At 65.8% G+C, this 47,572-nt stretch carries 37 protein-coding genes; 7 read left to right on the top strand and 30 right to left on the bottom strand.

Features of this window, described 5'->3' with window-relative positions; all coding sequences use genetic code 11:
* Nucleotides 1-249: 249 nt before the first annotated feature.
* Nucleotides 250-1,443, bottom strand: a complete 1,194-nt coding sequence (locus tag ARC23_RS11370) for an MFS transporter (protein ID WP_057497311.1) — start codon at nt 1,441-1,443, stop codon at nt 250-252.
* Between the two features lie 94 nt (nt 1,444-1,537).
* On the opposite strand from ARC23_RS11370, the gene ARC23_RS11375 reads away from it, so the two are divergent.
* Complete coding sequence (locus ARC23_RS11375) at nt 1,538-2,467, top strand: LysR family transcriptional regulator (RefSeq protein WP_057497312.1); 930 nt, start codon at nt 1,538-1,540, stop codon at nt 2,465-2,467.
* A 94-nt stretch (nt 2,468-2,561) separates the two neighbouring features.
* Here the strand turns inward: ARC23_RS11375 and ARC23_RS11380 are convergent, their stop codons facing one another.
* Both ARC23_RS11380 and ARC23_RS11385 read right to left on the bottom strand, forming a co-directional pair.
* Nucleotides 2,562-4,019, bottom strand: coding sequence for an amidohydrolase family protein (locus ARC23_RS11380; RefSeq protein ID WP_057497313.1), 1,458 nt, complete (start codon nt 4,017-4,019; stop codon nt 2,562-2,564).
* 51 nt (nt 4,020-4,070) lie between these two features.
* Nucleotides 4,071-4,772 (bottom strand): ankyrin repeat domain-containing protein, encoded by a 702-nt coding sequence (locus ARC23_RS11385; protein WP_057497314.1) that lies wholly within the window; start codon nt 4,770-4,772, stop codon nt 4,071-4,073.
* A gap of 123 nt (nt 4,773-4,895) precedes the next feature.
* On the opposite strand from ARC23_RS11385, the gene ARC23_RS11390 reads away from it, so the two are divergent.
* Nucleotides 4,896-5,777, top strand: coding sequence for a LysR substrate-binding domain-containing protein (locus ARC23_RS11390; protein WP_057497315.1), 882 nt, complete (start codon nt 4,896-4,898; stop codon nt 5,775-5,777).
* Nucleotides 5,778-5,812: 35 nt separating this feature from the next.
* Here the strand turns inward: ARC23_RS11390 and ARC23_RS11395 are convergent, their stop codons facing one another.
* Entirely contained in the window at nt 5,813-6,973 is a 1,161-nt protein-coding gene (locus ARC23_RS11395) for an amidohydrolase family protein (protein WP_057497316.1), read from the bottom strand.
* A gap of 182 nt (nt 6,974-7,155) precedes the next feature.
* On the opposite strand from ARC23_RS11395, the gene ARC23_RS11400 reads away from it, so the two are divergent.
* Nucleotides 7,156-7,797, top strand: a complete 642-nt coding sequence (locus ARC23_RS11400) for a hypothetical protein (protein WP_057497317.1) — start codon at nt 7,156-7,158, stop codon at nt 7,795-7,797.
* Between the two features lie 80 nt (nt 7,798-7,877).
* Here the strand turns inward: ARC23_RS11400 and ARC23_RS11405 are convergent, their stop codons facing one another.
* Nucleotides 7,878-10,604 carry a TonB-dependent receptor plug domain-containing protein gene (locus ARC23_RS11405; protein ID WP_057497318.1) on the bottom strand — a complete coding sequence of 909 codons (2,727 nt, stop codon included), beginning with the start codon at nt 10,602-10,604 and terminating at the stop codon, nt 7,878-7,880.
* Between the two features lie 217 nt (nt 10,605-10,821).
* Here ARC23_RS11405 and ARC23_RS11410 point away from each other — a divergent pair, with 217 nt between their 5' ends.
* Nucleotides 10,822-11,418 carry a GNAT family N-acetyltransferase gene (locus tag ARC23_RS11410; RefSeq protein WP_057497319.1) on the top strand — a complete coding sequence of 199 codons (597 nt, stop codon included), beginning with the start codon at nt 10,822-10,824 and terminating at the stop codon, nt 11,416-11,418.
* Here ARC23_RS11410 and ARC23_RS11415 read toward each other — a convergent pair.
* From ARC23_RS11415 to ARC23_RS11475, 13 genes are all read right to left on the bottom strand, one after another.
* On the bottom strand, nt 11,415-12,194 hold the full coding sequence (locus ARC23_RS11415) for a CDP-diacylglycerol diphosphatase (RefSeq protein WP_057497345.1): 780 nt from the start codon (nt 12,192-12,194) through the stop codon (nt 11,415-11,417). The genes ARC23_RS11410 and ARC23_RS11415 overlap by 4 nt on opposite strands.
* 56 nt (nt 12,195-12,250) lie before the next feature.
* Nucleotides 12,251-13,948 (bottom strand): T6SS phospholipase effector Tle1-like catalytic domain-containing protein, encoded by a 1,698-nt coding sequence (locus tag ARC23_RS11420; protein WP_057497320.1) that lies wholly within the window; start codon nt 13,946-13,948, stop codon nt 12,251-12,253.
* Nucleotides 13,935-14,432: a DUF3304 domain-containing protein gene (locus tag ARC23_RS11425; protein ID WP_160321657.1), complete on the bottom strand. Its 498-nt coding sequence runs from the start codon at nt 14,430-14,432 to the stop codon at nt 13,935-13,937. The genes ARC23_RS11420 and ARC23_RS11425 overlap by 14 nt, the downstream gene beginning before the upstream one ends.
* A gap of 19 nt (nt 14,433-14,451) precedes the next feature.
* Nucleotides 14,452-15,315, bottom strand: a complete 864-nt coding sequence (locus ARC23_RS11430) for a DUF4123 domain-containing protein (protein WP_057497322.1) — start codon at nt 15,313-15,315, stop codon at nt 14,452-14,454.
* Between the two features lie 2 nt (nt 15,316-15,317).
* Nucleotides 15,318-18,092 (bottom strand): type VI secretion system Vgr family protein, encoded by a 2,775-nt coding sequence (locus ARC23_RS11435; RefSeq protein WP_057497323.1) that lies wholly within the window; start codon nt 18,090-18,092, stop codon nt 15,318-15,320.
* Nucleotides 18,093-18,214: 122 nt separating this feature from the next.
* Nucleotides 18,215-18,832, bottom strand: a complete 618-nt coding sequence (locus ARC23_RS11440; protein WP_057497324.1) for a hypothetical protein — start codon at nt 18,830-18,832, stop codon at nt 18,215-18,217.
* A 117-nt stretch (nt 18,833-18,949) separates the two neighbouring features.
* Entirely contained in the window at nt 18,950-19,570 is a 621-nt protein-coding gene (locus ARC23_RS11445) for a hypothetical protein (RefSeq protein WP_057497325.1), read from the bottom strand.
* A 92-nt stretch (nt 19,571-19,662) separates the two neighbouring features.
* Nucleotides 19,663-20,277: a hypothetical protein gene (locus ARC23_RS11450; RefSeq protein ID WP_152985252.1), complete on the bottom strand. Its 615-nt coding sequence runs from the start codon at nt 20,275-20,277 to the stop codon at nt 19,663-19,665.
* 148 nt (nt 20,278-20,425) lie between these two features.
* The gene (locus ARC23_RS11455) at nt 20,426-21,019 is read right to left on the bottom strand and encodes a hypothetical protein (protein ID WP_057497327.1); all 594 of its coding nucleotides are present in this window, start codon (nt 21,017-21,019) and stop codon (nt 20,426-20,428) included.
* A gap of 2 nt (nt 21,020-21,021) precedes the next feature.
* Nucleotides 21,022-22,956 carry a hypothetical protein gene (locus ARC23_RS11460; RefSeq protein WP_160321658.1) on the bottom strand — a complete coding sequence of 645 codons (1,935 nt, stop codon included), beginning with the start codon at nt 22,954-22,956 and terminating at the stop codon, nt 21,022-21,024.
* Nucleotides 22,957-23,215: 259 nt separating this feature from the next.
* Nucleotides 23,216-24,670: a hypothetical protein gene (locus tag ARC23_RS11465; RefSeq protein ID WP_057497329.1), complete on the bottom strand. Its 1,455-nt coding sequence runs from the start codon at nt 24,668-24,670 to the stop codon at nt 23,216-23,218.
* A complete protein-coding gene (locus ARC23_RS11470) occupies nt 24,667-25,233 on the bottom strand; it encodes an Ivy family c-type lysozyme inhibitor (RefSeq protein ID WP_160321659.1) in 567 nt (188 codons plus the stop codon). The genes ARC23_RS11465 and ARC23_RS11470 overlap by 4 nt, the downstream gene beginning before the upstream one ends.
* Before the next feature lie 5 nt (nt 25,234-25,238).
* Nucleotides 25,239-27,998, bottom strand: coding sequence for a type VI secretion system Vgr family protein (locus ARC23_RS11475; protein WP_238985234.1), 2,760 nt, complete (start codon nt 27,996-27,998; stop codon nt 25,239-25,241).
* 236 nt (nt 27,999-28,234) lie between these two features.
* Here ARC23_RS11475 and tssA point away from each other — a divergent pair, with 236 nt between their 5' ends.
* Complete coding sequence (tssA, locus tag ARC23_RS11480) at nt 28,235-29,296, top strand: type VI secretion system protein TssA (protein ID WP_057497331.1); 1,062 nt, start codon at nt 28,235-28,237, stop codon at nt 29,294-29,296.
* Between the two features lie 51 nt (nt 29,297-29,347).
* Here tssA and ARC23_RS11485 read toward each other — a convergent pair whose 3' ends face one another.
* The 6 genes from ARC23_RS11485 to ARC23_RS11510 all read right to left on the bottom strand — a co-directional run bounded on the left by ARC23_RS11485 (nt 29,348) and on the right by ARC23_RS11510 (nt 37,568).
* Complete coding sequence (locus tag ARC23_RS11485) at nt 29,348-30,139, bottom strand: OmpA family protein (RefSeq protein WP_152985254.1); 792 nt, start codon at nt 30,137-30,139, stop codon at nt 29,348-29,350.
* A 2-nt stretch (nt 30,140-30,141) separates the two neighbouring features.
* Nucleotides 30,142-31,125 carry a type VI secretion system-associated protein TagF gene (gene tagF / locus ARC23_RS11490; protein WP_057497333.1) on the bottom strand — a complete coding sequence of 328 codons (984 nt, stop codon included), beginning with the start codon at nt 31,123-31,125 and terminating at the stop codon, nt 30,142-30,144.
* On the bottom strand, nt 31,122-34,832 hold the full coding sequence (gene tssM, locus ARC23_RS11495; protein WP_057497334.1) for a type VI secretion system membrane subunit TssM: 3,711 nt from the start codon (nt 34,830-34,832) through the stop codon (nt 31,122-31,124). Before tssM ends, tagF begins: the two co-directional genes overlap by 4 nt.
* A 15-nt stretch (nt 34,833-34,847) precedes the next feature.
* Nucleotides 34,848-36,281, bottom strand: coding sequence for a hypothetical protein (locus tag ARC23_RS11500; RefSeq protein WP_057497335.1), 1,434 nt, complete (start codon nt 36,279-36,281; stop codon nt 34,848-34,850).
* A gap of 42 nt (nt 36,282-36,323) precedes the next feature.
* Entirely contained in the window at nt 36,324-36,584 is a 261-nt protein-coding gene (locus ARC23_RS11505) for a PAAR domain-containing protein (RefSeq protein ID WP_057497336.1), read from the bottom strand.
* A 102-nt stretch (nt 36,585-36,686) separates the two neighbouring features.
* A complete protein-coding gene (locus ARC23_RS11510) occupies nt 36,687-37,568 on the bottom strand; it encodes a M15 family metallopeptidase (RefSeq protein WP_238985235.1) in 882 nt (293 codons plus the stop codon).
* Nucleotides 37,569-37,894: 326 nt separating this feature from the next.
* Between ARC23_RS11510 and ARC23_RS11515 the strand changes: the two genes are divergently transcribed.
* On the top strand, nt 37,895-38,542 hold the full coding sequence (locus tag ARC23_RS11515; RefSeq protein ID WP_057497338.1) for a hypothetical protein: 648 nt from the start codon (nt 37,895-37,897) through the stop codon (nt 38,540-38,542).
* A 94-nt stretch (nt 38,543-38,636) separates the two neighbouring features.
* On the opposite strand, the gene ARC23_RS11520 is transcribed toward ARC23_RS11515, so the two are convergent.
* Both ARC23_RS11520 and ARC23_RS11525 read right to left on the bottom strand, forming a co-directional pair.
* The gene (locus ARC23_RS11520; RefSeq protein ID WP_057497339.1) at nt 38,637-39,677 is read right to left on the bottom strand and encodes a DUF6708 domain-containing protein; all 1,041 of its coding nucleotides are present in this window, start codon (nt 39,675-39,677) and stop codon (nt 38,637-38,639) included.
* 96 nt (nt 39,678-39,773) lie between these two features.
* A complete protein-coding gene (locus ARC23_RS11525; RefSeq protein ID WP_152985255.1) occupies nt 39,774-40,715 on the bottom strand; it encodes a DUF6708 domain-containing protein in 942 nt (313 codons plus the stop codon).
* Between the two features lie 159 nt (nt 40,716-40,874).
* Between ARC23_RS11525 and ARC23_RS11530 the strand changes: the two genes are divergently transcribed.
* Complete coding sequence (locus ARC23_RS11530) at nt 40,875-41,423, top strand: SUMF1/EgtB/PvdO family nonheme iron enzyme (protein WP_057497341.1); 549 nt, start codon at nt 40,875-40,877, stop codon at nt 41,421-41,423.
* A 777-nt stretch (nt 41,424-42,200) separates the two neighbouring features.
* On the opposite strand, the gene ARC23_RS11535 is transcribed toward ARC23_RS11530, so the two are convergent.
* The 4 genes from ARC23_RS11535 to ARC23_RS11550 form a co-directional block, all read right to left on the bottom strand.
* Nucleotides 42,201-43,250 carry a DUF6708 domain-containing protein gene (locus tag ARC23_RS11535; RefSeq protein ID WP_152985256.1) on the bottom strand — a complete coding sequence of 350 codons (1,050 nt, stop codon included), beginning with the start codon at nt 43,248-43,250 and terminating at the stop codon, nt 42,201-42,203.
* A 3-nt stretch (nt 43,251-43,253) separates the two neighbouring features.
* Nucleotides 43,254-45,995 (bottom strand): T6SS effector BTH_I2691 family protein, encoded by a 2,742-nt coding sequence (locus ARC23_RS11540; RefSeq protein WP_152985257.1) that lies wholly within the window; start codon nt 45,993-45,995, stop codon nt 43,254-43,256.
* Complete coding sequence (locus ARC23_RS11545) at nt 45,988-46,839, bottom strand: DUF4123 domain-containing protein (RefSeq protein ID WP_057497344.1); 852 nt, start codon at nt 46,837-46,839, stop codon at nt 45,988-45,990. Before ARC23_RS11545 ends, ARC23_RS11540 begins: the two co-directional genes overlap by 8 nt.
* Nucleotides 46,840-46,842: 3 nt before the next feature.
* On the bottom strand, nt 46,843-47,572 hold a 730-nt coding region (locus tag ARC23_RS11550; protein ID WP_152985258.1), incomplete at its 5' end, for a DUF2345 domain-containing protein.

The following is a 47,572-nucleotide window of genomic DNA, read 5'->3' on the forward strand; positions in this document are numbered from 1 at the left end:
GGGGGGGGGCGGGAGCGAGGAGGAGGGCCGCCCCACTCCGGTGTGGGTGGGGGTTTTTTGTTAGAGGTTGCATGCCCGCCCGCCGCCAGCCCCCCGCCGGCGGCGGGGGGGGGGCGGGGGGGGGGGGCGTCGCCCCGCCCCCCCCCACCCCCCCCCCCCCCCCGCCTGCCTACAGGAATCCCGCCGTTGCTGGTGCCGTTGCTGGTGCCTCCAGCAGGTGCAGGGCTGCAAGCCCTGCCGAACACCCTCTTACTTCAGACGCAACAGCAGGCTGCTGCCCGCACACACCACCGCCAGCCAGGCCACGCCGTGCCACCCCCACTGCGCCAGCGCGAGGCTGCCCAGCGCGCCACCGGCGGCCATCCCGATGAACATGCCAGTGAACAGCAGCGCATTGAGGCGACTGCGTGCCGGCGGCACCAGGCCGTAGACCAGGGTCTGATGCGCCACCAGCGCCGACTGGAACCCGAAGTCGAACAGCAGCGCGCTCACCACCAGCAGCGGCAGCAGCGCAGCGGCCGGCAGCCAGGCCTCGGCCAGCAGCAGGCCGAAGCCCAGCAGCGCCACCGCGATCGCCAAACGTGCCACCGCATGGCATCCCAACCGATCGGCGAAGCGGCCCGCGAACGGCGCGGCCAGCGCACCGGCCGCACCCGCAATGCCGAACGCACCCGCCGCCGCACTGCCCAGCCCCAGACGTGCGTGCAACATCAGCGCCAGGGTCGACCAGAACGCGCTGAAGCCCACGGCCAGCAGCGACTGGCTGGCCACCGCGCGGCGCAGCTGCGGCTGCTCGCGCCACAACGCCAGCAACGATCCCAGCAATGCCGGATAGCGCAATGTGCTGGTCGGTGCGAAACGCGGCAATGCGCGTGCCATCACCGCCCCCATCGCTGCCACTGACAGTGCAGCCAGCACGAACTGGGTGCGCCAGCCCCACGCCTCGGCCACCACGCCACTGACTACCCGGGACAGCAGGATGCCGAGCAACAGGCCGGTCATCACCCGGCCGACGATCTGGCCGCGTTGTGCATCCGGCGCCAGCGCCGCAGCCGCCGGTACGATGTCCTGCGCCAGCGTGGCCATCAGCCCGACCAGCAGGCTGGCCATCAGCAGGCCCGGCAGATGCCCGGCCATTGCGGCGGCGCCCAGTGCCAGTGCCAGCAAGGCGGACTTCAACAGGATCAGGCGACGGCGATCGAAGCGGTCACCCAACGGAGCCAGAAGCAGGATGCCCAGCGCATACCCCAGCTGGGTCAGGGTTGGCACCAGGCCGGCCGCGCGCTGCCCCGCGCCGAGATCCTGGGCGATCAGGCCCAGCATCGGCTGGCTGTAGTAGAGCGAGGCGACCGAGAAACCGGCGCCGGCCGCCATCGCCAACACCAGCGGGGTGGACGGTGCGGCCGCAGGTACGGCGGCGACAGACAGCGAAGGGGTAGACATGGAGGCAGTCCGGTGGGAGAAGTGGACGTATCGTGCCTATATTCCCCGTGCGTCTGTAGTAGGCTCATCCACATATTCTTCATACGCCATACGCATGAACGACGTTGCCACCGGCGCCGACCGCCTGGACCTGTTGCGGACCTTCCTGCGCATCGTCGATGCCGGCAGCCTGTCGGCCGCGGCCGTGCAGCTGGGCACCACCCAGCCCACGGTCAGCCGCCGCCTGCAGGCACTGGAGCGGCAGTTGGGCCTGCGCCTGCTGCAGCGCTCCACCCATGGCCTGCAACTGACCGAGGAGGGCCTGCGCTGCCAGCGCCATGCGCAACGCGTGGTCGACGAATGGGAGTCGCTGCAGGCCGAACTGCAGGGCGAAGCGGAAACCCTGCGCGGGCGCCTGCGGGTGATGGTGCCGCACGCGTTCGGCCAGGCGCAGCTGCTGCCGACCATGCTGGCATTCCTCGCCCAGCACCCGCAGCTGAGCCTGGAGTGGATCCTGGAAGATCGCCGCCCGGACTTCATCGCCGAAGGCATCGACTGCGCGGTGCGGGTGGGGCCGGTCGACGAACCGCGCGTGGTGGCGCTGCCACTGGCCGAGGTACCGCGCATCGTCGTAGCGGCGCCCTCGCTGGTGGACGCCAAGGCAGTCCGCACGCCGGACCAGGCGCAGGCCCTGCCATGGATCTCACTGGTCACCTACTACCGCGAACGCCTGCTGCTGCATGACGCGCAGGGGCGAGCGCATAGCCTGTCGATCAGCCCACGCCTGCTCAGCGACAATCTGTTCGTGGTGCAGCAGGCCGCGCGCGCGGGGTTGGGCGCCGCCGTGGTCTCGGCCTGGCTGGTGGCCGACGACCTCGCACAAGGGCGGCTGGTGCAGCTGCTGCCGGACTGGCAGGCGCCGGCACTGCCGGTACACGTGGTATTCCCTGCCGCGCGCCAGCAGCCGCCACGCCTGCGCGCCTTCATCGATGCGATGAAGGCCGCGCTGCCGCAATTGCATGGAATGCGGCCGGCGTCGCGTTAGGTCACCGGCCGCATCATCCACGCATGGCGTGGATTCGGTTCGAGGCCACAGGGGTCAAAGCGCTTCCCGGTCGGAAGGGATTCGACCCAGTCGATCATTGCGCCTTGGCAGCCTCGCCATTCCACGCCGCCACCTTGGCCTTTGTATCGGCCAACATCTTGTCCAGCGCGGCACGGTCATACACGTTGCCGCGCAGGATCACGCTGTCGATCTTCCCGGTGGCGGCAATGTCCTGCAGCGGGTTGGCGGTCAGCAGCACCAGATCGGCGGCCTTGCCGCGCGCGATACCACCGTAGCGGTCCATCTGGCCGAACCAGGCCGGGCCGGAACGGGTGGCGGCCGACAGCGCCTGCGGCGCGCTCAGGCCCTCCTTCACGAACAGCTGCAGCTCCTGGTGCAGAGCGATGCCCGGGAAGTTGAACGAGTTGAGGAAGCCTGCATCAGTGCCGGCGATGATCGTCACGCCTGCTTCCTGCAGCATCGGCAGCACGGCGGCCACCTGGTGGTACTGCGCGTGGCGCGCCTCGATCTGTGCCGGCGTGGCCTTGGCCGCACGGTCCACGCGCCATTGGTAGGTCGCGCGCAGGCCCGGGCCGATGTAGGCCAGGTACGGATCGTTGGCGTGGTCATCCTGGTCAAGGAAGTCGAGGATGCGGCCACCGTTGAGGGTCGGGGTCACGAATACGCCACGCTTGGCGAAGTCACGGTAGGCGTGCATCGCGGTATCACGGTCGAAGCTGGCGTCGAGGCGGCGGTTGGCTTCGGCACGGTCGATGCGGCCGGCAGCGAAGTCAGCGGCGATCTTCGCTTCGTCCTTGCTGCCGGCCTTGAAGGCGTAGTCCAGATGCTCGATCGAAGCCAGGCCGGCATCGACCGCCTGCTCCACGGTCAGCGCCATCGGAATGTGGCCCGAGGCCTTGAAGCCGGCCTTGCGCGCAGCACTGGCCGAGTACAGGAACAGCTCCGGCGTCAGCGTGCTGTCGGTGATCTTCACGAAATCGACCTTGTCGTGCTGCAGGCGGGTGATCGCCATGTCGGCGTCGGCCTTGCTGCCCACCTCGATCGTGCCCTTCCAGACCGGCTTGATGCCTTCGATCTTCGCGCCCGAACTGAGCAGGCGCGGACCGAACAGCGTGCCCTTGGCGATCTCGCCACGCCACTGCAGCACCTGCTCGGGCAGATCGCCGGAGCAGTCACGCACGGTGGTGATGCCGTGCGCGATGTACAGCGGCAGCAGTGCCTTGTTCTCTTCGATCAGCGCCGGGCCACCCCCGAAGTGCACGTGCATGTCCCACAGGCCCGGAATCAGGTACTTGCCCTTGGCATCAATCTGGCGGGCCGTACTCCACTGCTTTCGCAGCTGCGCGTCGGGACCGACCGCGACGATGTCCTCGCCGCGGATCACCACGCTCTGCCCGGCCAGGGTGCTGGCGTGCTCGACGTCGACCACGGTGGCATTGCGGATCAGCAGGTCGGCACGCTCGGCGGCAGAGGCCGACAGCGGCGCCACCGCAAGGAGGATGGCAAGGGACAATGGACGGGAACGGAACATGGACAGCATCCTGAAGGGCACGACCAGCGTGCGGGTGGAAGGGGTTTGCAATCAGCGCACCGCGCCGTGCTGGCGCAGCAGGGTTTCAATTCCGGTATAGCCGCGCTGGCGCGCGTGCGCCAGCGGCGTCACGCCATCGCCATCGGCCAGCTCCGGGTCGGCACCGGCCTCCAGCAGCAGCTGCACGATCTGCACATGGCGTGCACCGCCATCGCCGAGCAGGATCGCTTCCAGCAGCGCGGTCCAGTGCAGGCGGTTGACATGGTCCACCGCCACACCCGCACGCAGCAGCGTGCGCACGGTGGCGACATGGCCGCGCTCGGCGGCCGGAATCAGTGCGGTGCCGCCGTAGCGATTGGTACTGCGCAGATCGGCGCCATGCGCCAGCGTCATCGCCAGGATCTCGTCCAGGCCGCGCGCGCCGGCATACAGGTAGGCGCTGTCCTGCAACACATCCTTGGCGTTGACGTCGGCGCCGGCTTCGATCAGCGCACGCGCGGCATCCACGTTGTTGCCCTGCGTGGCCAGCAGCAGCGCCGTGCGGCCCTGTGCATCGCGCGCCTCCAGCGTGGCGCCCTCCTCGATCGCCTGTCGCACCGCAGCGGCGTCGCCGCGGCTGGCGGCATCACGCAGGCGGCCATCGAGGTCGGCGTTGGACGTGGTGGTGCAGGCCGGGGTGACCATGGCCAGCAGGCACAACAGCAGCACGCGCGCGGACCGCGCAGGCCAGCCAGGGGAACGATGGACGCGCATGACAGTGTCTCCTCATGTCCGTCGCCACGGGAACGCCGCGCGACAGTAGCAACAGCCGGGCATTGCCGGCCCCTGCCCTGCATGGTAGAAGTCGGCCCGGGCATCCAGAAGTGAAATGTTCAAATGCAAGACAGTGCCAAATCGAATAGAACCCTGTTCGAGCTGGACCTGCTGCGGGCACTGGTAATGGTGGCCGACTGCGGCAGCTTCACCACCGCAGCCACACGCCTGCATTCAACCCAGTCCACGGTCAGCCAGAAGGTGCGCCGGCTGGAGGAACTGGCCGGGCATCGCCTGCTTGAACGCGGCCACCGCGACGTGCACCCCACCGACGCCGGCCACACCCTGCTCGGCTACGCGCGGCGCATGCTCGACCTGAACGAGGAAATGGCGCAGGCGCTGGCGGGCGCCACCGTGGAAACCGCAGTGCGCATCGGTGTCCCCGAAGACTTCGTCAACGCGCAGACCACGCGCATGCTGGCCGCTTTCAGCCGCCGTCACCCGCAGGTGAAGCTGGAAATCAGCAGCGGCCTCAGCCGCGACCTGGCCCACGGCTTCGATCACGGCGAACTGGACCTGGTGCTGGTCAAGCAGCGCCGCAACAGCCGCCAGGCGGTGCACTGCAGGCGCGAGCCGATGCACTGGATCGACAGCCTGCGCAGCAGCTGCCTGCAGCAGGACCCGCTGCCGCTGGTCACCTTCCCGCCGCGCGGCCTGTACCGCGACGAGATGATCCACGCCGTGGAAGCGCTGGGCCTGCGCTGGCGCATCGCCTTCACCAGCTCATCGCTCAGTGGCATCCAGGGCGCCGTCGCCGACGGCATCGGCATCAGCCTGCTGCCGCGCCGCGCGGTCAGCCGCGAGCACCGCATCATCGATGGCGAGCGCGACCTGCCGGTGATCGACAACTACGAGATCGGCCTGCTGCATCGTGCCGACGCCGACGATGCGGTGCGTGCGCTGGCCAGCGAGCTTTGGCGGCAGGTACAGCGCGAACCGGACTGATCGCGCGGTACGGTGCGTCCACGCCATGCGTGGATCTACAGCCAGCGGCCATCAACGACCACCTTGCGTTCCACCGGCACCCCGGCCACCGCCGCCGGGCCGTGGTCGGCGCGAACCGCCACGAACGTCGCCGGCAGGCCCTCGGTAATGCCATGCTGCGGCAGGCCGATCACCTGTGCGGCGTGGGTGGCGACCATGTCCAGCGCCAGCATCAGGTCGGCGTCGGTGTAGAACCCGGACCGGTAGCCCAGCAGCATTGCCCGCTGCAGCAGGTCGCCATTGCCATACGGCCACCAGCAGTCGCGGATGTTGTCGTTGCCGGCGAACACGCGCACACCCGCATCATGCAGCGCGCGCAGTGGCGGGAACGGATGATCGCCCGGCGCGTTGCTCATGATCGCCACACCCGCCGTGGCCAGCGCCCCGCCCACCTGCAACGCCCGCGCCAGCGGCACCTCGCCCAGCGCGTACGCGTGGCTGACCGCCACCCGCCCCTGCAGGCCTGAGGCGCGGGTACGCGCGGCGATGCGCAGCAGCTGGGCCAGGCCGGTTTCGCCGGGCTCGTGCAGATGGATGTCCAGCTGCGCCCCATAGCGCTCGGCCAGGCCGAACAGCAGCGCCAGCTGGCCTTCGGCATCACCGTCGAGCGTGGTCGGATCAATGCCGCCGAGCACCTCCACGCCCGCGGCAAGCGCCTGCTCCAGCACGGCGGCGGTGCCGGGACAGGACATCACCCCGGCCTGTGGAAAGGCCACCAGCTGGATCCGCATGATGTCAGCGCAGCGCAGCGCCGCCTCGCGCACCGCTTCGAGATGGCCGAGGCCGGTGCTGGCGTCGATATCGACATGGCAGCGCATCGCCACCGTACCGAAGCTGCTGCACTGGCGGATCAAGGCCTCGGCGCGATCGACCATCGACGCGGCGCCCGCCACCGCCGCCTTCTCCACCGCCAGCCGCTCACGCAGGCTGTTCACCGGCTGGTGCGGATGCCAACGGTCGCCGACGAAGCTCTTGTCCAGGTGGATATGGCCGTCGACCAGCCCGGGCAGCACCGCGAAGCCCTGCAGGTCGACGCATTCCGCCCCGTCGGCCGGCGCGGCCTCGTCATTGAGGCCACTGATGCGGCCGTTACGGATATGGAAATGCAGCGGCGCGCCGTAGCGGTCTACACCGCCGTGGACGAACTGGAGGGTCATCGGGAACTCCCGGAATGCCAAGAATGGCGCCATCGTGCGCCTCGCCGCAGCCATCGGCCAACGAAATATCTGGATGGCACGCATTCATCAGAACGATGATTGCCCTGCGACAACCGGTCGCAGCCGCGCCGTGCACACCCCTGAACGGGTAACATGGGCGCCTGTTTCCGCTGTGATGCCGCATGGGCCCGTCCGACCGCCACGATCGTCTCCGCCGCTGGCAGGCCGCGTCCCTGCTTGCCGCCGCCCCGATCGCCAGCCTGTCCGCCACCGATGCTGCGGCCGCTGCGCCGCTGCAGTCGCCGCCGGGCCAGCAGCGCATCGCCCCGGCTGCACTGGTCGAGCGGCTGCACCAGCGCGTGCTGTCCGGGCAAAGCGCCACCGCCACGCTGGAACACTGGTGTGCCGAGCACGGCCTGGCCGAACAGGCGCGGGTGCGCGCCGTGCGCATACACGGCCAGGACAAGCCTGCCCCTGCCGACGTGCTGCAGGCGCTGGGCGTGAAGCCGGGTACCGACCTGCGCTATCGCCGCGTGCAGCTGGTCTGCGGCAGCCGCGTACTGTCCGAGGCCGACAACTGGTACCTGCCCGGCCATCTCAGCCCGGCCATGAACCAGGTCCTGGACAGCACCGACGAACCGTTCGGACGCGTGGTCGGCCCGCTGGGCTTCCAGCGCCAGACCCTGGCCGATCAGACCTTCTGGCCACCGCGCGGTGATGGCGACCACGGCGTCATCCTGGAAGTGCGCGCGTTGTTGCGCGACCGCCAGCAGCAGCCCTTCAGCTACGTCATCGAGTCGTACCTGCAACAGGCGCTGCCTTAGGCGACCAGCGCGCGCCATCGCAGTCGATATCGACACAGCAGAAGGCCCGGCTTTGCCGGGCCTTCCGTCTGCCTGCCGGATCAGCGGAACCGGTAGTCCAGCTGCACCCAGTACTGGCGGCCATACGGGTCGTAGTTGCCGACCGGGTAGAACGGCCAGCCGCCACCGTTCCTGTCCGCCGGCGGGCGGCTGTCGCGCAGGTTGTTGACGATCACGCCCACCGACAGGTTCTCGCCGAACTGGCGGAACACGCTGGCGTTGTAGGTCATGTACGGCGCGATGCGGCCACTGCCATCGGTCTTCGGCAGCGAGCCGAAGCGGTTGCCATACAAGGTGGTGGTCCAGTCGCCCTGGTTCCAGGTGATGCTGCCGTTGGCCTTGCTGCGCCACTGGTAGTCATCCAGCGAATTGCGGATGTCACGCTCCGGATCATCGGCGAACTGCCGGTACGTGTGCTCCAGCACCACGGTGTAGGCCAGGCGCGTGGTGAAGCGGCCATAGCGACCGGCATCGAAACGCCAGTTGCCCTTCAGGTCCAGGCCACGCACCGATTCGGAGGCCGCGTTGATCGGGTTGATCAGCACGCGGGTGACCTGGTCCGGCTGCACCGTAGCATTGGACGGGTTGCGGATCACCCGCGACAGCGCGTCCTGGCACAGCGGCGAGCCGATGTCACGCGCCTCGCCGCCCAGCGTTTTTCCCAACCGGCAGTCGGCCTCGTCACGCAGAATGCGGCTGGTATCGAGGCTGGTGACCTCATTGTCGATGCGGATATCGTAGTAGTCGGCACTGAAATCCAGCCCCGACACCGGCGACCACACCACGCCGAACCCATAGGACTTGGCGGTCTCCGGCTGCAACTGCGGATTGGCGCGGTTGCTGTAGTCGATCGACAGGCCGTTGTAATCGCAGTTGTCATACGACTGGCCGGCGGTACGGCAGCGCCAGTAGTCGGTCATGCCCGGGTTGTAGCCGCGGGTCTCGGTGGCGAACACGTAGTTCATGTCCGGCGCACGGAAACTGGTGGCGGCCGAACCGCGGATCAGCAGGCTTTGGACCGGGCGGAACTCGACGCCGACGCTCCAGGTCGCCTTGCCGATGTGCTCGCCCCCTGCCCGGTACTGGTCATAGCGACCGGCCAGCGTGGTGGTCAGCGACTGCAGCAGCGGCAACTGCAACTCCACACCGGCGGCGTAACGATCGCGCTCGCCGCCGGCACCGATGCCGGCACTGGTGTTCCAGAATTCGCCGGTGCCCAGGCGCGGGTCCGGGCGATTGCGGTAGCCCTGGCTGCCGGCCTCGACCACCGCCGCCAGCGCGGCGTCACCGCCGGGCAGCGCGAACAGGCGGCCGTTGATGCTGGCACTGAAGGTCTGCAGCCACGCCGCATTGCGGCTCTCCTGGTAGCCAGACAGGCCCTGGTACTCGTTCGGCGTCAGCGGCTGGAACAGGCGCGCCGGGTCCGGCGCATAGACCTCCACGCCGTTGCGCACGCCCAGCTTCGGGCCGAGCAGGTACTCGTTGATGCCGGCCAGCAGCACCGGGCGGCGGGTGCGGTTCTCGTAGCGCGATCGGCTGTAGACCGCTTCGTAATCCCAGTCGCTGTCGCCGATCTGGCCGCGTGCGCCGATGTTGAACGACCAGGAATTTTCCAGGAAGCGATTGGCATTGCGCGGCAGGCCGCCGATCTCTTCCGGTGCGAAGCGGCGGTACCAGCTTTCCAGGTTGCCGGTGGTCTGGTTGTAGAAGTAGTTTCGGGCCGAGGTCCAGGTGGGCGCGCGGGTGTTGTTGTAGATCTGCGCACTGCCCACGGCCACGTCGGCGAACAGATCGGTGCGCTCATCCAGGTGGAAGGTCAGCAGGCCGTAGCCATTGAGATTGCGCTTCTGGGTCTGCACGGTCCAATAGCTGGCGGCCGCTTCATTGCTGCCGCAGTACCAGCCCTGGCGCGGGTTGTTGGCACGGAACACGCTGCCGCCATAGATGGCCGAGGCGGCGTCGCAACCGTTGACGCCCGGATCGATGTTGCGCCCGGTGGCGGCGTTGCGGCGATAGCCGATCGCGGTAGCCTGCGGCGCTTTGCCGGTGGGGTCATCATCCAGCGAGTCCATGAAATCGCGCTGGCGCGCATGGATCGCCTTGCGCACGTCGAACTCGAAGCCGAACAGGGCATCCCAGCGCTCGCCGGAACTGCCACCGACGACCTGCGCGCGCTGGTTGTCGCCGCCCCCCTGCTGGGTGCCACCGGCACGCACGTTCACGTCCACACCCTCAAAGCGGTCCTTGAGGATGATGTTGACCACGCCGGCGATGGCATCCGAGCCGTACACCGCCGACGCACCCGCAGCCAGCACCTCGATGCGCTCGATCAGGGCGCTGGGAATGTTGGCCAGGTTGACCACGTTCACCGAGCCTTCGTAGGCCAGCGGGTAGTCGGCCTGGCGGCGTCCATTGACCAGCACCAGGGTGCGGTTGGGTCCCAGGCCGCGAAGGTTGATGGTGTTGGCGGCCGGGGTGAAGGTATTGCCGAAGTCCTCGCCCTGCACGTTGCCGGTGTTCTCGGTCAACGCACTGAGCGCGTCGAAGGCATTGCGGTAGCCCTGCGCGTCAATCTGCTCGCGGCTGATCACCGTTACCGGCGACGGCCCTTCGACGCTGGCACGCGGAATGCGCGAACCGGTGACCTTGACTTCCTGCAATGAGGTGGGTGCGCTTTCCTGCGCGAGGGCCGGCAGCGAGACCAGCATCAGGGACGACAGCGCGAGCACCAGCGGACGCGGGCGCAGCGCCTTGGGGGAGGCGGACATGGGCTTCCTGAGGACGATGGGGGTGGTACGGGAGGACAGCCGGCGATGCGCCGCATAACGATCCCGTAACGAAAGTGTCCTGAATGGACGGTTTCAGTGGAAATGATCTGCCCTGATGGGCTTATGCCTGAACCGAATCAGACCTGACGGGCCAGCCAGGCGGCTTTTGCAACGAATTGAATGGTGCCGTGGCAGGCGCCCTCGCATCGTGCGGGCCATGAACTACAGTGCCCAACCTCCCTGTCTCCCGCCCCTGCATCCGGTCCGGCGCCGCCACCTGCTGCACCTGCAGGCCGCACCGGTGACCCTGCGTTCATTCCTGCGCACCGACCTGCCCCGCTGGCGCATCTTCAATGACACCTGGCGGCGCGGCCACGTGCATGCGCCCGGCATCGATGAGGAAGCACGCTTCCTCGCAGGCATGCACCGCTCCTGCCTGGAGTACGACCACGATCAGCTGCAGCTGGGCGTGTTCGACGACGTGCATGGAACCCTGCTGGACCAGGTGCACGTGCGCCTGCAGTCCGCGCATGCGCGTTGCGCGGAAATCCAGTCACTCCAGCATCGGCACGCCTATCCGCAGGCGGCGCTGCTGGCACTGTGCACGCTCCTGTTCGAGAACGTCGGCCTGCATCGCATCTACGTGCTGCTGCCGCCGTCGTGCACCTCGCCGTTCGCTGACGCCCTGCGTGCGACCGGGTTCGAATGCGAAGGCTTGCTGCGCGACCAGCATCTGGACGCCGTCGGTTGGCACGATCGCCAGCTGCTGGCATTGACCGCGCCCGGGTGGCGCAATCGCAGGCCGATCCGCTAGCGCACCCGCTCCAGTGCCTGCCCTGTGCCGGTCAGGACGGTGCAGGCGTGGTCCTGCAGTTCCTCACCACTGGCCTCATTGCCGCTGGCGGCGTCCACCCGCGTGGCCAGCAGGATGAAGCCCGGCCCGCCCTGTACGTCGTCACGCCCGGCCACGACCAGGCTCCATTGACCAACATCGGTCACGCCGCTGAGGTCGTAGGCCAGCAGATTCAGCGGGTTGGCGGTCAGCGTGTCACCCGGCAGCAGCCGGGCCTGGTAGCGGTGGCCGCGCAACGGCGTGGCCAATGGCGCCCAGGCCTGGCCCAGGGTGCCTGCCTGCGCATCCAGTGCCTCCAGCACGTCGGCACGCAGGCAGTCGACGTGGATGTGCAACTGGTGCTGCGAACGGCCATGCGGCGAGTTCAGCGCCAGGCTGGCCACGGCACGCGGCAGTGGCTGGCCCAGCGCCTGTTCGGTATGACTGCGCGCCTGCCAGGCGGCGGCGAAGTAGTTCGGCGCGCCACGCTGGTACAGGCCGCGGTTTTCGATACCACTGACCTTGTCCAGCGGCATCAGCAGGAACTGGTAATCGCCATGTGCATCCTTGACGAGCACATCGCGACGGTCCGCCGCGCTTTCCACGCGCAGGCAGTCACCGCGCGGTCCCTCGGCGCCACGGCAATCACGTTCGATCAGCCGCCACAGCGCGTCGGAATGGGCCGGCGGCGGCGGCGCACTGGCACAGCCCGCCAGCACTGGCAGGAACACGGACAACAGCAACGGCAGACGGGGCACGGCATTCACATCGATGGCTCGGCCCACGGCCGCGGCGTGTAGTGTAGCCCGCCCTTTCAGCCAGGCACCGCCTCGGCGGCCTCGACCTTCTCATCCACCTTGCCGGGCGTGTATTTGGTGGCGCCGAAGTACAGCACCCGCCACTGGCTCAGGTTGCCGATGAACCAGTGCGCCACCGAGTCGTGGCCGTAGCCATCGAAGAAGGCCTCCACCTTCGGCGGCAGCAGCGTGGTGTTGTCCCACGACTCCAGGGTTACCCGCTCGGCCATCGTCAGCGTCGCGCCCCGCTCGCGGCGGCGGCGCAGGCTGACGATCTTGCCCAGCATCGTGTCGTTTTCCTTCTCCAGGCCGCGGCGCTGCTTGCGCACCGCCGAAAGCTCATCGTCCCGTGCCTTCAGTTCATCGGAAACCCGATTCCATTCGGCCGTCTTGTCCGCGTTGCCCTGATCGGCCAGATGCAGGTTGTCGTTGCCCCACGGCGATGGCAGCTGCGACTGGCGACGGCGCAGGGTCCGCACCTGCTCGCGCAGCGCCTCCTCGCGCGCCGCCAGGCGCTGCATCGACGGCAGCTGGTCACCCCGCGCCACGCGTACCCGCAGCCAGCGGTACAGAAGTTCCATGTGCGAGGCCTGCACGTCCTCCATGCGCCCACGCTTGACCCGCACCGCCTGCAGATAGGCATTGAACACCGCCTGCAGCTCCGGATCCTGCTTGTCGAACTCGGCCTTCAGGAACGGCTCAAGTTCACTAACCGGATGAAGCAACACGCCACCGGCCTGCGCCATGTCGTACATCTCGTTGAGGGCGAAGCGTGCGATGCTGTTCCTGCGTCCCTGGTGTTGCGGGTCATAGCCGCCGCCCACATCGGAGTGCACGCCGGGGAACCAGATTTCCACCGTATTGGCCGGATAGCGTGCGTGCTCCCGCGTCGAATCCAGGGGGAACTGCCCGCGCAGTTCGTGGGCGGCGGTCATGTGCACCGACTGCTCGACGATTTCCGGAACCGCCACGCCCTCGGCCCAGCCGGTATGTCCGTTGCGGTAGTTGAACGCTGCCGCCGCCAGGCTGGGCCACACCGAGCACACCGTGTCGAACACGCCCATGAAGCCGATCCGCAGCGGAATGCGTTCGCGGTACAGCCAGGTGCCATCGGCCTGGCGCCGGCAGCGCGCGGCCAGGTCGCGGGCAAACGCACGTGCCGATGCCGCCCCGCGCGAGAACCCAAATACCGACACGCTGACCACCAGGATGCGCATCGGCTCGGGTTGGGTATCGATCAGCTCGTCCAGCGCCTGCAGCGCGAAGTCGATGCGCTCGCGCCCACCCTTGCCGATCGACAGCCCGAGCAGGCCGCCGCTGTCGCCGACTTCCGGGCAGGGCGTACCAACGCCTGCCAGATACTGGCGCTTGATGTTCCGCGTATCGTCCTTGTGCGAAATGAACAGCCGGGCGATGTTCGACAGAGCGCGCTCTTCCTCCCCCTTGGCCAGCTCTTCATCGCGATTGTTGCCGGTACCGTCGAAGAACACGCTCAGGTGCAGGCTCTGGGTACAGCCGGTGGTAGCCGTTTCCTTGTCGGGCACCGTGCCGCACATCGCTTCCTGGCGACGCCGGCGCTCGGCATCGCTCAACGGACGCGTGCCGCGCGCCAGCCGCGCCGTGCGCGCCGTGCCCTCGGCCTGCGACACCGGATCGGGGGTGCCGGGCTCCAGATCCACCTGGCCCGGAATCGCGGTCGGATCAGTACTGGTCATGGTCCTTGTGCTCCTTCGGCACCGGCATGCGTCGCACATCCCATTTGTTGACGCCCTTGTCCAGCAGCTCGGCCTCGACATGGCCATCGGCATAGAAATGCAACAGCAGGGTGGCCGGGTTGGGCGGATACGGCGTCTTCAGTGGCACCACCGCCTCGCGCGGCACGCGGTGCCCTTCGCTCAGGTAGCGATTGGTGGCCAGATCGTAGCGGTTGGCCTCGGTCCAGCGCACCCGCACACTGTCCGGCCCCTTGCCGCGCGGCGCGCGCGGCCCCATTCCCGAGCCGCCGTTGGTGTAACCGCTCACCCCTCCCAGAAACTGCCCGTCGACCCGCACATCGGCCAGGTAGTACGGGCTGTAGTTGAACGCGAACAACGACATGATCGGCGTCTTTCCGCGCGCCATCGCCCGGCTGCAACCGACGCCCATCACCAGCAGCGCGATCACCGCCAGCGCGCTCCACCACAGGTACTTGCTGCTCATCATCGCGCTCTCGCTCCGTTCAATCCCAGCTTTCTTCCAGGGGCCAGACGTCATCGCCGATGTCGGCCGCACTGCGCCGCCCACTGGCAAAATCCTGCAGGCGCTGCTGCCAGGCTGGATCCTCGCCGAGATCGTTGCCGGCCAGCAGCGCCCAGGTCGCCACCATCACCAAACGGCGGCTGTCTTCAATGCCGGCCGCCGCGGCCGTCGCCACCACGCGCCGGAAGAAGGTGTACCAGCGCGCGCGTGGTTGTCGCGCCAACAGCTCGGGGTCGGTCAGCTGGAAATGGTCGATCAGGGTATAGGGATAGCTGGCGTCGATCAGCGCACGCCGCTGCGGCGCCTCCAGTACCCACGGCGGGTCGTGCGGATCCGGCACGACATCGGCCAGTTCCAGCCGCGCCCATTGCAGATCATGGCGCAGATACCACCAGCATTCGCCCAGGGCCAGGAAGGCACGGCATTGCGCCTCATCCAGCACCTGCACCCACCAGGGCAGTACACGCGCATCAAAGAAGCGTGCCAGGAACTCCTTGCCATTGGGGTAGCGGGCATCCAGCCGCCGTTGCAGGCGCTGCTGCAGCGCCTCACCGGTCAATGTCGTTTCAATCACGCTCAGCAGGCCCGGTGAACGCGCCTGCGCCGCCGCCCGCTGCAGGAAGCGGTCGATGTCGGCCTCGCCCGGCAGCCGCGCCAGGAACACGCTGGCGTCGTCGGTGCCGTCGGCCAGCAGGCCATCAAACAGGCGCAACGGTGCCCACGGCAGTGCGCGCAGCAGCTGCAACGGCTGATCGCACTGTGCGCCATCGAGCAGCACGAACCGCTGCGTGCCGGCGTCCAGCGGTGGCAGCGCGAGCGGTGGGAAGTGCCAGTCGCGTCCCATGCTCAGGCCCCCTTCGGCGTCAGCGGTGCCGCCCGCTGCGCCGCCAGCAGCAGGCACTCCTTGCACACCGACTGCGGGAACACCGGCAGCGGGAAGCGGCCGCTACCGCCGGGAAGGAACGACTTGCGCCCGGCGTGCACGGTGATGCGTCCCGGCGCATTGAAGACGATGCTGCCTGCGCTGAGGGTGATGCTGGCGCCGCCTGCCGTCGATAGCTGCAGCGTGCGCCCGGCGCCGAGTTCGACAGCGGCCTGGGCACTGGCGGCATGCAGCGACTGCCGGGCCTGCACCGCCACCCGGTCCTGCTGCGCCTGGATGTCCAGCGGCTGCGTCGCACTGGCAAGGGTCAGCGTCGGCGCCCGGATGTCGGCACCGGTCATGCTGGCCGCCAGCACACCGATCGCCTGCCGCCCGTGCCAGCGCGCCTGCCCCATGACCGTCGCATCGCTGTGCTGCCCGCTGCCCAGCACCAGTGTTTCACCCTGGGCCCAATGCAGCCCCTGGCCTGCCACCATCACCGCGCCCTTCGGTGCGGCCAGGCCCAGCAGCGCATCTCCGGTATGCGGCACGCGACCGTCGCCTGCATCGCCGCTGCGCTGTGCGATGGCGCCAGCGGCCTCCTGCAGGGCCGCCCCCGGCACCGTGCTGCGCACACTGGCCAACAGCACCGGCACCGGCGCACGCGTACTGTCAAGCCTGGAGCGCTGCGGCGACTGCACGCCCACATGCGAGGCCGGCTGTACGGTCAGGTGGGTGCGCGCCGCGTCAGCCTGCTGTTGCACCAGCGTCGCCACCTGTTGGAGCAGTGCGGCCGGCTGTGCCGCGGACCCTGCCGGCTCCGGGTCACGATGCGCGTAGGCGTCCAGCCACAACCCACGTTCCCCGCGCACGCTGCCCCACGCATCGCTGCGCAGTTCAAAGCCGTTGCCACGCAGGCTGCCGCGATGGTTGTCGGCCTGATGCCGCAGGTGGCCCAGGCTCAGCGCCGAGTGCTGCTGGCTGCTGGCCAGCTGGGTACGCAGTTGCTGGTCGCTGTCGTCGAACAACAGCCGGTTCCAGCCCTGCCCCTGCCATTCGCGCGACTGCACGCCCCACAGCGCGCCCGCGTGCCGGTGCGCCTGCTCGCCGCCGGCGGCCGCATGCCAGGCCGGTGCCTGGCCACCACCAAGATTGGCCTGCGCACTGCCCGCACCATCGCGGGCCTGGGCAAACGGCGTGGTATCGGCCTCCGCGCCGGTGCCCGCCGGCGTCGGTGCCACCCCGGCTTCGCCACGCCCGTTGTAGAGCGCGCCCAGTACCAGCGGCCGATCGATGTCTCCTTCGAGGAAGCCGACCAGCACTTCCTGGCCGACGCGCGGCAGGAACTGGCTGCCGACCCCGGGCCCGGCGTAGCGCTGCGCCACCCGCAGCCAGGCGCTGTCGGCGCCCTCTGCGCCGTCCTGGAAATGAAACCGCACACGTATCCGTCCCAGCGCGTCGGCATGCAGTTCGTCGCTGGCGCTGCCCTGCCCGGCCACCACGATCGCCGTCTGGTAGCCGGGGGCCAGCGGTCGTGGATTGCGCCGCGCACCGGTGCCATCGCGCAGCACCGGCCGCCAGTGGCGATCGCGCGCAAGCGCGGTGAATGCCTGGCTGTAGCCGTGTGTACGCGCCTGGGCGGCGAGCGTGTCGCCCTCTGTGCTGACGGCCTCACGTGCCGTCATTGCCTGGCGCAGATCAACCGGCAGATTGTTGACACCCGCGTGCTCGACGCTCACCAGCAACAGCTCCGCCGGCAGCTCACCGGGCAACTCGGTCAGCACCCACACCTGGCCGGCATCAGCGCTGCGTACACCGCCACGGCCGTGCCATTGCAGGGCCTGCGCCTCCATGGCCTCGACCACGCGGTGGGCATGGTGCTGCAGCTCGGCGGCATCGGCGAAGGCATGTGCGCCGACCGCATCGTAGTCCTCGCGCGGCGCCACGCTGTCGCCCTGCAGCGGCAGCTGCCCCGCCAGCGAGCGGACGCTGCGGTAATCGCTGCTGTGCAGCTGCACGCGCGTGCTGTGCAGCCGTCGCTGTTGCCCAAGCCGCTGCACGCCATCGCCTCGTTCGCTGGCGTCGGCGCGATGAAAGCGGATTCCGCCGCTGCTGCGTGACTCCATCGACTCGGGCAACACCGACGAATCGGCGAACAGCAGCATGCCATGCCCCGCAGCGGCGTCCTGCGCCTCCTGCACGCACCAGCCCAGCCCTTCCTCGGCCAGCAGGCGCTGCACGAAGGCCAGATCCGACTCGCGGTACTGCACGCAGAAGCTGCGAGGCCGCGATGCGGCCAGAAACGCGTCGATCTCGTCGGTCCAGCGCCAGTGCGCCAACGGCGCATGCCCCTGCAGCACCGCGTCCACGATCTCGCGCACGCTCTGCTCCTGGAACACACGGCTGCGCCGCGCCTGGCCCATCCACCAGGTCCAGTCGCGCAGGGTGATCCGGTAGCGTGCGAGGCCTCCGTCACTGCCCGTGCAGCTCGCATCGGCAATGACGCCGTGGCGCGGCCAGGACTGGCCGTCGGCCAACCGCACATGCAGGCACGCGGGCCGCCCCAGCCAGTCGGCCAGCGGCAGCGAAGCGTCCAGCGCCAGTACATCAATCGTCAGGTGCCGCCCCTGCGAAAGGGCGTCATGGCCATGCCAGTGGTCGACCACGACCGCTGGCATGCCGGGTAGCTCCAACCGATACAGGCGGCTGTCGGCATCAAGGCCGGCTGCCTGCACCATGAGGTTGCGAATCGCTTCCATGGCGTCCCCACCGTTGCTGCCCGCGCGGTGGCGGCGGGCAGGTCCTTCCCCTGTAGGGCGACGGTAGCAGATGGACTACGGCGGTGCACGCGCACGCCTTCACATCCTGATGACGCGCTGGATCAATAGGTTCCGTAGGAGACTTCGACCACCACCGGCTTGCCTGCACCCTGCGCCGGCTGCAGGGTGAAGCGGTCCAGCGCGCTGCTGTCATCGCCCAGCGGCGTGCTGCGGAACTGCAGGCGATAGGTCGCACCGGCCTTCACGCTGCCATCGGGCAGCAGGCGCGCGTCGGCGGGCAGCAGCAGCCCGCCCAGGTCGCTGTAGGCCTCAGGCGCATCACTGAAACCGTAGTCGACCAGTTCGCCGATGCGGCGCATTTCGTAGACCCGTGTCGGCCAGGGCCGCGCCGCACTGCGGCCATTGCGCAGGTCGGTCACCCACTGCTCGGGCAGCTGATACACCTTGCGCAGCGCCGTGTCGTCCAGTTCGGCGCTGGCCACCTGCAGGCAACACACCAGCCGCTTGCTCTCGCGGTCGTAGATCGAGAAGCGCGCATCGCGCGCCACGGCGGCCGGCAGTATGGCGAACGGGATGTCACGCAACGCCGGCTCGGCGCCGTCACGGGAGTCCAGGTTGCGCCAGCCACCGAAGGTCGGCTCGGCTGCCTGCGCCAGTGGCGCGGCCAGGCACAGCGCCACCACGAGCCCGGGGGCCGCGTGTCCGATCCAGTTCTGCATATCGTTCATCCGTCGATGGCACCTGGCCGATCAGTTTCGTGAGGATGCCATGAAGGCGGAGCGGTTGCCACGCCATGTGCTCCGGCCGGCGCGCCCGCCCCGCGCCATTGAAAACCCTCACTGTCCTTCGGGCGCCATGTACGCAGTCTGGTGTCCGGTAAAGCGGACACCGTCGAATCCGAAGCAGAAACGCCCGTCGTTGATTGAACGGTAAGCCAGTATCGCTCCGACCAGGCAGAACTGCTGCGCATCCACGGACGTTTCCATCTTCCCACAAGTGGTCGGCTCTCCTTGGCTGGACAAAGGGCCGGACAATGCGTCGATCGGCAACGGATAGACCACCCCGCTCCGGGCGTTGATGACGACCACCGAGCGCTGGAAGTACTCAGGCCATTCCTCCAGCTCCGCCACGATGTAGTGCCCGTTGAAGTTCGGCCGCTGCTCGGCGATCACCTTGTCGATCTGGGCACGATGACGATCATCACAGAAGTTGATCGGACTGCTCAGGAAAGCGCACCCGGAATGGGGCGAGAGCATCTTGACGCCGGCAAATCGTGCGTTGCCCGCCGTTGTTGCAGGCACATCCTTCGTCGGGGTAGCTGCCCCCGCCGGCGGCACAACTGCGGCCGGGTTCTCCGATGAATTCGGCTTCCCCGTGCAAGCGGCGGCCGAAAGAAGAAGGCCGAGCAACAGCACAGGCTGCAGTCCCCGCCAGACGCTGGTGTTGATCTTCATCATTCTTTGCTTTCCAGGATTTCGACAAGAAGCGCGCGAACCGCCGGCGTGGACTCCACGTTGTCCCTGTTCGCGCCATCGGCTGCCCTTCTTGATCAGGCCCAACCGGGCGTGCATATCAACTGCGACTTCTGTGCATCACCGGCCTGGGGGCCCAGCATTGGCCTTTCGCCGCGCCGGCTGCGCGCATCATCGGGGAACTCCGAGCCCAGCGCGATGCGGGTTCGCGCACGCGCCTGGTCCAGTGGCAGATCGATCAGGATGCCGATGGGCGTGGGTGCGGTTCCCAGATGGGCAACCACCCTGTAGATCGGTAGGCCATGGAAATCGGCCTTGACGCAGAAGTACGCCATCCCGAACGCCTCATCGCGTTCGCAGGGCTCCGGCGTGTGCAGGGCCAGGTAAGGGTTCGCGGGCCGGCCTGATCCAGCATTAAGGTACCAGCCCTTCGGCTGGCAATCGAGCAATCCGTCAAAGAGCGTTTCAGTGCTGTCCGGATCACCCGGCAGCGGTGGCTCCGCCTGGGCGGCATGGGCGTCGGCCTTGATCTGTGCCTCGATAGCGGCCCGCGCACGGCGGGCGGTGTCGGCCTGCTCGACATCCTGTGAGGTGGCTTGCCGGCACGCCGCCAGCGGCAGCACAAGGCTGGCCAGGAACAGCTGACGCAGCGCAACGGGGCGGTGACGATTCCCTGACCTGTCCTGATGCATGACTCCCGGCCTCCCCGAGGTGAAGCACCCGATCGGCACGCAGAATGCTGCGCCGCATCACCCACGGGCGCAAAAGACCGACGCCGATTCCCGTATGCCTGCGGCCGCACGCAGCGTTGCGGGCCACCGCTGACGCCCGGTTCCAGATCTAGTAGGTCCCGAACGGAACTTCGATCTTCAAGGCTGCGCCACCCTTGGCCGGCTTCAAGGTGTAGGTATGAACACCACCGTCTCCATCGGCCAGCGAGGTCTCGCGGCGCTGGACCGTATAGCGCTCGCCGGCGATCTCCAAGGTGTCCGCCCCCACCGCCCGCGCGTCCGGCGGCAGCAGCAGGCCTCCTGCGGCTTCACGTTCTTCCTTGAAGGTATAGCTGCTCATCGCACCCTGCACCTTCAGCAGCTGGACATGCGGGCGATAGGGCGCGGCATCGAGATTCCAGCCATTGGTCAGATCGGTGACCCACGGCCCGGGAATGTCAAAGCGATCCTGGAGCTCGCTTTCGCCCACCTCGGCACTTTCCACTGACAGGCAACACACTACCTTGCCCGCCTTGGCATCGTAGACCGCCCAGCGACTTCCCGCAGCTGCGGCATGAGGCAGCATGGAGAAGTGGAACTGCCGCTCCAGGTCACTGTCGGAGACCCTGCGCCAGCCGCCCACTTCGGGAGGCTGCGCATGGCAACCCACCGCGAGCGCGACGCCCACTACCAAAAGAGCAGCTCTAATCACGAAACCCGCCATCTTCAGTTGCCTGTCTTGGACCAATGGGGATCATCGACCTTTTTCGGCTTGCCGTCATAGTTCCAATGCAGGACATCGTAACTGGCACCCACATCGATGATGTCACGCTTGCTGCTGATCGTCACACTGGTGCCATCGGCCTTCTTGACCGTCTTGCCGATGCCCCAGGCAGGACTCAACCGCATGTCGATTGCTTCACCACCATTGTGGTTTGATCGGTAGGGCTTGCCGATGGCCCCCGCAGCACCGTAGGCACTATCCATGGCCTTGGCTGCCTGCTTGGCGGCCTTGAGATCCGGCTTGCCATTGGCATCCAGGTGCTGCCAGTCAATGTTCACGGCAGCATCGCCATTCCGCGGCTCGAACGCGGGCACCGTGGCTGGATCCATGCCATTGACGATTTCCCGTGCGTAGTACATCAGGTACGAGCGCTGGGGCGGGCGCAGCGTCGTATTGATGTTCACGGTCACACCAGCCTCATCCAGCGCCGCGAGGAAGCGCTTGATGTTCGACTGGAAGGGCTCCTTCAGGCTCGCGACGTCCTTGCTCTGCTTGAACCGTTTGTACCATTGCGCGCCGCTCTTTTCGCGCTCGCCGTTGTAGCTGTCGTCCTTGCTGGAGGCTGCATTGGCATTGGCCGTGGCGACCGCAGAGTAGAAATTGTTCAGCAGCCCGATCGGGTGCAGGTGGAAGACCTCCGGCGCAACAGGGAACCCCTTCACGCCGGGCGCCACATCCTTCCACCAGCGCAGATTCTTGATGCGCAGCTTTTCAGCGCTCCACTCCACGGCACCGTCCAGCATCAGCGGGTCCAGCTCGTTCCACTTCGCATCTTCCCCGCCCCACTCGCTCTCGTAGCGGACGATCATCCGGCTCAACGCCTGCGCAAGCAGGGGCTGCTTGCTGGCCGTCTGCAGTTCGGCCTTGCTGATATGCCCATTGCCGTCGGTGTCCAGCAAGGCATGCAGCTTCTGGATCAACGCGCTGCGCTCCACCTTGTCCGCGCGCATGCGATGATCGGTCACCTCGTGGGGCTGCAGCATCCCCATCTTCACCAGCGTCGCCGCCATCATGTCGACCGGCTGGATGCCGCCCTCTTCCACCGTTTCGAATCCCGGCCACGCCCAAGGCGACTGCCAACCCACCTTGGGGTGCCCGGCCTCGCATGCCCAGCCCAGTACAAAACTACCCGGCTTCTCGCCGCAGGCAGCCACTTCCCACCAGGCCTTGCCATCACTGTCCAGTGCACGTTTCGGCGCAGGCAGCTGCTCCAGCTCGGCGCGGGACATCACCCGCACCAGGCCGACGGCCTCGGCCTCGGGCCCATCCGTACGCAACGGATGCTTCTTCCACCATTTCATGCCACCCGCCGAGCACTGCTGCAGGTCCTTGCGCAGGATCCAGAACGGCTCTCCCAGTGGCATCCGCATCTCGCGCCGCTGGTAGTTGTGCTTCCGCGCTTCCTTTTCCGACTGGGTACGCTGGTTGTCGGCAGGGCCTACGAATACACCGGTGAACTGTCCATCCTTTGCATTTGCATAACTCTTGCTGCTCGCAGAATAGGCGCCCAGCGCCTTGCGATCGAACACCTTCAGCTCCGAACGCTGGACAAGCGTCCACGCGCCCAGGCCCGAGTCCTTGAGCTGGATCAGGCCAGATTCCGGCTCCATCACACCGTCCGGATCGGCCGCCTTCTTCAGCCGCGCCCCCTTTTCGATCACGAACAGGCTTCCCGTTCCCGGCGGCAGCAGCGATGCATAGCGGCGCGACTTGGCCAGGAACACGGGAAGTTCGCTACCGGCGAAGACCTCCATGTGCATCAACGGGCGAATACCACGCTTGGGCAACGGCTGGGCATCCACGTACTGCTGGTACTCGCCGACATGGCCGAGCAGTGCGCCTGCGCTGATCGCGATCGGTTTTTCCGGAATGACCACCTTGTCCAGCTGGACCGGCTGCTTCGGGCCGGGATCAAGCTCAGGCATGAACACCCAGCCCTGCTTTGCGGCCGGGTCGACCGTCTCGCCCGGGCGGACCGGTGCGATCTCACCTTCCAGGATCCGGTCAATCTGCGCCCATTTGTCCTTGCGGTTCTTCACGGTGATCCGCGCACCGCGCGGCAACAGGCCCAACCGGGCCGAGCGGCCGCTGGCCTCGCTGCGGATGTTCAGGCCGATGATCGGCGCGGGTGCAGCCTCACTCATCTGCGTGTGCCTCCTGCACGACGTTGTCCCATTCCTTCACCTGTCCAGGCCCCCAGCCCAACTGCTCCAGAGCATCGGCGACATCATCGGATTCACCCGAGGTTCCACCGCAATCGCAGCCGATGTGGTCATCCTCATCGACCAATGCCTGCGCCGCTGCAGGCGGCGCTGGCACCTCCTGCGCGTCCTTCGCTTTCTCGCCCACCACGAACTCGTTGCCTTCCGTCCAGAACCCGGGACGTACGCGCTTGCGATCCTCCTGATAGCCGGTGAAGTCCATCAGGTGCATGTAGAGGCTGTAGAAGGCAAGCTCGGTTCCCGGCTCCGGTGCGGCGGCTGGCTTCGAATCCTTCGAGTCCTTCGAGTCCTTCGCAGTCTTCGTGGCGGGTGCCGGCGCGACCGCCTTGGACGGAGCGCTCGCGGCAGCAGCGGGAGCGGCCGCCGTCTGCGGCGCCGCAGGAGCGCTGCCCGCCGCCGTCGCAGCCTTCTTGTCCTGTGCTTCCTTCGCCGCCTTGTCGGCCGCCTCGAATTTCGCCTGTGCATCGGCAGGCAGCTTCAGCGTATGCCGCACCAGCACGAAGCCCTTCGAATACAGCGCCTTGCGCTGCACCTGCGGGAAGGTGATTTCCGGATAGCGTTCGTCGATCCGGTAGGCCACCACCTCGCCGTCCTTGAGGCAGCGCACGCCCTGGGTCTGATCCAGCACGGTGCCACTGCCCGCATCGAAATGGACGCCTCCATGCCACAGGCCACTGGCCCCCACCGGGAAAAAGCCGTCATCGACGCGCGCCAAGGCGCCTTCTTCCAGCGCAGGAAGGCCCAGGTACATCGCGCCATCGAAGGCATCACTCTTGCCCTGCCGCGGAAAGGGATACATCCAGGTGGTCTGCGCCTCTACCGGCGCACAGCAACCCAGTTCGTAGCCTCCGAATTTCTTCATGTACTTGGAAACACTCGACCCATAGGCGTCGGTGCCGTCCTCGGCCCCGCCCGTGCGCAGGAACGCAAGCACGGCAGGGCGCACCCATTGCCCGGTCTTCTTGTCCGGCTTGCCCGGGCCGTAGCCCTTCAGGTGGGCGGCGGCAATGATGCCGGACTCGGTCACCACGAAGCCCTTCATGGTCTGACCGATGAACTTGGTCGTGCCGAAATAGCGCCCTTGCCGGCAGAGTTCGCGCATCCACTCCTCGCCCGCCTTGTCCTGCATTGCTTCGTCCGCAAGGAACACCTCGCGGCTCGTAGCACCGTTCTTGCCCGTCCAGTGGCCCTTCCACTCCTGCTTTTTCTTGATCTCGGCCGTCGTCTTGTAATACCCAAGCTGCATCAGCGCCTGCTCACCGAACTGGTACTTGCCGATGTAGTTATAGGTATTGATGATGCCGATGTCTCCGCTCGATTCCTCGAAGCCGACAGCGTCCAGGAACGCCTTCAGGTTCTTGGCACTCATGGCTCGCCCCCGCAGTCACCCAGCCGCCTGACCATCTCGAGATTCACGGGCTTGCGTGCATCGAGCACCGCGCGCTGCGCGTCCGATGGATTGCCCAGCCAGCGCACCTCACAGTTCAGGATCAAGCGGCCGACCATGTGCCTGTCTGCGGGATCGTAGAGCGCTGCCAGCTGTGTTGAGCCGCAGGCATGTGCCTGGCAGGCGGAGTACAGCCACCAGGTACGCCCTTCGATCGACAACGGCTTGCCTGCCGCACTGGGCCCGGTCAGCAGTCGCGCCTTCAGCGACGGTGCTTGCTTGGCGGGAACCTCTGCCAGAAGGGTATCGAATGCCTGGGTCACCACTGCATTGCTGCGCCCGCAGCCATCGGGGGCCGACAGCCCCTTGCCGACGAGGGCGAACAGGTATGTCGCCAAGGGCTGCTTGGCGCAGCTCGGCTGCGGAAGATCGATGGAGGCGTCTCCCGGGCGGGTGCCGCTTGCATGCGCGTCCAGTGGAGCTGCTGCAACGCACTCCCACGACAACGCCGCCACCAGTGGCAGCAGGAATATCGTCTTCTTCATGTTCTTCATCCTGAGAAACCGATGATCCGTTTCTGCTTCATGTCGCCCAGCACCCATGTGGGCAGCTCGCTCTTGTAGTTGCTGGGGCCAAGGAAGGATTTGCGCTGCGCATGCACCGCGATCGAGCCGGGTGCGTTGACCACGATCCCGCCATCGGAGACGGTGATGCTGGCGCCTCCTGAAGTTGCGATGTGCAGCGTCTTGCCCGCGGCAAGCTCGATGTGGGCCTGGCCACTCGCACCGCGCAGGCCCGAGCGCGCCTGGATGCGGATGGAATCTGCCTGTGCCTGGACTTCAAGCGCCGCAGTGCCACTCACAACGGACATCGCCGCAGCTGCACCGCCTTCCTCGACGGTGGTTGCCAACAGGCCCAACGACTGGCTTGCATGCAGCCGGGCCTGCCCCATGACGGTGGTATCGGAATGCCCGCCGCTGGCCAGAAGCAGTGCTTCGCCGCTGCTCCACATCATGCCCTGACCGGCGACGTGCACCACCCCGTCGGGTGCCGTCATCCCAAGCAGAGGAGCGCCACTATGGGGAATCCGTCCTTCACCGGGCTCGGCGCTGTGCTTAGGAGCTTGCGCGACTCCCGTCGTGTATTGCGTCCCGGCAACCACCGTTCGGACAGCTGCCGTCATCGCCGGCAGGGGAGCCTGCTTCTGCACAATGCGCGACCGCATCGCCCCTCTCGCCCCCTCCTGCATCGCCAGCGGGCTGGTCACGTGCTTGCGCGCGGCCTGGGTGAATCGCTCGCCCAGCGTCTGCAGCTGGGCCAGCAGCGCGGAGGGCTGCACCGCCTCGCCCGCAGGTGCGGACGATCGATGGCCATATGCAGTGAGCCACACGCCCGCCGTCGCGCGTACCGCACCCCATGCATCGCTGCGCAGTTCGAAACCGGTGCCACGCACGCTGCCGACAAAGTTGTCAGCCTGGTGCCGCAGATGGCCCAGCGTCAGCTGCGATGCCTGCTGGCTGCTGGCCAGCTGCGCACGCAGCTGCTGGTTGGAATCGTCGAACAACAGATGGTTGCTGCCTTCACCGCCATCCCATTCGCGCGAGCGGATGCCCCACAGTGCACCGCCATGCCGATGGGCCTGGTCACCCGCGCCGGCCGCATGCCACGCCGGCGCCTGGCCACCACTGAGGTTGGCCTGCGCGCTGTGGCGTGCATCGGCGGCCTGGCCGTAGGCCGACACATCGCCTTCGGCACTGGCACCGGCCGGCGTAGGCGCCACGCCGGCTTCGCCGCGGCCGTTGTAGAGCGCGCCCAGCACCAGCGGCCGATCGATATCGCCATCCAGGAAGCCGACCAGCACCTCCTGGCCGATACGCGGCAGGAACTGGCTGCCAACGCCAGGGCCGGCGTAGCGCTGTGCCACGCGCAACCAGGCACTGTCGTGAGCGCCTCCGCCCTGTCCCTGCTGGAAATGGAAGCGCACGCGCACACGGCCCTGGCTGTCCGCATGCAGATCCTTGCTGGTGCCGCCCTGACCGGCCACTACCACGGCCGTCTGGTAGCCCGGCACGGTGGGGCGCGGATTCAGCCGGGCACCGGTGCCATCCAGCAGCAGTGGCCGCCACGGCGTGCTGCGTTCAACGGCCTCGAACCGGTTGCTGTAACCCACCGCATCGGCCTGCTGCCACAACGCCGCGTCGTCGCGCTCGGCCGGCGCGACACCGAACGCATCATCAAGGGTGCGCCGCAGGTCGGTCGGCAGGTTGTTGATGCCGGCATGGTCCACGGCAACCAGCAGCAGCTCCGGCGGTGTTGCGCCAGGCGCCTGCTGCAGCCGCAGCCAGGCCCCCGATCGCAGGCCGCGCACGGTGCCCTGCCCGCGCCAACGTCGGCTGTGTGCCTCGCGTGCCTGGGCCAGCAGCCGCGCCTGGCGCGAAGCGGCGGCACCATCGCTGAACGCGTAGGCACCCACGGCATCGAAATCCTCGCGCGCCGACTGGCTGCCGCCGCCGTCCATCGGCGACTGGCCGGCCAAGGCACGCACCTGCCGGTAATCATCACTCTGCAGGCTGACCGTGGTGCTGGCCAGGCTCCGGCACATGCCGATGGCCTGCACGCTGTCACTGGATTCAGTGGCATCACTGCGATGGAAACGCACGCCGGCCCCGGCGCTGGTCGCATCCTCCGGCAACGCCACGCTGTCGGCGAAGATCTCCATGCCATTGCCGCAGGGAGCCTCTTCATCGGCATACAGCCGCCAGCCCAGCCCCTCTTCGGCCAGCAGGCGCTGCAGGAAATCCAGATCGCTCTCGCGGTACTGCACGCAGTAGCTGCGCACACGTTCGCCCAGGAAGTCGTCAACCCCCTCGGCCCAGCGCCAGCGCGCGATATCCCCATGCCCGGCAAGAACCGCGTCAACGATCGTGCGAACGGCCTGCTCCTGGAACACACGGCTGTGGCGCGCGTGCTGCAGCCACCAGGTCCATGACACCAGATGCAGACGGTAGCGGACCAGCCCACCATCGCCTCCAACCCGGGCGGCGTCGGCCACCAGTCCGCTGCGCTGCGATTGCCCACCGTCAGCGAGTTGCAGGGTCAATGTGGCGCGCGTAGCAGGCAGCGCCTCCAGCGCAGCATCCGCATCGGTGGAAAGCACGTCTACTTCGGTCCACGCGTGTTCGCCCAACGCATCACGTCCACGCCAACGCTCCACGGTGCATGCCGTGAATGCGTCGGACTGCAGGCGATACAGACGCTGGGCGTCGCCAAGACCGGCGACCTGCGCCATCAGGTTGTTCAGCTGATCCATGCCATTTCCAGAGTGAAAGCCGCACGACTCTCGGGTGCGCGGCGTCGGTTTCCAGCCAATAAATCTACCAGATCGTGGTGTTCGTCAAAATCACGGCGCAAGATCGGGCAATGAACTGCGTTCTCCGTCACATAACTGACGGAATGCCGTATTCAGCCCCCGTGACTTTCCCTCATCCCGTAACCGCGTTCACATTCAACCGCTAGAATCGACCGCAGTCCCCAACGAGACCTGCCATGCTGGATCAGGAAGCCCTGCTGGCCCCGATTTCGGACCACGCCCCGACCGGTGAAGACCTGTCGTTCTCGGCGGAGTTCGATCGGATCATCGAAAACCGTCGCGCCGACGACCCGACCCTGGACCAGGGTGCGTGGCAGACCGACATCAAGTACGCCGACTGGAGCAGTGTGCTGCGCGAGTCCAGCGACCTGCTGCAGACCCGCACCAAGGATCTGCGCCTGGCCGGCTGGCTGAGTGAAGCGGCCACCCAGCTGGAGGGATTCCAGGGCCTGGCCACAGGCTACCGGGTCACTGCCGGTCTGTGCGATCGCTACTGGGAGTCGGTCCACCCGCAGGCACCGGATGGTGACTTCGAGGAACGCATCGGCAACCTCAGCTGGCTGCTGACCAATTCGCTGCAATGGCTGCGTGCCGTGCCGATCATCGCTGCGCCGCAGGGGCGCTTCAGCCTGGCCGATTTCGAGCATGCGCACGCGCGCGCCAACAGTGGCGAGGATGACGATGGCCGGCCCGGCCTGGACATCCTCAATGCCGCCCGCCGCGATACCCAGCACAGCTTCTATCGACAGCTGGCCGATGACCTGCCGGACTGCAGCCAGGCACTGGCCGAGCTGCAGGCTGCAGTGGACAACCGGCTCGGCCTGGATGGCCCCAGCTTCAGCGCGGTGCGCGAGCAGCTCGAGCATCTGCAACGCACCGTACTGCGCTTCGCGCGCGAGGCGGGCGTGCTGCTCGATGGCGAGACCGGACCGGCAGAGGACACGTTCAGCAGCACCGACTTCGCCGCGGATGCACCGGCATTTGACCCGGCGCCGGTCAGCACCGCCCCGCGTGGGCCGGCCGGTGCACCGGGTTCACGCAAGGAAGCGCTGCAGCAGTTGCGCCAGGTGGCCGAGTTCTTCCGTCGTACCGAACCGCACAGCCCCGTGGCCTACCTGGCCGAGAAGGCCGCGCGGTGGGGCGAGATGCCGCTGCACGTCTGGCTCAAGCGGGTCATCAAGGACCACAGCACGCTGGAGCAGATGGAGGAGATGCTGGACGTCAACCCGGAAGACTGAGCGCTTCCGGGCCATCGAGCGGAGAGCGGGCCAGGCCCGCTCTCCGTGCGGTTACTGGATCTTGAATTCGATACGGCGGTTGCGTGCGCGGCCATCGTTGCTGGTGTTGTCGGCCACCGGCTCGTCCGGCCCCTTGCCCAGCACGTCCATGTGGCTGCCCGGGATGCCCTTGGCCATCATGTAGTTCTTCACGGCCAACGCGCGTGCGTGGCTCAGTGTCAGGTTCGACTCACGCTGGCCCACATTGTCGGTATGGCCGATGATCAGGAAACGGCTGTCCGGCATCTGCGCCATCTTGGCCACCATCTCATCAAGGATGCTCATGCCGAAGGGCGTGAGGCGCGCGCTGCCGCTCTGGAACTCGATGATGCGGTTGGCCAGGGTCTGGTCCAGCACGTTCTGCTGCGAGCCCACCTTCAGCGCGTTGGTGACCGTGTAGCTGGTGTTGCTGGCCAGGCTCAGGTCACTGGCGACCTGCTGGCGCAGGGCCTCGTTGCCCACTTCACCGGTGATGCGCACGGCCTGGCCGTTGACCTCCAGCTTGCCCGGCGATACCCGCTTGAGCCCGGGGTTGATCATGCCAGCGACATAGTCACCCCAGTTCGGTGGGGTGGCGATGGTTTCCACCTGGATGCGGTCGACCACCCGCTCGGCCCCGTATACCGCCCGCAGGTTGTTGAGCAGCTTGGCCTTGGTCGCCTGATCGGGCACCACGCCCTCGATGACCACCGGCCGCTCGCCGGCCGCCGTAGCAGCGGCCGGCGCCGGCGCGTTCTGGGCGGCCAGCGGTGCGGCTGCCAGCAGCAGCGGCAGCAGGAGATGGAGAGAATTGCACAGGCGCATCGTCAGGTTCCCAGGAAAGTCTCGCCGAACAGCTTGCGTGCGGTGGCCAGGGCCAGATCGTCACGGTCGAGGAAGCTGCCGAAGCGGTTGAGGTTGTAGTCGCCGCGCAGGTAGTCGTCCACCCACTCCGAATGCTGGATGCGAATGAGGAACTCGCCGGCCTCGGCCGGATCCAGCACCGCACGCAACACCTGGCGGTCGGCGCCATTGAAGCCGACGATCATGCTCGGCGCGGCATCGTTGCGGATCAGCACCGCCAGCTCGAAATCGCCGCGGGCGACGAAGCTGGACAGCAGATCCAGCCAGAACGCCGCTACCAGCGGGCGATAGGCTGGATCGCGTACCAGCGGGAACACCAGCGCCTTGTCGATGTTGACATCGCCGCCACTGAGCACCGGCTGCAGCAGCAGGCCCAGGGCAGGCAGCACCTGGCGCAGCGCCACGTCGCCATGGCCGGAATCGCGCAGCCGCTGTTCGAGATCGGCCACGGTGGTGCTTTCCAGGAAGTCCTGGAAGCTGCCGTTGTAGTCGCCCGGATCGGTGCTGATGCTGAAGCGGGCGTCGGCGAGCTGCGCCAGCGCCTGTGCCGCATCGCTGTCCTGGTAGGCCTGGCGCGCCAGCCGGGCCAGGCCCGACCAGGCGTTGGACATCGCCAGTGGACTGCGGCCAATGAACGGCAACGGCTCGGGCGCATCCAGACGCAGCGCCGACAGCAGCGGGAAGCGCCGTTCGGAGGCATCGCGGCTGGCCAGGAAGTGGCCGCACAGCACCATCTTGCTGCGTGAACCAAGGAAGGCGTAGTGGATCTCCGGCGCCTCGTCATAGCGCTGCTTCCAGTCCGGGCTCTGGCTCAGCAACTCCAGGCTCTCACCGGCCCAGCGATCGAGCCAACCCAGCAACTGGTGATTGTCGGCCGCACGAACGAAATCGCCGCGCGACGGCACCTTGCCGAAGTACGAGACGCCTGCGCTGACCACGCGGCTCATCGGGCACCCCCGTTGGCCGGAGCAGCGGCAGGGGCGGCAGGGGTGGCTGCCGGCGCCGGCGCGGCGGGCGTACCACCCGCCACGCGCTCGGGCAGCTGCAGCCCGCGCTGCCAGTCACCGCCACCTTCAGCACCACCGCTGCCGGCCCGTCGCACGATGCGCATTTCCACCGTCACTCCCACGCCATTGCCATTCCAGGTGATGCGGCTGGAGTCGTCCAGGCGCTCGTACTCACCTTCCGCCATCAGGCGGTTGAAGCCGTTGGCGCCTGGCGCACTGAACACCTCCACCGTGCGGCCATCGCCGGTCACCGCAGTGATCTTCACGCCGGGCACCTGACCCGCGTTCGGGTACTGCATGGTGGTCCACTGCGGCGGCGTATTGCGGTAGCGCAGCACCTGGCCATCGATCTCGATGGTGTATTCCAGGGCGCCAGCCGCCGGTGCCGGCAGGATCTCGAAGATCGTGGTGTCCTGTGCTGCGCCGGCCGCGGAGCCGCTCACCCAATTGCCATAGTTGGCGACCAGCTCGGCCGACAGGTTCACGCCCTGCCCGGCCCAGCGACGGGTCTCCAGCAGCGGGCCGCGCTGGATCACCAGGGTACCCAGGGCTTCCTTGTTGAAGGCAGCAATGCTGCCGCTGGCACCGAAGATGCCGGCGATGTCGCTCGGCGCGGCGTCAACATCGGAGTTCAGGTTGAACGGATACTGCTGGCCGATGCGCGCCTTGAACGGGTCATAGACCTGCGCCTTCCAGGTCTTGTTGACCTCTTCCTCGGTCGACGGAATCAGCGCGCTGAAGGTCTGGGTCAGCGGGCGCAGCAGCAGCGGGCGCAGGGCCTCGCGCTGCTTCTCGTCCAGCCCGGTCAGCACCTGTTCGTCGACCAGTGCCAGGCCCACGCTCAGCTCGGAGCCTTCGTTGCTGAAGGTGTCCTGCATCAGCTTGCGGGTACCCACACCGATCTCGCCCTGGCTCTTGATCGCGTTCAGGCGGGCGCGCAGCTTGGCCAGCGTTTCAAAGTAGGCGGTCATCACCGCCGGCTGGTCGCCACGCTCGCTGGTCAGGCGGGCAATGCCCTCGAAGGCCTTGCCGATCGGCCCCACCGGCTGCGCCGCCGCTGTCGCCGCCGGATCCTTGCGCAGGATGGTGCGCTGGAACCAGGCCACGAAGCCCTTGCGCGCCTTGCTCGACCGCGCCAGCGCCTGCGGGTTGTCCCACACCGTCTCCTCGTTGATGCGCTCGAGCAGGATGCGCAGCGGCGAATTGCTGGCGTCGCCCAGCTTGTTGATGCGCGCCACCGCCTCATCGAAAGTGCTGAATTCGGCCACGCTCAGGCCCTGCACGAACTTGCTCCACTCGCGCGCGTAGTCGTTCTTGTACATGTTGACCAGCTCACGCGAGACGTGCTCCGGGCTGCCGGCCAGCGACAGGTCACTCTGCTCGGTGGTGCCCAGCACCCAGTCGGTGGTGCTCAGCTGGGTGTTGGCCGCCTCCTTGATCGCATCCTGTACGTAGTCTTCCCACGCCTTGCGCGAGAATGCACCGGAGATCGCGTAGTTGCCGTTGATCATCCGGCCATTGCGCTCGACACCGATCAGGTTGTCGACCGTGGTGGTGCCGAAACGTGCGCCGGCGCGCGCCTTGATCTGCGCATACACCCGCTCCATCGCCGGCTGGCCCTTCATCACCTGGCCCAGCGCCTGGCGCGTGTCGGAGACCAGGGTGACCTTGTTCTGCACCTGCGGCCAGCTCGGCGCGCCGGCCTGTGCCACGTAGAAGGTCATCAGCTTCTCGGCGGCACGCACCATTTCCTCGCGGCTCATCTGGCCACGGTTGGCTTCAAGCCAGGTGCGCCAGAACAGCGTCAGCTGCTGCGACAGGTGCGCGCCCTCCACATACTTGGGATTGCCCAGCATCAGGTAGGTCTTGAGCGCGTTATAGGCGTCGTTGGTGCTGGTCGGCGAGGCGTTCTGGTACAGCACTTCACTTTCGGCCGCAGTGCTGTTGCCCTGGCCCAGCTTGTCACGCTCGGCGACCACCTGGCCCAGGTAGTTCTCCAGGTTGGCCACGGTCGGCGCCAGCATCACCTGCTGCATGCCGTGGTTGTATTCCCGCAGCAGCTTGTCGCGGATCGCCGAGCCCTGGTACAGGCCCAGACGGGTGGTGATGCCACCCTCCTTGCCGTAGCGGTCCAGCTGTTCCATGCGGTCCTGCAGCAGCAGCAACGCATCGATGCGCGACTTCAGGTCCATGCGGTCCTTCTGCACGCGTACCGCCTGGTCCAGATCCTTGGTGGCATTGGCCACCAGCTGCGCATTGGTCGTGTAGGACCACGTCCACAGGCCCAGCGCCAGCGCCAGCACGCCCACTGCGCCAAGGAACACGCCATAGCGCAGGCGGTTCTGGTGCGGGCTGGAGTACTGCCGCACCAGTTCCTTGTCGGCGAAGATCACCTTGCGGAACAGGTCCTTCAGGAAGAACGCGGTATGCCCGGTCGGCGCCTCGTCCACGTTCGAGCCGCGCTCCAGGTTGAACTGGCGGCCGACGCGCTCGGAGGCGTGATGCACCGAGCGCCCTTCCTGCAGCGCACTGGAGAAGTAGAAGCCGCGGAACACCGGCTTGAACTGGTATGGGTTGTCTTCGAACAGGGTGGCGATGAAGGTCCGCAGCGCCGGCTTGATGCCGACGAACTCCAGCGGCAGCGACAGCAGGCCCGGCGACACTTCGCGGCCGCGCTGCATCGCCATGTGGGTCAGGCTCATTTCCTTGATGCCTTCGGCCAGCTCATCGAAATGGCTGTCGAACGCGGCCAGCGCGTCACCCTGCTGCTGCACGTCGAACGGCAGCGTGGCACCCCACACATGCTCGCGCTCGCCCGGGTCGAGGTTGCGGAAGAATTCGCTGAAACCGGCGATCAGGTCAGCCTTGGTGAACAGCACATACACCGGCGCGAACACTTCCAGGCGCTCGGTGATTTCCTGCACGCGCTGGCGCAGGTTCTTGGCCAGCTCGATGGCGAACTCCGGCTTGCTGCCGGACAGCTCGGCCAGGCTGGCGGCGATGATCACGCCATTGATCGGTGCGCGCGGACGGTTCTTCTTCAGCAGGCCGAGGAAGGTCAGCCATTCCATGCGGTCCTCGACGCTGACCGAGTAACGGCCGGCGGTATCGAGCACGATGCCATTGGTGGTGAAGTACCAGTCACAGTTGCGGGTGCCGCCGATGCCCTGCACCACGTTGCCGCGGTTGTCCTCGAACGGGAACTGCAGCCCGGAGTTGAGGATGGCCGTGCTCTTGCCGGCCGCGGGATTGCCGATGATCACGTACCACGGCAGCTCGTACAGCGCGGCGTTGCCCTTCAGCACGCCCATCCGCGAGGACTTGATCTGCTTGACCGCATCCATCATGCGGGTGCGCAGCGCCTCGGTGTCCGCGCGCTGCGCCGGCTGCGAGGAGGCCACCGCCTTGTCCGCCTCATCCTTGACCATCGCCTCCACGCGCTTGGCCGCGCGCCGCGCGAGGATCCGCTTGATGCCCCAGACCAGCAGCGCCAGCACCAGCAGGCCTGCCAGCACGACGGCCACCCAGATGCCTATCTGCCGCGCTTCGGCTTCACCGTAGTGGGCCAGCGCAGCGGCGCCGACCAGGCCGATCACCATCCACAGACGGTAGTCGCGCAGGTAGTAGCTGAAATTGCTCAAACTCATGCAGGGATCCAGGGGTCAGGAGGCCGACGGCGCATCGGCCGGCAGCGTCGGGGAAGGAAGAGGGTCGACCAGGCCGAACAGGCGCTGCTGGTTGTCGGCAACGCCGAGCAGCAACACCGGTTCGGCCTGGCGTTGGAGTTGTGCATGGGCCAGCGCCAGCTGGGCGATCGGCAGCACCGGCCCCAGCTCGCCGGCACTGATCGCCAGCGCCAGGCTCTGCGGACTGAAATCGAGGTCGGGCGCCAGCGTCGCGGCGATGGCAGCGGCATCGACCATCAGGTCGCCGCGGTGATCGGCATCGTGCAGCACGAACTGCGCCTGCGCCTGCGCCTGGCCGAGGGATGCATGCCAGTGCGTGGCCAACGCCGCCAGCTGCCGGCGCTGCTCGGCCGGGCGCTGCGCTTCGATCTGTTCGGCACGCACCAGTTGCGGGCGCCACACGCGGCCCGCCCCGTCGTGCGCCAGCGCCCGGCTCGACAGCAGCACGCCGGCGGCGCCTTCACCCGGCACCCGGCCATCGGGATTCTGCGCGGTCGCCAGCACGCCCGAGGCCTGCCAGGCCGCGACGAGCGCGGAATCGATGAAGGATGTGGCCGCCAGCACCAGGTGCCAGCGCGGCTGCCCCGTCGACAGCGCATCGATCACCCGCTGCAGATGCGGCCAGACTTCGCGGGCGCCATCCAGCGTGGTGACGCGCACATCGAAGCGGCGCGCATCCAGGCCCGCCAGGCGCGCCTGCTCCAGCAGCCAGTCCTGTGCCCAGTGCCGCAGCGGATCGGACCAGCTGCCGGGCACCAGAAGCTCGATGCTGAGTACGTTCTCCACGCGCTGTTCGTCGCGACGACGCAGCCCAGCCACCACCACCTCCTCAGAGGCCACGATCTCCGGCAGCGCCGTGAACACGGTTTCCAGCAGCTCTTCCAGCACCGGGCGCAGCAGCGCCAGTGCGCGGCGTTCATGCGCCGCCGTGTCGATGCCATCCTGGCGCGCCTGCACGACCTCGAACTCGTCCAGGTCCTGGGCCGCGCTCATCCGCACCGGCAGGTTGTAGTTGTCACGGAAGCGCCCATCCAGCGAAGGGCGCGGTGGCGCAGCAGCCGTCGCCAGCAGCGCCGGCGCATCCAGATCGACGCCCAACCGAAGGGTACCGGCAAGCAGCGCGACCGAAGGCGGCGCAGCGGACTGCGGATCGGCCGCCTCCTGCTTTGCAGCTCCCGCCTTGCCGTCATCAGACGTGGCCTTGTCCAGCGCCGATTCCGCGCCACGGCGCACCGCGCCGCGCAGCATGAAGCCGGCACCGCTCAGGCCAACCGGCAGCAGGCCCAGATAGGCCAGCATCTGCATGCCGGTCGGTACCGTGCCGCTGTTGCGCCAGTAAAGAATCGTTGCGCCCCAGGTGGCGATGAAGACCATCACCACCGACGCTGCCTTGCCCAGCCATCCCGCCATCAGTTGCCGTGCTCCATGCGCTGTTCCCGTCGACCGCGTTGTTCAGCGCAGGCCGGTGGTGGCCTGTGAGGCCACCAATGTCGCCCCGCACGCGGTGCGGTCGCCATCGCGCGCCACCGGCTGACCGTCGATCACCACCGTGGCATCGCCACTGACGATCGTGGTCGCACCGTGCACGGCGCACACGGCACGGTCGCCCACCCGGGCCACCGGCTTGCCATTGATGTCGGTCTGGCCGGTGCCTGCCACCACGCTGCCTCCGTGGCTGAGCTTGTCACCGACGACGATAAACGGTCGTGCCATCCATCATGCTCCTTGATCCTGTGTGACCTGGCGCTCCATCGCCCCCTGTTCCCCGGCGACCGAGATCATCGCCGTAACCATACCAGCACCGCCCTGTGGTTATCACCCCTGGCGTGACAGTTCCTCACGCTTGGCAGCACGTGCCGCGCGGCATCGGGCCGTCATTTCCACGTGAACATAATCCTTGATGCTGCGCCAGTTGCCGCCCCAGTCCAGCCCCGCCTGTTCAGCCAGCTCGCCGTAGAGGAAGTAACCGCGCTTGGTCCATTCGTCGTTCATGTCCCACTGCAACTTGCCATCACGGATCGGCGCACTATCCACGCCCAGCCCATACTGATGGCAGCTCTGCCAGGCGCCCGCCCGTGTCGCCTTGCCCCCGGCCATCAGCTCGGCCTGCCGCTGCGGGCTGCGATAGCCTTCGATCAGCACCATTTCATAGCCGTACTGGCGGCGCATCACCTCGTAGATGGCCAGAACGCGCTGCTGCAGATCGGCGTCGATCTGGTCCCACTTGCGATCCGCCGTGACGATCTCAGGCCGCAGGCGACGCACCTCGGCGGTGGTGAACACTTCCGGCGGCGGCGGCGGCGGCGGGGTCAGCCGCTCACCCCGCAGCAACTGGGCCACCATCGAACTCGACTCCGCCAGATCATCGCCGCGAAAATCTTCGAGCACCACCGTCTGACGTGTGATCAATATCACAGTTGGAGGGATCAACAGCGCTGCTGCCGCGATCGCGATAATCGGCCAATGGCGGCGAAGGGCACTTTGTGCGGCACCCGCTTCTTCACGAACCCCACTGCGCACCCGGGTCACGCCGTGACCGACCTTATCCCCCACCCGGCCCGCACTGCGACGGAATGCACCCAACCGGCGCGCCAGCGCTGCGCGCAGCGATTCCACTGTCTCGGGAAACAACAGCACCCAGCACACCACTGCCACAAGCGCGACAACAGCAATGGCAGCAACCACGATTGGCAACACCGGTCCTCCTTGACTCGTCATCTGGTTGACGCCCCACTGCCTTTCACTAAGAATGCGCAAATTCGCTTCGGCAGATGCCGACTCAAACCAAGGGCTGGAAGCACTTGAATAATGGCGGAATCAACCGGCCCAGTCTGCTCTCAGGGGGAGCGCAGGCAAAGGGCCAGGCCCCGAATTCGGGCCGTATTCTGGCAGACATGGAGGGCCGGCAGGCAACCGCGTCGCCCCGTGCTGCGCGCGTATCGTCTGGTGGCAACCGTCGCCTCGGTCTATGGCTGGCCATCGCGGGGACCGTTGCGGTCATCGCCGGGCTGACCGTCTGGGGGATGTCCGGCAGCGATGACTATCGCGAGCCAGGCGAGTATTCCCTGGCCCCGGAAACGCCTCATGCCACCGGCCATCCGGATGTTCCGGCAGGCACGCCACGCGATGGCGCCGCGGTGATCGTCGATGCACCGGCCGCTGCGGGTGACCCGGCCTTGCCCGCGCCTGCACCGATGGACGATGCGGCTGTTGCAGCCGAAGCCGCCGCCGCGACGACCGCTGCCGGTGTCGCAGCGGCTGCTGCAACCCCAGCGGCCTCGCCACGTGGCGCGGCTGCGGCGTCCCGTAGCGGTAGCCGCAGCTCCGCTCCAGCGGCCGGCGGCAAGGGCAAGCAGGATGAAAACCTGCTCGGCACCCTGCTCGGCATCATCAAGGAAGAAGACAAGGCCAAGGGCAAGGCGAAGGCCAGCACCCAGCCGCAGAGCATGGATGACCTGATCGCGCAGATCGAGGCCGACCAGCGCAAGCGCACCGAGGACGAGCGTGCCGCCTTCGAACGCGTGGCCAGCAAGAAGTCCGCGTCGACCGAGTCGAACATCCAGGCCCAGCTGCGCGCCTGCCCCAGCCCAGCATCATTGAAGGGCGTGGATTGCCGCCGGCGGATCTGCGCCGCCGTGAGCGGCAAGGACCCGGCCTGCCCGGCGATGTGACGCGTCTTTGTAGAGTCGAGCCATGCTCGACCCGGATCTCTCCGCAAGCGCTGACTGGTCGGCAAACAGGCCGGCAGCACTGCTTGGCCAGTGCCTACGTCGCCTGCTGAAGCTGCTGCCGCACCTCATCATTGCGAGCCATCGCTGCAGCTATCGACTCTTTCCAGAAGCGCTCCATCTCATCTGCGCGCCCTCCCGCAGGATCGACCCGCCCGTACACCGCTGGCGCGCGAAGTGGCGGCACACCGGAACGCTCGGATGTTCCGCGCCGGGTCACGGCCACTGGCCAGACCGGCTTGCGGCACAGCTTCATCGCCAGGAAGCGGAACAGTGCCCAGGGCAAGGTGAGCGGCAGCGCGATCCACATCAGCCCTGCGCCTGCGGAAGAGACATGGATGATGAACGCATTGCGGAAGCTCGGTGCTACCGAGGTGTATAGCTGCAACGGCGGGAACGGGAGCGCGGAACGCCCCTCTTCCATGAAGCGCCGGATCATTTCCCAGTGCGCGAGCACGACGGCGGGGTTGGAGCCGCAATCCGACCCGACTGCGAAGGTGTGGACCACCTGATCGCCGCGCATCACCAGGCCCCTGAGATCGTAGGTATAGTCCTCGCCGGGCCCCGCAGGCTTGTCCCTGCCGATGATGAAGTGGACATCCGACCACGGCAACGACACCACCTTGTTCCGCCCACCGGTGAAGACGTGCACCTGACGCGTGGTTCGATCAAAGCGGATGGGGTAGTACTGACAGCGGAAGATGTCTCTTCCGAGAAGCATCTTGTAGGCAAAAGCGACGAAGCCGAGCATCAGAACACCCAGGACAGCGACGGTAATGGCCATCTCCGAGCTGACCGCCTTGCCTTCAGCCTGCATCGTCACCGTTGCATGCGCAATTGCCGAGACGAACAGCAGCGCCAAGCCAATAACGACAAAGCCCCACATCGCTGCCCATCCGCGATAGAGAAAATGCCGGTCAACGTACTCGATGTAATCGTCATCGAGGTAGACAATGCCCTTATCCAGGGGCGCCAGCGTTGATGCATCAAAATTCCGGACATCGGCAGCGACTTCGTAGTTGTCCAAACGACGGTTGTTGCGATAGCGCTGGGCGAGCCAGCCGGCGAACTGGCTCATCGCCTATCCTCCCTGTGCATGAAAACGAAGTGGCAGCTGGACGGCATCCGCTGCCCCGCTCTGTGTTGATCGACCATCATCCCAACGAGCGCTCGATCATGTAGATGATGCAACGGCCTGCTCCTGTGCCATGACGTCCGTCTCGACCAGTCCAAGTGGGTCATCCGCATCAACCGCACACGCTTCTTCTACCCACTGCGGCCAGACAGGCATGCGGCAGGATTGCAGGACCAGCCACCGGCAGAACACCAGAGGCAACAGCAGCGGCATCAGGATGAATCGTGCACTCACCATGGCTGGCCCAAGGCTGGCCACCACAAACAGATAGCAGTTGCGCAATGAAGGCACCACGGACAGGCTCATCTGCCGGCCGCCGATAGTGTCTGCCACCTCGGCGGGACCGTCCTCCATGTAGCGACGGACAAACTCCCAGATGCCACGTACTTTCAACTCATCATCGAAGTAGTGGCCGACAGCGAACGTACGCTTGACGACATGATCCTCGATGACGCTGCAACGCAGATCACGCAGGAATTCCTCGCGGGTTCCTCGGCCGATGTAGAAGACGGCCTGATCCCATGGGACGGATACGGCCCCCTCCTTCCCGCCGGTGAAGAAGTAGACCGTGCGGTTACGCCGATTGAATCTCGTCGGGTACCAGACGTAGGTGAAGAACTCGTATCGAAGGGTGATACGCCAGAACAGCGCGGGAGCGCCGACCACGCACACCGCCACCATCGCATACATCACCCAGTCCCATACGTCCCCCTCCAGGTTGGGGATGACCAGAGTGAAGAGCAGAAAGAAGCCGAACAGGAACAGCCCCAGCGTGCCGAGCAGGACCACGGTAGTCGATACCATGCCGCGCAACCGGAAACGACGGTCGATCAGGTCGATGCTGGTCGAGTTGAAGCGGACCAGGCAGGCGTGCTCGGCAGGCGTCACGGACTGAGAGGTATGTACATTGAAACGCGATGCGCTTTCCTGTGGAGAAAGCGGACCTCCCACGGAAAAATCGCGCATCCATCCGGTATACATCGATTCTCCTCTCAGCGCCCCCGTGAGCATGACACGGGATTGAGTTACTGAGTAGCTTCGCGGCGTCATGGCGAGGCCCGCCCAACTGCTAGGGCCCGGTATGGATGCGCAGGCTGGGCGAGCGCGCTAGCATGCGGGGCTGGGTCAAGGAGATCGCTCATGTTCACGCTGTCGCTTCGAACCGCAGCCCTGTTGGCGATCCTGCCGTTCACTGCATCCGCATCCGCCAGAGGGGAAGCACACTCATCCGAGGCGACGCACGGCTCCGGCGCGACTACGCAGCAGAAGGTCATGGCTGACCTGGTGCCGATCGAGGGTGGCACGTTCCTCATGGGCAATTTTGGCCCCGTGCACAACGAAGACAAGCCACCGTACAGCGGAGCCATGAATGACGACGTCCTCCGTAAGATCACGCTGGACGGCTTTTCGATCATGGCCCACAAGGTATCGATTGAGGATTTTGATGCTTTCACGAACGCGACCGGCCGCCCGGAAGTAGGCACGTCAAAAATCAACGCTGATCTGTATCGTGCTGACCTCAACGCTGCCGCCGGAGTGAAGTGGCAGGACGCCATGAACTTCTGCACATGGGCTGAGAAGGGGGCAGGCCGGAAGCTTATGCTTCCCACCGAGGAGGCAGTGGGAGTTCGCGGCACGATCGAGTGGCAGGATGGCTGTATTTGCGACCGATACAGGCAGTATCGATGATGGTCGCAATGTAGCGAGCTACTCCCAGTACGATGACGGTAGCGGAACTGCCCTGGGCAAATTCGCTCCCAACCCTGCTGGACTGTACGGCATGACAGACCATGGCGATGTGATTGATGCCAACCAGAACGCGAGCTATGGATTCCATTGCGTCAGTCAGGACTGAGTGCTGGGAGATCTTTCCAGAAGTGGCAGGCGGGCGGCAGTGTACTGCTGCCCAGCTGGCTGCCTGCCTTCAGGCAATCGTGCTCTGATCATTCCGATCCAGCTAGGTGAAGCGACGTCCATCGAACAGCGCGTCACTGACAAATTCCACGCCCTACAGGGTATTGGGCGCTGTGGCCACCTTGATCGGTTGCCGGCGACGGCTACTCCGGCTGCGGCGCGACCGGAGTAGCCGTAAAGACAGGCATTCTTCCATGTAGTGCGATGCACATGCTTGTGGTTATCCCGCCAACCCTCCCAGCGCAGCATCACCTGAACGCGCTTTGGGCATGTAGGAACTTGCGACACACCTCACCGACCGTCCTCCCCAGCTCGACCCCATTGAGCGCGTAGACAATCTACTCCTCGGTAAAACGGAACTTCTTCATCGCCTGACTCCTCGTGATCCACGGGGACCCATGCAAGGCGAAGTCTCTACATTACGCTAGCCCGGCTTTTCGGCGGTGGGTCTCTGGAAATCCAGCACTCAGTCAAGGTCATCCAGAACATCCCTAGCGCCCCCATGCCGATTCTTCCCTCAAAACAAGCCACGACTTCGCCATGGCTCGCATCTCAAGCGCTGACTGACGACTGCTGCAGCCGACTCCGAACCTCATCGTTGCGAGCCTTCGCGGCCGCGATCGACTCCTTCCAGAAGCGCTCCATCTCATCAGCACGCCCCCCTACGCGATTCACCCGCCCATACACGGCCGGTGCGCGGAGCGGGTGCAATCCGGAAGTGGTAGAGGATCCATGCCTGAGCACAGACGGAGGCCACACCGGCTTCCGGCACAACTTCATCGCCAGGAAGCGAAAGACAGCCCATGGCAAGGTGAGCGGCAGCGCGATCCACATCAGGCCCGCACCTGCAGATGAGACGTGGATGATGAATGCATTGCGGAAACTCGGCTCAACCGAGGTGTAGAGCTGAAGCGGCGGGAACGGAAGCGCGGAACGCCCCTCCTCCATGAATCGGCGAATCATCTCCCAGTGAGCAAGCGTGATCGCCGGACTAGAACCGCTGTCCGCTCCAACTGCAAACGTGTGGACAACCTGATCCCCTTGCATCACAAGCCCACGAAGGTCGTACGTGCGTCCCTCGCCAGGGCCTACAGGCTTATCCCTACCAATAATGAATTTCACGTCCTGCCATGATGCGGAAATGACCTTGCCACCGTCACCACTGAAGAAATGTACCTGCTGCGCAACGCGATCAAATCTCACTGGGTAGTACTGATAGCGCAGAACATCCCGCAAGACCAACTTCCAGAAGATGAAGGCCAGGAATCCAAGAACGAGGGCGACCAGGCCTACAATCGAATATGTATCGCCTGACTCGAGCGGCCCGGCTCGATCAACCAGCGACGCAGTTGCATGCAAAATAGCGACGATGAAAATAAGTCCAAGCGCGATAAATACGCTCGCCCCCATCAATGCCCAGCCACGGTACAGAAAATGACGATCCACATACTCCATGCAATCATCATCAATTAAAATGATTCCTTTATCGATCGGCGTAAAAGTGGAAGAGTCGAAGTTGCGCACATCGGCGCTCCTTTCGTACTCGGTTATTGAACGATTGTTGCGATATCGCTGGGCAAGCCAGCCTGCAAACTGACTCACTGCTCACGCTCCTGCAGGAAGCATGGCGTTGTATGCGTCATCCTGTTTCTCAGCAGACTCGAATCTACCATGTTCATGCACTCCAAATGGCGTCATATCTAGCCACCTCTCAACTTTATCGTCACGAATCAGATTAATAAGCCACTCACCCAGCATGCTTATCAACCCCAGCACCAAAAGCACAATGAAACCAACACCTGCCGTCATGGCGCCAACAAACATGAGATAGGCAACTACCGCTCCGGCCACAGCAGTTGTGCCATAGAAAACGGCCATCGGAACATCTCCGGACTTTATTGACTCATACGCCTTCCAGCCGTCAACAACAGCCCCAAGCAATCCGCCAACTGTGCCGAGCAGTCTGCCAAGGAACCCTACAAGACCCGCCCTGCTTGCAACTTCAATTGCACCAAATCTGATCTCGGATGCCAACGCCGTTCTTCCCCACATTGTCTTGGCTAACGCAATCCCCGTCAGTTCGACACTGGTACCCGCAAATCCGGCTAGTGCAGAGGCAAGACTCAACTGTCTACGACCAGCCGGCCCCTCCTTTTCGACATCCAACTTGCCGTACGAATCCGCAACATTCCAAGCGTCTAGAACCAACCCGACAACCCCAAGACGCACCTCAAGATTTACGTGCGGAGCGGTGTACTGGGCAGCACGATTCCTTACCAGCGCCCTCACCTGCTCCTCACTCATCAGCATGTTTGCCATAGCACCCGGCTGCCCATTCCGGACAGCTGCCATCGCTTCCTTGTCCCAAAACACAGCCCACTCAAAGACCTTTCTGCCGCGTGCATTGCGATCACCTGTCGCGACTCTTGCGCCACTCCGCTCACCGAGTTCCTGCCGAAGGTGTTGATCCACGCGGGCCCTTAACTCCCGCTTGTTGACTCCAGCTTGTCCTTGGCTCAGCGCCTCCACCAGAAAGTGCGCCATCTCGCGCTCCGAGGCACGTATCCCGACCCTCTGGATACGCTTCCCCGAAAGGACTCCGAGCAGCCCAACCAGATTGTTCCTCGTCGCGGCAGAGATGGCCACGTTGATGCCAGCCTTTGCGACCGTTGATCCCGCCTTGGTCAGGGCGGTGACAATCATCCCAGACGTCTTGAACACCAGGCCTGCGACCAGGCCCAGCCCCTGCTGCAATTCACGGGGCTTGTTAGCTCCGCGATCCAGAACATGACCATACGCTTTGAAGAGATTGGACCAAGCTCCGGGATTGTCTGCATTGCTCAAGAATGTCTTTGACTGCTTCTCGATCACCTCCGCCGCAATTTTGTCATTGAGGGTCAAGGCCCGAACCGTACAGTTCTTGATGTCCTGAAAACGTCCGGCGAGATCCTCCAGAACCGCAGCCTGTACGCACTCGAATCCCACGACCCCCTCAAGCGAATTGTCGACAATCTCCGTCAATCTCATTGAATTGTATGACAGCTCGTCAATGTGATTGCATGCCAGCCACGTCCTGAAGTCGTCATTCTTGTACCAGCGCGCGAAGCTCTGGGCGATCGGAGTCAAGTGCGAAGATGTGTAGCGCTCCATTTCTGGCGCTAGGTTCTTGTCGAACTGATCAAGCGCTTGCTGACTGTAGTCATCGCGGTAACGATCCCATGCTGAGTCTCTTGCCTTCTTATCCTCCTCAGGCGTTAGTTCCTCACGCATCTTGGTGATTCCCGCCGCGTACAGCTCCATAGCGGCACGTCCGGTGTATGCGCTTGCGCGTACGGAACTCAGCTTTTCCGCGGCAGCCTGATCCTCAATTGCCTGCCGGATGCCCCGGATTGCCACCGACGTTGCATGCTTCCACCCGCGATCATCTTCCTCTTCGAAGTCCCGGATCTTTTGCCGAACAAGTGCGGAAAGCTCCTGCGTTATCCCCGCGGGATCATTCAACGCCACCATCATCGGACGAACGGCCGGGGAGCTCTTCTGAAGCCACGCCTCCATTCCTGGCACATCCTGCTTGCACCTTGAAAAAGGCGCGAAGGAGAACGAAAAGCCAGGATTGGCATACACCTCAACGACATCGAGGAGCTTCTCAACCGCACCATCCACGATGTGGGGCTTTCCAGGTTCCGCAGCTGGCGACGGATTCGAGGGAAGCATGGGAATCTTCACCTCAGGCTCGGATTTCACCCTCTTGCCAAACTTGAACTCGCTGACCATGAGGGGGGCATCAGTTGCACTTCCTACGTGATCCAGCGACTTGCCCTTGAGCCACGCCTGAACGTCAATACAGCGCATGTGCTTTTTGCGCTCACTTGACCTGCGGTTCCGCTCAATGATCTCCTTCGTCCACGGAGCCTCCGAGAAGCCAAACCAGATTTTACCCGCGCGCTTGGGGTCTGGAATGGTAACGAAGCGAGCCACCTGCGAATCCGCCATTCGTGCGCATGTGGGTTGAAATTCTTCCTCAGGCGGAGGAGCTGCATGCGGATCAAACTCCAGGAGGTAGGAGTCGCTGGTTATCTGATAGCCCTTCCATTCGCCACGGATCTCATTGAATACATAGAGATAGCCTTGGCGAGCGAGGCGTAGCGTGTAGTGTGCCTCACTGCCCGGAAGGGCAACACTGGCCACATCCTTTCCAAAACTCCCTCCCAGCTTGGGCCCTTGCCACATTTCCTTGACGTCGGAACGGCAAATGGCGTATCTGATCGGAAGAATCGGCAAGCCGACCTGATCGCAGACATCACATTTCTTCGCGGGGTCACACGACTGTGTCGGCTTCTTATCCATGCTGCCAGGCTCCTTGTTCTTCCTGCTCCAATGAAGGTTCATCCGCCTCTTCGTCGGAGGGGTCACTGACGACGCTACGGAACGCACCAGGATCTATGCGGGCAATCCGTAGGGCCTCTTGATACCGATGTGTATCGTGAATTTCGGGTGATTGATACAGCGAGGCGAATGCATAGGATTCCTTGTCGTCCGGATCCGTCAACCCACGCTCGCCAGCCCTGTTCATTTCGTCAAAGACACGCCTCGACAGTGTGGTGTCATCGATATCCCTGCCCTCCAGACGCAACCTGTCGATCACCTTGTTGACAGATGCCAGTGACGCGATCGCGTACAGCTGGTCTGACGTGAGGTGCACGCCATCCGTGTCAGGGCCTGTGCTGTCATACGTCTGCCATCTCATCCCTTGGCCTACGGGGGCAGTCCAGGAATTGATGGGGCCAAGCAACGCGCTCAGCTGCGATGGCGAGAGAATCCAATTCAGCGCGTTCCAGACACGAGGATCGTAGTATCTGAACAGCATCTTCTCACCTTCGACTTTTCTCACCATCATACGGGCCAGGTGATTTCGGACTTGTTGACTCCCGGCAGAACATTTCAAGAGAGCCGAGAAGGGAGATCGGCCATGATCGTGCGCGTACTGCACCGTTTCATCAAGTGCTGCCAGGCGCGCATCTGGCGCCATTTCCCCGAGTCTGAGGAGATAGGGAAGAAGATGCTGCTGCCCGAGGAGTTCCTTTGGAACGATGGGCTCACATGGCCACAACAAGGCAATGCGCCGATCGATCTGCAGCGGATTGATCAATGCGTACTGATGGGCTTCGAACAGCCGATGATTGAGTTGCATGTGTCAAGCTCCCAGCGGAACCAAGCCGGCTCCCGATTTCTCGGCAGCCCGCACTCGGTATTCGCAGGCCTTGTGTGAGCCCTCCGGCACCTTCGCCTCCCCCGCCACACTCGCCGGCCCCACCCATTCCCGCTGGCTCGCCTTGAATTCCACCTTGCCCGGTGCGCCCAGTTCGATGTTGTCGCCTTCGATGCGGATGTAGGCGCCCGCCGCCGTCGCCAGCAGGTGCTTGCTCGGCGCCGACAGCTGCACGTCCGCTTCGGTGCTGGCGATGCGCACCTGGGTCTTGGCCGCCACGATCATCTGGTTCTTGTGCGCGCGCGCACTCACCTTGCCCTGCGCCGCATGCAGCGCGATGCCGCGCTCCTGGTTCGGGCTTTCACCGCTGGGCTGCACGCCAGCGGTGTACAGCACCAGCCCGCCGGCCACGGCCATCGTCAGTGAGCCCTGCGTCATCCAGTTCAGCGCCACGCCGCTGGCCAGGGTGGTGTGGGTGCCGCTCACCCAGACCTGATCGGCGGGGGTCAGGCTCAGCACGCCGGCCACGCCACTGCCCAGCAGCACCGGTGCGCTCCAACCCGGTGCTTCGCCGTCGCCGCCCGCGATGCTGCCCGCGGCACTGCCGCTGTGGGTGGCACGCAGCGCTTCCTGCCCTCCCGTCAGGGTGGTATCGACCGGCAGCTCTTTCGGGCACCTGGGCCCGCCCGCCCGCTGGCTTGCGGCCCATTCTTCC

It is taken from the genome of Stenotrophomonas beteli (assembly GCF_001431665.1).
In the GTDB taxonomy this organism is placed as follows: domain Bacteria; phylum Pseudomonadota; class Gammaproteobacteria; order Xanthomonadales; family Xanthomonadaceae; genus Stenotrophomonas; species Stenotrophomonas beteli.

What these genes read in the sequence shown, in the direction of transcription:
- ARC23_RS11370 (WP_057497311.1), bottom strand. Translation starts at nt 1,443, where the DNA reads ATGTCTACCCCTTCGCTGTCTGTCGCCGCCGTACCTGCGGCCGCACCG.
- ARC23_RS11375 (WP_057497312.1), top strand. Translation starts at nt 1,538, where the DNA reads ATGAACGACGTTGCCACCGGCGCCGACCGCCTGGACCTGTTGCGGACC.
- ARC23_RS11380 (WP_057497313.1), bottom strand. Translation starts at nt 4,019, where the DNA reads ATGTTCCGTTCCCGTCCATTGTCCCTTGCCATCCTCCTTGCGGTGGCG.
- ARC23_RS11385 (WP_057497314.1), bottom strand. Translation starts at nt 4,772, where the DNA reads ATGCGCGTCCATCGTTCCCCTGGCTGGCCTGCGCGGTCCGCGCGCGTG.
- ARC23_RS11390 (WP_057497315.1), top strand. Translation starts at nt 4,896, where the DNA reads ATGCAAGACAGTGCCAAATCGAATAGAACCCTGTTCGAGCTGGACCTG.
- ARC23_RS11395 (WP_057497316.1), bottom strand. Translation starts at nt 6,973, where the DNA reads ATGACCCTCCAGTTCGTCCACGGCGGTGTAGACCGCTACGGCGCGCCG.
- ARC23_RS11400 (WP_057497317.1), top strand. Translation starts at nt 7,156, where the DNA reads ATGGGCCCGTCCGACCGCCACGATCGTCTCCGCCGCTGGCAGGCCGCG.
- ARC23_RS11405 (WP_057497318.1), bottom strand. Translation starts at nt 10,604, where the DNA reads ATGTCCGCCTCCCCCAAGGCGCTGCGCCCGCGTCCGCTGGTGCTCGCG.
- ARC23_RS11410 (WP_057497319.1), top strand. Translation starts at nt 10,822, where the DNA reads ATGAACTACAGTGCCCAACCTCCCTGTCTCCCGCCCCTGCATCCGGTC.
- ARC23_RS11420 (WP_057497320.1), bottom strand. Translation starts at nt 13,948, where the DNA reads ATGACCAGTACTGATCCGACCGCGATTCCGGGCCAGGTGGATCTGGAG.
- ARC23_RS11425 (WP_160321657.1), bottom strand. Translation starts at nt 14,432, where the DNA reads ATGAGCAGCAAGTACCTGTGGTGGAGCGCGCTGGCGGTGATCGCGCTG.
- ARC23_RS11430 (WP_057497322.1), bottom strand. Translation starts at nt 15,315, where the DNA reads ATGGGACGCGACTGGCACTTCCCACCGCTCGCGCTGCCACCGCTGGAC.
- ARC23_RS11435 (WP_057497323.1), bottom strand. Translation starts at nt 18,092, where the DNA reads ATGGAAGCGATTCGCAACCTCATGGTGCAGGCAGCCGGCCTTGATGCC.
- ARC23_RS11440 (WP_057497324.1), bottom strand. Translation starts at nt 18,832, where the DNA reads ATGCAGAACTGGATCGGACACGCGGCCCCCGGGCTCGTGGTGGCGCTG.
- ARC23_RS11445 (WP_057497325.1), bottom strand. Translation starts at nt 19,570, where the DNA reads ATGATGAAGATCAACACCAGCGTCTGGCGGGGACTGCAGCCTGTGCTG.
- ARC23_RS11450 (WP_152985252.1), bottom strand. Translation starts at nt 20,277, where the DNA reads ATGCATCAGGACAGGTCAGGGAATCGTCACCGCCCCGTTGCGCTGCGT.
- ARC23_RS11455 (WP_057497327.1), bottom strand. Translation starts at nt 21,019, where the DNA reads ATGGCGGGTTTCGTGATTAGAGCTGCTCTTTTGGTAGTGGGCGTCGCG.
- ARC23_RS11465 (WP_057497329.1), bottom strand. Translation starts at nt 24,670, where the DNA reads ATGAGTGCCAAGAACCTGAAGGCGTTCCTGGACGCTGTCGGCTTCGAG.
- ARC23_RS11470 (WP_160321659.1), bottom strand. Translation starts at nt 25,233, where the DNA reads ATGAAGAAGACGATATTCCTGCTGCCACTGGTGGCGGCGTTGTCGTGG.
- ARC23_RS11475 (WP_238985234.1), bottom strand. Translation starts at nt 27,998, where the DNA reads ATGGATCAGCTGAACAACCTGATGGCGCAGGTCGCCGGTCTTGGCGAC.
- tssA (WP_057497331.1), top strand. Translation starts at nt 28,235, where the DNA reads ATGCTGGATCAGGAAGCCCTGCTGGCCCCGATTTCGGACCACGCCCCG.
- ARC23_RS11485 (WP_152985254.1), bottom strand. Translation starts at nt 30,139, where the DNA reads ATGCGCCTGTGCAATTCTCTCCATCTCCTGCTGCCGCTGCTGCTGGCA.
- tagF (WP_057497333.1), bottom strand. Translation starts at nt 31,125, where the DNA reads ATGAGCCGCGTGGTCAGCGCAGGCGTCTCGTACTTCGGCAAGGTGCCG.
- tssM (WP_057497334.1), bottom strand. Translation starts at nt 34,832, where the DNA reads ATGAGTTTGAGCAATTTCAGCTACTACCTGCGCGACTACCGTCTGTGG.
- ARC23_RS11500 (WP_057497335.1), bottom strand. Translation starts at nt 36,281, where the DNA reads ATGGCGGGATGGCTGGGCAAGGCAGCGTCGGTGGTGATGGTCTTCATC.
- ARC23_RS11505 (WP_057497336.1), bottom strand. Translation starts at nt 36,584, where the DNA reads ATGGCACGACCGTTTATCGTCGTCGGTGACAAGCTCAGCCACGGAGGC.
- ARC23_RS11515 (WP_057497338.1), top strand. Translation starts at nt 37,895, where the DNA reads ATGTCCGGCAGCGATGACTATCGCGAGCCAGGCGAGTATTCCCTGGCC.
- ARC23_RS11520 (WP_057497339.1), bottom strand. Translation starts at nt 39,677, where the DNA reads ATGAGCCAGTTCGCCGGCTGGCTCGCCCAGCGCTATCGCAACAACCGT.
- ARC23_RS11525 (WP_152985255.1), bottom strand. Translation starts at nt 40,715, where the DNA reads ATGTATACCGGATGGATGCGCGATTTTTCCGTGGGAGGTCCGCTTTCT.
- ARC23_RS11530 (WP_057497341.1), top strand. Translation starts at nt 40,875, where the DNA reads ATGTTCACGCTGTCGCTTCGAACCGCAGCCCTGTTGGCGATCCTGCCG.
- ARC23_RS11540 (WP_152985257.1), bottom strand. Translation starts at nt 45,995, where the DNA reads ATGGATAAGAAGCCGACACAGTCGTGTGACCCCGCGAAGAAATGTGAT.
- ARC23_RS11545 (WP_057497344.1), bottom strand. Translation starts at nt 46,839, where the DNA reads ATGCAACTCAATCATCGGCTGTTCGAAGCCCATCAGTACGCATTGATC.